The sequence below is a fragment of the Rhodospirillales bacterium genome (genome assembly GCA_028824295.1).
Taxonomy (GTDB): Bacteria; Pseudomonadota; Alphaproteobacteria; order TMED109; family TMED109; genus VXPW01.
Genome location: JAPPED010000033.1, coordinates 1 through 57,671, shown reverse-complemented (window position 1 = coordinate 57,671; position 57,671 = coordinate 1). Strand labels below are relative to the sequence as shown.

The 57,671-nt window shown below is 63.9% G+C and carries 48 protein-coding genes and 1 tRNA gene (1 of these 49 running past the window's edge); 30 read left to right on the top strand and 19 right to left on the bottom strand.

Annotated features, from left to right (window positions below; all coding sequences use genetic code 11):
- From cysC to OXH60_13130, 6 genes are all read left to right on the top strand, one after another.
- Window positions 1-1,806 carry the 3' portion of an adenylyl-sulfate kinase gene (cysC, locus tag OXH60_13155; GenBank protein ID MDE0713067.1) on the top strand. It extends 93 nt beyond the left edge of the window, so only the last 1,806 of its 1,899 coding nucleotides appear in the window; its start codon lies off the left edge, out of view; its stop codon occupies window positions 1,804-1,806.
- Between the two features lie 517 nt (window positions 1,807-2,323).
- Window positions 2,324-3,154 carry an SDR family oxidoreductase gene (locus OXH60_13150; GenBank protein MDE0713066.1) on the top strand — a complete coding sequence of 277 codons (831 nt, stop codon included), beginning with the start codon at window positions 2,324-2,326 and terminating at the stop codon, window positions 3,152-3,154.
- 8 nt (window positions 3,155-3,162) lie between these two features.
- Complete coding sequence (locus OXH60_13145) at window positions 3,163-3,963, top strand: SDR family oxidoreductase (GenBank protein ID MDE0713065.1); 801 nt, start codon at window positions 3,163-3,165, stop codon at window positions 3,961-3,963.
- Window positions 3,964-4,119: 156 nt separating this feature from the next.
- Complete coding sequence (locus OXH60_13140) at window positions 4,120-5,037, top strand: 3-hydroxyacyl-CoA dehydrogenase NAD-binding domain-containing protein (protein ID MDE0713064.1); 918 nt, start codon at window positions 4,120-4,122, stop codon at window positions 5,035-5,037.
- A 316-nt stretch (window positions 5,038-5,353) separates the two neighbouring features.
- The gene (locus OXH60_13135) at window positions 5,354-7,030 is read left to right on the top strand and encodes a thiamine pyrophosphate-binding protein (GenBank protein MDE0713063.1); all 1,677 of its coding nucleotides are present in this window, start codon (window positions 5,354-5,356) and stop codon (window positions 7,028-7,030) included.
- Window positions 7,031-7,100: 70 nt separating this feature from the next.
- Window positions 7,101-8,447, top strand: coding sequence for an extracellular solute-binding protein (locus OXH60_13130; GenBank protein ID MDE0713062.1), 1,347 nt, complete (start codon window positions 7,101-7,103; stop codon window positions 8,445-8,447).
- 202 nt (window positions 8,448-8,649) lie between these two features.
- Here OXH60_13130 and OXH60_13125 read toward each other — a convergent pair whose 3' ends face one another.
- Genes OXH60_13125 through OXH60_13110 form a run of 4 tightly spaced genes read right to left on the bottom strand, consistent with a single transcriptional unit; the run spans window position 8,650 to window position 11,911 of the window.
- Complete coding sequence (locus tag OXH60_13125; protein ID MDE0713061.1) at window positions 8,650-9,297, bottom strand: ATP-binding cassette domain-containing protein; 648 nt, start codon at window positions 9,295-9,297, stop codon at window positions 8,650-8,652.
- Entirely contained in the window at window positions 9,290-10,060 is a 771-nt protein-coding gene (locus OXH60_13120) for an ABC transporter ATP-binding protein (protein ID MDE0713060.1), read from the bottom strand. Before OXH60_13120 ends, OXH60_13125 begins: the two co-directional genes overlap by 8 nt.
- The gene (locus tag OXH60_13115; GenBank protein ID MDE0713059.1) at window positions 10,053-11,015 is read right to left on the bottom strand and encodes a branched-chain amino acid ABC transporter permease; all 963 of its coding nucleotides are present in this window, start codon (window positions 11,013-11,015) and stop codon (window positions 10,053-10,055) included. The genes OXH60_13120 and OXH60_13115 overlap by 8 nt, the downstream gene beginning before the upstream one ends.
- Window positions 11,012-11,911 (bottom strand): branched-chain amino acid ABC transporter permease, encoded by a 900-nt coding sequence (locus OXH60_13110; protein MDE0713058.1) that lies wholly within the window; start codon window positions 11,909-11,911, stop codon window positions 11,012-11,014. Before OXH60_13110 ends, OXH60_13115 begins: the two co-directional genes overlap by 4 nt.
- 82 nt (window positions 11,912-11,993) lie before the next feature.
- On the opposite strand from OXH60_13110, the gene dusA reads away from it, so the two are divergent.
- Window positions 11,994-12,980, top strand: a complete 987-nt coding sequence (gene dusA, locus OXH60_13105) for a tRNA dihydrouridine(20/20a) synthase DusA (GenBank protein ID MDE0713057.1) — start codon at window positions 11,994-11,996, stop codon at window positions 12,978-12,980.
- 177 nt (window positions 12,981-13,157) lie between these two features.
- Here the strand turns inward: dusA and OXH60_13100 are convergent, their stop codons facing one another.
- Genes OXH60_13100 through OXH60_13090 form a run of 3 tightly spaced genes read right to left on the bottom strand, consistent with a single transcriptional unit; the run spans window position 13,158 to window position 18,673 of the window.
- The gene (locus OXH60_13100) at window positions 13,158-16,280 is read right to left on the bottom strand and encodes an efflux RND transporter permease subunit (GenBank protein ID MDE0713056.1); all 3,123 of its coding nucleotides are present in this window, start codon (window positions 16,278-16,280) and stop codon (window positions 13,158-13,160) included.
- Between the two features lie 4 nt (window positions 16,281-16,284).
- A complete protein-coding gene (locus OXH60_13095) occupies window positions 16,285-17,448 on the bottom strand; it encodes a hypothetical protein (protein ID MDE0713055.1) in 1,164 nt (387 codons plus the stop codon).
- The gene (locus OXH60_13090; protein ID MDE0713054.1) at window positions 17,438-18,673 is read right to left on the bottom strand and encodes a TolC family protein; all 1,236 of its coding nucleotides are present in this window, start codon (window positions 18,671-18,673) and stop codon (window positions 17,438-17,440) included. Before OXH60_13090 ends, OXH60_13095 begins: the two co-directional genes overlap by 11 nt.
- Window positions 18,674-19,151: 478 nt before the next feature.
- Between OXH60_13090 and OXH60_13085 the strand changes: the two genes are divergently transcribed.
- Both OXH60_13085 and OXH60_13080 read left to right on the top strand, forming a co-directional pair.
- Window positions 19,152-19,742, top strand: coding sequence for a YceI family protein (locus tag OXH60_13085; protein MDE0713053.1), 591 nt, complete (start codon window positions 19,152-19,154; stop codon window positions 19,740-19,742).
- A 21-nt stretch (window positions 19,743-19,763) separates the two neighbouring features.
- Window positions 19,764-20,300, top strand: a complete 537-nt coding sequence (locus tag OXH60_13080) for a cytochrome b (protein ID MDE0713052.1) — start codon at window positions 19,764-19,766, stop codon at window positions 20,298-20,300.
- A gap of 60 nt (window positions 20,301-20,360) precedes the next feature.
- On the opposite strand, the gene OXH60_13075 is transcribed toward OXH60_13080, so the two are convergent.
- The 3 genes from OXH60_13075 to OXH60_13065 form a co-directional block, all read right to left on the bottom strand.
- On the bottom strand, window positions 20,361-21,152 hold the full coding sequence (locus OXH60_13075) for an enoyl-CoA hydratase (protein MDE0713051.1): 792 nt from the start codon (window positions 21,150-21,152) through the stop codon (window positions 20,361-20,363).
- Window positions 21,153-21,245: 93 nt separating this feature from the next.
- Window positions 21,246-22,010 carry a VOC family protein gene (locus tag OXH60_13070; GenBank protein MDE0713050.1) on the bottom strand — a complete coding sequence of 255 codons (765 nt, stop codon included), beginning with the start codon at window positions 22,008-22,010 and terminating at the stop codon, window positions 21,246-21,248.
- A gap of 145 nt (window positions 22,011-22,155) precedes the next feature.
- The gene (locus OXH60_13065) at window positions 22,156-22,998 is read right to left on the bottom strand and encodes a branched-chain amino acid aminotransferase (GenBank protein MDE0713049.1); all 843 of its coding nucleotides are present in this window, start codon (window positions 22,996-22,998) and stop codon (window positions 22,156-22,158) included.
- Window positions 22,999-23,201: 203 nt separating this feature from the next.
- Between OXH60_13065 and OXH60_13060 the strand changes: the two genes are divergently transcribed.
- From OXH60_13060 to OXH60_13050, 3 genes are all read left to right on the top strand, one after another.
- Window positions 23,202-23,651, top strand: a complete 450-nt coding sequence (locus OXH60_13060; protein ID MDE0713048.1) for a (2Fe-2S)-binding protein — start codon at window positions 23,202-23,204, stop codon at window positions 23,649-23,651.
- A gap of 2 nt (window positions 23,652-23,653) precedes the next feature.
- Window positions 23,654-25,942: a molybdopterin-dependent oxidoreductase gene (locus OXH60_13055; GenBank protein ID MDE0713047.1), complete on the top strand. Its 2,289-nt coding sequence runs from the start codon at window positions 23,654-23,656 to the stop codon at window positions 25,940-25,942.
- Window positions 25,943-26,249: 307 nt separating this feature from the next.
- Entirely contained in the window at window positions 26,250-26,564 is a 315-nt protein-coding gene (locus tag OXH60_13050) for a hypothetical protein (protein ID MDE0713046.1), read from the top strand.
- 5 nt (window positions 26,565-26,569) lie between these two features.
- Here OXH60_13050 and OXH60_13045 read toward each other — a convergent pair whose 3' ends face one another.
- From OXH60_13045 to OXH60_13035, 3 genes are read right to left on the bottom strand one after another with little or no spacing between them, the layout of a single operon-like run.
- Entirely contained in the window at window positions 26,570-27,394 is an 825-nt protein-coding gene (locus OXH60_13045; GenBank protein ID MDE0713045.1) for a fumarylacetoacetate hydrolase family protein, read from the bottom strand.
- 2 nt (window positions 27,395-27,396) lie between these two features.
- Window positions 27,397-28,197 carry a fumarylacetoacetate hydrolase family protein gene (locus OXH60_13040; GenBank protein ID MDE0713044.1) on the bottom strand — a complete coding sequence of 267 codons (801 nt, stop codon included), beginning with the start codon at window positions 28,195-28,197 and terminating at the stop codon, window positions 27,397-27,399.
- A 2-nt stretch (window positions 28,198-28,199) separates the two neighbouring features.
- Window positions 28,200-28,439, bottom strand: a complete 240-nt coding sequence (locus OXH60_13035) for a CDGSH iron-sulfur domain-containing protein (GenBank protein MDE0713043.1) — start codon at window positions 28,437-28,439, stop codon at window positions 28,200-28,202.
- Window positions 28,440-29,334: 895 nt separating this feature from the next.
- Between OXH60_13035 and OXH60_13030 the strand changes: the two genes are divergently transcribed.
- Window positions 29,335-30,993: a hypothetical protein gene (locus OXH60_13030; GenBank protein MDE0713042.1), complete on the top strand. Its 1,659-nt coding sequence runs from the start codon at window positions 29,335-29,337 to the stop codon at window positions 30,991-30,993.
- An 11-nt stretch (window positions 30,994-31,004) separates the two neighbouring features.
- On the top strand, window positions 31,005-31,925 hold the full coding sequence (locus OXH60_13025) for a zinc ABC transporter substrate-binding protein (GenBank protein ID MDE0713041.1): 921 nt from the start codon (window positions 31,005-31,007) through the stop codon (window positions 31,923-31,925).
- 208 nt (window positions 31,926-32,133) lie between these two features.
- Here the strand turns inward: OXH60_13025 and OXH60_13020 are convergent, their stop codons facing one another.
- Window positions 32,134-32,430, bottom strand: coding sequence for a hypothetical protein (locus OXH60_13020; GenBank protein MDE0713040.1), 297 nt, complete (start codon window positions 32,428-32,430; stop codon window positions 32,134-32,136).
- A gap of 1 nt (window position 32,431) precedes the next feature.
- Between OXH60_13020 and OXH60_13015 the strand changes: the two genes are divergently transcribed.
- From OXH60_13015 to OXH60_12995, 5 genes are all read left to right on the top strand, one after another.
- Window positions 32,432-33,649 (top strand): zinc ABC transporter substrate-binding protein, encoded by a 1,218-nt coding sequence (locus OXH60_13015; protein MDE0713039.1) that lies wholly within the window; start codon window positions 32,432-32,434, stop codon window positions 33,647-33,649.
- The gene (locus OXH60_13010; GenBank protein ID MDE0713038.1) at window positions 33,636-34,424 is read left to right on the top strand and encodes a metal ABC transporter permease; all 789 of its coding nucleotides are present in this window, start codon (window positions 33,636-33,638) and stop codon (window positions 34,422-34,424) included. The genes OXH60_13015 and OXH60_13010 overlap by 14 nt, the downstream gene beginning before the upstream one ends.
- A gap of 246 nt (window positions 34,425-34,670) precedes the next feature.
- A complete protein-coding gene (locus OXH60_13005; protein ID MDE0713037.1) occupies window positions 34,671-35,471 on the top strand; it encodes a hypothetical protein in 801 nt (266 codons plus the stop codon).
- Window positions 35,368-36,909, top strand: coding sequence for a DNA polymerase Y family protein (locus OXH60_13000; protein MDE0713036.1), 1,542 nt, complete (start codon window positions 35,368-35,370; stop codon window positions 36,907-36,909). The genes OXH60_13005 and OXH60_13000 overlap by 104 nt, the downstream gene beginning before the upstream one ends.
- Window positions 36,910-36,916: 7 nt before the next feature.
- Window positions 36,917-40,111, top strand: coding sequence for an error-prone DNA polymerase (locus tag OXH60_12995; GenBank protein ID MDE0713035.1), 3,195 nt, complete (start codon window positions 36,917-36,919; stop codon window positions 40,109-40,111).
- Between the two features lie 88 nt (window positions 40,112-40,199).
- Here the strand turns inward: OXH60_12995 and OXH60_12990 are convergent, their stop codons facing one another.
- Both OXH60_12990 and OXH60_12985 read right to left on the bottom strand, forming a co-directional pair.
- Window positions 40,200-41,123, bottom strand: coding sequence for an EamA family transporter (locus OXH60_12990; protein ID MDE0713034.1), 924 nt, complete (start codon window positions 41,121-41,123; stop codon window positions 40,200-40,202).
- Window positions 41,120-41,722: a DsbA family protein gene (locus OXH60_12985; protein MDE0713033.1), complete on the bottom strand. Its 603-nt coding sequence runs from the start codon at window positions 41,720-41,722 to the stop codon at window positions 41,120-41,122. The genes OXH60_12990 and OXH60_12985 overlap by 4 nt, the downstream gene beginning before the upstream one ends.
- Window positions 41,723-42,258: 536 nt before the next feature.
- Here OXH60_12985 and putA point away from each other — a divergent pair.
- Window positions 42,259-45,954 (top strand): bifunctional proline dehydrogenase/L-glutamate gamma-semialdehyde dehydrogenase PutA, encoded by a 3,696-nt coding sequence (putA, locus tag OXH60_12980; GenBank protein ID MDE0713032.1) that lies wholly within the window; start codon window positions 42,259-42,261, stop codon window positions 45,952-45,954.
- A 31-nt stretch (window positions 45,955-45,985) separates the two neighbouring features.
- Here the strand turns inward: putA and OXH60_12975 are convergent, their stop codons facing one another.
- A complete protein-coding gene (locus OXH60_12975) occupies window positions 45,986-46,612 on the bottom strand; it encodes a class I SAM-dependent methyltransferase (protein ID MDE0713031.1) in 627 nt (208 codons plus the stop codon).
- A 397-nt stretch (window positions 46,613-47,009) separates the two neighbouring features.
- Between OXH60_12975 and OXH60_12970 the strand changes: the two genes are divergently transcribed.
- The gene (locus OXH60_12970; GenBank protein MDE0713030.1) at window positions 47,010-47,810 is read left to right on the top strand and encodes an enoyl-CoA hydratase/isomerase family protein; all 801 of its coding nucleotides are present in this window, start codon (window positions 47,010-47,012) and stop codon (window positions 47,808-47,810) included.
- A 192-nt stretch (window positions 47,811-48,002) separates the two neighbouring features.
- Here OXH60_12970 and OXH60_12965 read toward each other — a convergent pair.
- Together OXH60_12965 and phaR are read right to left on the bottom strand one after the other, a co-directional pair.
- Window positions 48,003-48,079, bottom strand: a tRNA-Trp gene (locus OXH60_12965).
- Window positions 48,080-48,271: 192 nt separating this feature from the next.
- Window positions 48,272-48,847: a polyhydroxyalkanoate synthesis repressor PhaR gene (gene phaR / locus OXH60_12960; protein ID MDE0713029.1), complete on the bottom strand. Its 576-nt coding sequence runs from the start codon at window positions 48,845-48,847 to the stop codon at window positions 48,272-48,274.
- Between the two features lie 533 nt (window positions 48,848-49,380).
- On the opposite strand from phaR, the gene OXH60_12955 reads away from it, so the two are divergent.
- The 9 genes from OXH60_12955 to OXH60_12915 all read left to right on the top strand — a co-directional run.
- Entirely contained in the window at window positions 49,381-49,902 is a 522-nt protein-coding gene (locus OXH60_12955) for a phasin family protein (protein ID MDE0713028.1), read from the top strand.
- Between the two features lie 157 nt (window positions 49,903-50,059).
- Window positions 50,060-50,782 carry an acetoacetyl-CoA reductase gene (phbB, locus tag OXH60_12950; protein ID MDE0713027.1) on the top strand — a complete coding sequence of 241 codons (723 nt, stop codon included), beginning with the start codon at window positions 50,060-50,062 and terminating at the stop codon, window positions 50,780-50,782.
- 110 nt (window positions 50,783-50,892) lie between these two features.
- Window positions 50,893-52,584, top strand: coding sequence for a class I poly(R)-hydroxyalkanoic acid synthase (phaC, locus tag OXH60_12945; protein MDE0713026.1), 1,692 nt, complete (start codon window positions 50,893-50,895; stop codon window positions 52,582-52,584).
- A 40-nt stretch (window positions 52,585-52,624) separates the two neighbouring features.
- Window positions 52,625-52,879, top strand: coding sequence for a DUF6489 family protein (locus OXH60_12940; protein MDE0713025.1), 255 nt, complete (start codon window positions 52,625-52,627; stop codon window positions 52,877-52,879).
- Window positions 52,880-53,059: 180 nt separating this feature from the next.
- A complete protein-coding gene (locus OXH60_12935) occupies window positions 53,060-53,188 on the top strand; it encodes an aa3-type cytochrome c oxidase subunit IV (GenBank protein MDE0713024.1) in 129 nt (42 codons plus the stop codon).
- Between the two features lie 184 nt (window positions 53,189-53,372).
- Window positions 53,373-54,020 (top strand): hypothetical protein, encoded by a 648-nt coding sequence (locus OXH60_12930; protein MDE0713023.1) that lies wholly within the window; start codon window positions 53,373-53,375, stop codon window positions 54,018-54,020.
- A 3-nt stretch (window positions 54,021-54,023) separates the two neighbouring features.
- Window positions 54,024-54,833 carry a glucose 1-dehydrogenase gene (locus OXH60_12925; GenBank protein ID MDE0713022.1) on the top strand — a complete coding sequence of 270 codons (810 nt, stop codon included), beginning with the start codon at window positions 54,024-54,026 and terminating at the stop codon, window positions 54,831-54,833.
- A 35-nt stretch (window positions 54,834-54,868) separates the two neighbouring features.
- The gene (locus OXH60_12920) at window positions 54,869-57,085 is read left to right on the top strand and encodes a UvrD-helicase domain-containing protein (protein ID MDE0713021.1); all 2,217 of its coding nucleotides are present in this window, start codon (window positions 54,869-54,871) and stop codon (window positions 57,083-57,085) included.
- 9 nt (window positions 57,086-57,094) lie between these two features.
- Window positions 57,095-57,671: 50S ribosomal protein L11 methyltransferase (locus OXH60_12915; protein ID MDE0713020.1), on the top strand; the 577-nt coding region annotated here is incomplete at its 3' end.

Genomic DNA, 57,671 nt, shown 5'->3' with positions numbered 1-57,671 from the left:
TGCGGTTCCGTCGATGACGGCAAATCAACGCTTCTAGGGCGGCTGCTGCACGATTCCAGGACGGTCTTCGAAGACCAGCTTTCGGCGGCCAAGGCGGAGAGTCCAACCTACGGTACCCAGGGTGATGCGGTTGATCTCGCCTTACTGGTCGACGGCCTGCAGGCGGAACGCGAACAAGGCATCACCATTGACGTCGCGCATCGCAATTTCGAGACGGACAGCAGAAGATTCATCGCGATCGATGCGCCCGGCCACGAACAGTACACGCGAAACATGGTCACCGGTGCCTCCACGGCTGATCTCGCAATAGTTGTGATCGATGCCTGCAAGGGGGTTCTGACCCAGACTCGCCGACACAGTTACATCGTGTCGCTCATGGGCATCCGCCAAGTGATCCTGGCGGTCAACAAGATGGATCTGGTCGCATACGACCGCTCCGTATTCCGGTCCATCGTCGAGGCATACGAAGCGTTTGCGAATGAACTGGGAATCGAATCCGTGACGGCAATTCCGCTGTCCGCACTGACCGGCGTGAACGTCTTCGAGTCTGGCGAAGATACGCCCTGGTACCTCGGGCCGACGCTCGTGGAAGTATTGGACGCCTGCAGACTCCCCAGGAACGAGGTGACGGGGGGATTCCGTTTACCGGTGCAGTGGGTCAATCGCCCCAATTCGGAGTTCCGAGGCCTCAGCGGCAACGTGGTCTCCGGCTCAGTGGAACGCGGGATGACAGTTGTCGTCAGTCCGTCCGGCTCGCGATCGACCGTCGAGCGCATCCTCGGGCCGTCCGGCGACCTGGACCGGGCGATCGAGGGCCAGGCGATCACGCTCGTGCTCGCCAACGAAATCGACGTTAGCCGCGGCGACATGATCTCCGACAACGGACAGCCGCCAGCGCTTGCCGATCAGTTTGCTGCTCACCTCATCTGGTTGGACACGGATGCCATGCTGCCGGAACGGCCCTATCTGGCTCGTTTTGCCAGCGCCTCTGCCGTCGCCCAGATCACGGACCTTACCCACCGTATCGACATGGATACCCTGGGCCGATTGGCTGCCAAGACACTCCAACTGAACGAAGTTGGGTACTGCAAGATTTCGCTCGACCGCCCAGTCCCCTTCGATGCTTACGCAAAGGATCGCAAAACGGGTGGTTTCGTACTTATCGACAGGTTCACCAATGCCACGGTCGGCGCCGGCGTGATCAGCTTCGCGCTTCGCCGCGCGACCAACATCATTTGGCAGCAGATGAAGGTGGACAAGGCGGAGCGAGCGCGGGTCAACCGACAAAAGCCCTGTGTCCTATGGATGACTGGCCTCTCCGGGGCCGGCAAGTCGACGATCGCCGATCGACTGGAACAGAAGCTCCAGGCGATGGGAAAACACACTTACCTGCTCGACGGAGACAACGTCCGACATGGCCTGAACAGGGATCTCGGCTTTACCGACCGGGACCGGGTGGAGAATATTCGCCGGGTCGCCGAAGTTGCAAAGCTGATGGTGGACGCCGGGCTCATCGTCATCGTTTCCTTCATCTCACCGTTTCGATCCGAACGGACCATGGCCCGAACGCTGCTACAGGAAGGAGAGTTTGTCGAGATCTTTGTCGATACCCCGCTGGAGGTCTGCGAGGCACGCGATCCCAAGGGGCTCTATGCGAAAGCCCGCAGTGGCAAGCTGGCGAATTTCACCGGCATCGATTCGCCATACGAGCCGCCACAAAACCCCGAACTACGAATTGACACGACCGTGCTTTCCGCCGACGACGCGGCGGATGCGGTGGTGCAATTGCTGCTTTCCCAGGAATAGTCCTTCCAGCGCCAACTGACGCACGGAAGTACGGGTCGACCTCTAGTTCGCACCTTCTTGTCTTCAGTTCAGACGTGATTGACTGTTGGTCATCATCGAAGTTCGAACCGTTGCCGGCGTGGGCCAGCGCGCTCTTGACGTCCCGGCGAGCGCACCCAAACCGCAACCGTGGCCAGCGACCCTACGGAAGATCTGAAGCGTCTAGAAGGCGCCGCGCCCCAAGCGCTGCGCCGTTCGATCGCCTCGCCATGCAGTTTGCGACGGATGATGAGCAACTGCCCCTCATCGATGCGAGGAACTTTTTCCGATTTTGCTGGACCGGAGAGCCCTAGTGCCGCCGAGTCGCTGCAGAACATCCCTATAGTGCCCTCCCGGTGAATCACCATGCAGCTTTGGGCGTCATTGCTCCGCCGGTTTGGCAATCGAATGCAGCGGACACGGCCGATTTGTCGAAAAGGCCTGGAGACCACCAGGCAGCGTTCACGGCTGGCACGCCGGCGAGACGAGGAATGAGACGATGTACGACTTGACGGGCAAGGTCGCGCTGGTAACGGGGGCGGGCGGAGAACAGGGGATGGGACGTGCCATTGCCCGGCGCATGGCGCAGGCCGGCGCGGATGTCGGCATCAACGACATCGTCCCGCGACGTGGAGGTTCAGCGGACTGGGCGGGCCTGCCGGACGTTGAGCGGGAAATCGAAGCCATCGGCCGGCGAGTGCTAAGTGTCGTCGGTGATGTATCAAGTGCCAGTGATGTCGAGGTGATGGTGAGCCGGGTACTCGATCATTTCGGCCATCTCGACATACTCGTCAACAATGCTGGAGCGATCGCCGGTCGCGATCGCGTGCCCGTGGTCGACCTCGACGAAGCCGAATGGGACCGGGTGCAGAACGTCAACGCCAAGGGGACGTTCCTTTGTTCTCGCGCCGCGGCGCGGGCTCTCATCGCCCAGGGGACCGGCGGCCGAATCATCAATCTGTCTTCGGTTTCGGGCAAACGCGGCGTGGCCCGGTTCGCCGCTTACTGCGCATCCAAGTTCGCGGTTCGCGGGTTCACTCAGGCACTAGCACAGGAGCTCGGGCCTCACAACATCACGGTGAATGCCATTTGCCCGGGCTACGTCGAAACTGAACGAGTCGCAGAAATTGCCGCGGCGCTGGCCCCCGAAGGAGTCACGGCCGAGGAGCATCATCTGGCCATGAAGACCCGGACCGAAGCAAACACCCCGCTCGGGCGTGTTGGCAATGCCGAGGACGTAGCCCGGGTCGCCACGTTTCTGGCGTCAGCCGACGCGGAATTCCTGACCGGTCTGTCGGTCACGGTCGCCGGCGGCGCGGTGATGGAATGATTTCGGACATGGCCGAGAAACGCCTCAACGGCAAGGTGGCATTGGTTACCGGTGCCGGATCACGCGGGTCACTTACCGGCACTGGGGAGGCGACCGCGATTCTCTTTGCCCGTCACGGCGCCGAGGTCCTGCTCGCCGACGTGGACCAGGGTCGTGCCCGCGTGACCGAACGTCAGATCGCTGACGAAGGCGGCAACGCTTCGGTATTCGAAGCGGACGTTACTGACGGAGCAGCCTGCAGGGCCTTGATCGACGCCTGCACCGACCGGTACGGCCGTATCGACATTCTGGTCAACAACGTGGGTGCGCTGGGGCCGGGGAAGGTCACGGACATCGAGGACGAGGTCTGGTCCCGCGCCCTCGACGGAAATCTCAAGTCTGCTGCCCTAGTGTCGAAGTTCGCGGTCCCACAGATGGCAGCCAACGGCGGCGGCTCCATCATCCACGTCTCATCGATCGACGGTTTGCGCGCCGGCGCGTCGCACAATGTCCCCTACTCGGTTGCAAAAGGTGGTCTGGTCACGCTGACCAAGGCGATGGCGGTCCATCACGGCCGCGACAACATCCGTGTCAACTGCATCGCACCGGGGCACATCCACGCGCCGTTCGTGGCCTCCATGACTGAGGAGCAGCTGGAGTTGCGGCGGAGAGCAGGTCCGCTGGGGATCACGGGCGACGCCTGGGATGTCGCGTGGGCGTCAGTGTTTCTGGCAAGCGACGAGGCGCGCTGGATTTCAGGTGTCATCCTGCCCATTGATGCCGGGCTGTTGGCAGCAACGCCGCTGGCAGTAATCGACTACCTGATCTGACACCGGGCGAACAATTCAATGGTGCCTGTGTGAGATCACTGTTCCGCCGGATCGATCGCCGCCACTCCTTCGTGTGCCCGGGAGCACGTGTTCTCCGTGCTAGAACCTGTCGCGACCACCAAGCCATCCAGCTGCGTTGAACCGGAGAATGCCGTCATGAACCTGCCAGATCCAGCGACCGTCAACCGCGTGGCATGCGTTGGCGCCGGGACCATCGGCGCCGGCTGGGCGGCCCTGTTCCTGAGCCAAGGGCTGGCCGTTACTGCAAGCGACCCGGCAGAGGGCGCGGAGGACCGCCTGCGGGCGCTGGTGGCACGGGCCTGGCCAAGTTTGAAGCGTTTGGGGCTGGCCGCCGGCGCGGACCCGTCCCGCCTGATGTTTGATGCGGACCTCGGAACCGCGCTCGATGGCGCCCAATTCGTCCAGGAGTCGGCACCTGATCACCAAGATCTGAAAGTCGCGCTGATCGAACAGATCGAACGAAATCTGCCCGACGATGTGGTCATCGCAAGTTCGTCATCGACGTTCTTGCCGAGTGTCTTGGCCAGGCAAAGTCGGGTGCCGGCGCGCGTCATCGTGGGGCATCCGTTCACGCCGTCCTACCTGATGCCGCTGGTCGAGGTCGTGGGCGGAGATGCCACCCCGGGAGCTGTGCTGGATTGGGCCATGGCCTTCTATCGCCGCGTCGGGAAACGTCCGCTCCGGCTGCGGCGGGAAATCGAGCGTTACATCTCCAACCGGCTGCAATCCGTCGTGCGGCGGGAGATTGATTCGCTGGTCGAGGCCGGCATCTGCGACTATCACCAAGCCGACGAGGCGCTGGTCTACGGCCCGGGGATGCGCTGGGCGTTCATGGGGCCAATGCTCGGCATGCACTTCACCGGCGGCGAAGGCGGCATCAGGGGCAACATCGCCCACTTCGGTTGGTCGGGGCCAGCCGCGCTGAAGGAGATGGCAGTTGCAGCGGTCGATGAGATGACGGGCGGGCGCGACGCCAACACCCTCGAACGATGGCGCGATGAGAATCTGATCGCGTTGCTGAAAGCACTGAAACCCCTCGACACCGGCACGTAGGTCCGAGCCGGCAGGTCCTGGGAGATCATTGAGCTCGCCGGACTCCAGTTCGCGCTGCGGTCTGTTCGATGCAGAAACCTTTACCGGGTGAGTTGGCGTCGATCGCGACGACTTGCCGACTTGTCGGTGACGGGTCTGTCACCTGACAATGTCCGCAGCACACCGTGCGCAGGCTGACGGACCAGGCAGTAGCAACAACAGCACGCGCGCCAGTCGCCGTGATGCGACGCCGCCACCCAGCCGGCGGCAAGGGCCAGTTTGCAATCGTCAAAGGCATTCTGTCTGATACCGATCCGTACGCGCCGAGGGGCTCACCATGACAAGAATGACCGGCGGCCGGTTTGTCGCAGAAACCGTTCACGGCTACGGCATTACCCATGCCTTTTTCGTCCCGTACATCGCGCCCAGAGCGTTGATGGAAATGGAAAAACTGGGCATCAAACGCGTCCAGACCCATGGCGAGAAGGCGGCCGCCTACATGGCTGACGCCTATGCCCGGGCGCGGCGCGGCCCCGGCCTCTGCATGGCGCAGTCTGTGGGCGCGATGAATCTTGCGGCCGGGCTGCAGGATCCCTACCTGGCCTGTTCACCGGTCATCGCGATCACGGGCCGGGAGCGCCAGGTCAGCCAGCAGCGCCACGCCTATCAGGAGGTCGATCACAAGGGTCCGTTTTCGGCGGTCACGAAGTACAGCGCCACGTTGTCAACGCCCGACCAATTGCCGGTCTACCTGCCGCAGGCGTTTCGCGCCGCCACTTCGGGCACTCCTGGGCCGGTTCACCTAGACCTGGAAGGTCTAGCCGGTCAGTTCGTGATCGACGCCGAAGCCGAACTTGACGTCATGATCGACGAGAACTTCGCGCAGGTGCCGCCGTTCCGGCCGGAGGCAGACATCGACGCGGTAACCGCGGCGCTCGAATGGCTGATGCAGGCGGAACGGCCGGTGATCGTGGCGGGCGGCGGCGTAACCGCATCGGATGCGGCCGCGGAACTGCGCGCGCTGGCCGAGAAGCTGTCGATCCCGGTGGCAACTTCGCTCAATGCCAAGGTCATGTTCCCGAGCGACCACCCACTCGCGCTGGGCGTCCCTGGATCCTATTCCCGTGCTTGTGCCAACCAGGCCCTGTGCGAGGCGGACCTGGTGTTTTTCATCGGCAGCCACGCCGGCGGCCAGGTCACGAACGGCTACACCATTCCGCCCCGAGGCACACCTGCCATTCAACTGGACATCAATCCCGCCGAAATCGGCCGCAACTATCCGGTCAAGGTCGGGCTGCAGGGAGATGTGCGCGACACGATCCGTCGCATGCTTGCGCATGCCGAGCCGGTTTCCCCGCGCCGGTCCTGGATCGGCCGCGTACAGGAACTGGTCGATACCTGGAAGCAGGGTGTCAGCGCACTGGTGGCTTCCGACAATGTTCCCATGCGTCCCGAGCGCTTGTGCTCGGAACTCTCCGAGCTGCTTCCCACCGACGCCATTCTGGTTTCGGACACTGGGCATTCCGGCGTCTGGACCGGCACCATGCTCGACCTGAAGCATCCCGATCAGCGCTACCTGCGCTGCGCCGGGTCGCTGGGTTGGGGGCTGCCGGCAGCGATGGGTGCCAAATGCGCACAACCGGATCGCCCGGTGGTGTGCTTCACCGGTGACGGTGGCATCTGGTACCACATCGGGGAACTGGATACGGCCCGCAAATCCGGGATCCACACCGTGACCGTCGTCAACAACAACCATTCACTCAATCAGGAGAAGAATGGCGTCGAGGGGGTTTACGGAGGGCGAACAGAGGGCTCCGATGAACTCTGGCTGTTCCCCGAGACGGATTTCGCGGGAATTGCCGGTTCGATGGGCTGCTTCGGCATCACGGTCCACAAGCCAGGGGAGCTGCAAGGCGCACTCGAGCAGGCGTTCGCTGCCGGGAAACCGGCGTTGGTGGACGTAAAGACCGACATCGACGGAATCGCACCGCGGGCCTGGGTGCCGCCGGCCTAGGAGGTGTTGCTGCTACCGTCGTAGTTCGTCGACCGGCGACAGGCACATCTTCTGAAAGGAGTGCGCCACCATGGCAGGACTTCCAGCTCTCAGCAGGCGTCGTTTTCTCGGAACGGGCTCAGCGGCAGCAGTCGCGATGGCCGCCCCCTATGTCAAGACCGCCCATTCGGCCGGACGACTGGAGCTTGGCGTCCAGGACCACTGGGTGCCTGGCGTCAACCCCGTGGTGGAACGAATCTGCGCCGAATGGGGGCAGCAGAACAATGTTGACGTCAAGGTCGACTTCATCACGAGTGTCGGCAACAAGCTCGCGCTGACGGCGCAGGCAGAAGCCCGCGCCGGTACCGGCCACGACATCTTCCAGATGGGATTGTGGGGCCCGAGCATCCAGCGAACGAAGCTCGAACCGCTTGATGACGTGATCGCCGACGTCGAGGCCGACGTCGGCCCGATGGACCCGGCCGCCAAGTACTGCTTCTTCATCGACGGGGCCTGGCGGTCGTCACCGGTGGCCGTCATGGGCCAGACCCACGCATTCAACAGCCGGATCGACCATTTTCGCGATATTGCCGGGATTGATCTGCCCGACATCTTTCCGGCTGGCCCGCGTGATCCCGCGAAGGTCGCTACCTGGACCTATGGCACCCTGCTGACCGCCGCACAGAAACTGCATGCCGCGGGCTTCGGGTTCGGTGCCCCTTTGTCGCCGACACCGGACGGGACGTTCTGGCTCGCACCGTTGTTCGCGGCTTTCGGCGCGGTCCTGGTGGACGCCGACCGTCAAATTACGGTCAACAGTGACGAAACCCGCGCCGTGCTCGAGTACATGAAGGAACTCAGTCAGTTCATGTCCGATTCGGTCTATGCATGGGACGACGCGAGCAACAATCGCTGGATGCTGTCGGGGCGCGGCTCCGCGGTGATCAATCCGCCGAGCCCGTGGGCCGTGGCGAAACGCGACGCCCCCGAGCTCGCGCCGTTGATTTGGCACCATGATCTGCCCGTCGGCCCGCGCGGACGCTTTCGGCACCTGATCCCGAACGGCTGGGGCATCTGGCATTTTTCATCGAACAAGGAAGCCGCCAAGGACTTGCTACGGCACATGGCAACCCGCGAAGTGGCGGAGCAGCTGGTGACCGCGAGCAAGGGCTATGAAGCGATCATCTTCGATTCCTTCCGTGACTTCGGCGTGGTCGAAGAGGCCGGCCCACCAGCGGGCACCCTGTACAACTACGCGCCGCGTGGCGACGAACAACTCATTCTGTGCGGCACGCCCGCTCCCAATGACGTTGCCGCCCAGATCTTCACTCAGGGCGTGTTCGGGAATCTGGTCGCGCGTGTGACTTCTCACAACGAGGCGCTCGATGACGCGATCGCCTGGGCCGAAAACGAACTCGAAGGGTTTCTGCGCGGGTAACTGGCGGCGGCCGTCCCCGGTCAGTGCCTCACGGGGGCGGCAGAAACTTCCGGGCCCTTCCAATGGGCCCGGAGCCCCTGCTATCCGGCGAGCTCCGTGAACCGTATTGGAGACAGGATGCGTTGACGGGTCGTCACCGGGGGACGCCTACAGTTCCCCGACCTTGGTCCCGAGATCGTTGGCGCGCCGGCCGCGAACTGGTTCAAGCGGAGCCCCACGGCTCCACAGCGCCCCGCTCGATCAGGTAGGTGCGCTCGAAGAGACTGCCGGCCCTGTCCATTTCTGATTCAGAGATCAGCACGGTCGTGCCTTCTTTCTGGAGGTTTGCCAGGACCTCCGACAGTCTCAGCGCGAGGGCCGGAGCCACTCCCTCAAAGGGTTCGTCGAGCAGCAATACCTGCTCGCCGGACACCAATGCGCGCGCCAGCGCCACCAGCTTCTGCTGCCCCCCTGACAGCTGCTCGACGCGGCGCGAGCGCATGTCGGCAACTTCCGAGACGTAGGCGAGTGCGCGTTCGCAGCGGTCTTGGCCGTCCGGACGCCGCGATCCCCATGCAGGCAGCAGCAGGTTTTCCTCCACGGTCAGGCCCGGGATCAGGCGCCGGTCCTCCGGCATGTACCCGACACCCGCACGCGTGCGCCGATGGGCGGGAACTGCGGTGATGTCCTGGCCGTTCAGGAGCACGTGTCCGGAGTGGGTGCGAATCAGTCCCATCACCGCCCGCATCAACGTGGTCTTGCCGGCGCCGTTTCGCCCGACCAGTCCGGTGAACCCTTCGACCCGCAGGTCGACGTCATGCAGGATCGTGCTGCCCCCGAACTTGACGGTCAGTTTCCGGGTCTCAAGCATCGGAAGATCGTGGCGGGCGGCGGCCGACCACGTGCTCGATGACGGCCGGGTTCTCGAGCACCTCCTGCGGCGCGCCATCCGCCAACACCCGCCCCTCGCGGAACGCGATGACGCGGTCGGCGTAACGTCCCACCACGTCCATGTCGTGCTCGACGAACAGGACCGTTGCCCCTGACGAGCGAAGCGCATCGATCACGTTGCCCATCACGTCGAACTTCTCCTCGGTGCTGATCCCGCTGGTCGGTTCATCCAGTAGGATCATGGCAGGTCCGCCCACCATCGCCATGGCGATGTCGAGCAACTTCCGCACGCCCTGGGGCAACCGGTCCACCCGCGTCTCGGCCGAGTCCGAAATGCGATACTGCTCCATCACCCGGCGCGCTGCCTCTTGGATCTCCGGCCGGACGAGCGGCTTCCACCAGGGGGGCCGGCGGTGGCCGAACACCCCCACTGACAGCAGCAGGTTCTCGTACACGGTGAGACCCGGAAACAGTTGCGGGATCTGGAACGAGCGGTGGATCCCGGCCGCTGTGGCCTCGCCGACGGTGCAACCGGTGATGTCCGTGCCGCGGAAAAGGATCCGTCCCCGGTCCGGCGTGAGGTAACCGGTCACCATGTTGCAGAACGTCGTTTTCCCGGCGCCGTTGGCTCCGATCACGCCGACGATCTCGCCAGCTGCAACCGACACGCTGACGTCTTCGGCGGCGACCACCGCACCAAAGGTCTTCCCCAGTCCGCGGGTCTCGAGCAGCGCTTCAGGCATTTCGTCCCCGCAGTCGGTCGACCAGCGACCACAGGCCGCCCGGCAGGAAGAGAATGACCAGGAGGAGGGTGATGCCGAGCAACATCTGCCACGCTTCCGGGACGTATTGCAGGGCAAACGTGCGGACCAGCTCGAACACCGTCTGCGCGATGAACGGAGCCGCGACGTTGCCGGCCCCACCCAGGATCGCCACGAACACGAACTCGCCCGACTTCGTCCAGTAGGCGGTGTCCTCGGGGGTCACATGACCGATGAGCAGCACCGTGAACACGCCGCCGAGCGCCGCAAGTTTCGCCGCCATGATGTAGGCCAGGTGGACGGCTCCACGGGCGGAGACACCTAGGTAGCGGAGCCGCAGCTCGTTCTCCCGCACGCCTTGGCCGGCATAGCCGACCGGGCTGGCCAGGATCCGATCCACGATCCATGCAACGAGCGCGCTCGAAATCACGATGAAGCCGAACAGCACGAAGGTGAGCCGTCCAGCTTCCGGGCCCGGCGCGACCCCGAGCAATGTCGGCACGCCCACGCTGAATCCGTCGGTGCTTCCCAGCGCCACGGTCTTGGCCAGTATCCCGAACAGGATCATCGAGAACGCCAGATTCAGCATCGCGAAAAAGATGCCCCGGTGCCCCCGGACGATATAACCGAGAGCCCATGCAATCGCGCCGGCCGCCGCGATCCCGGCCACGCTCAGGACCAGCATGTCGGTGATGCCGAGAAACTGATTGGCCAGGGCAGCGGCGTAGCCGCCAATGGCGAAGAACAGACCCTGTCCAAAGGACACGAGACCGAATCGAATCAGGATCATCAGTCCGAGGGCGACCAGACCCCCGCCAAGTGATACGGCTGTAGTATGGGCCGCCCACGCGGGCAGCAGCGGCCAGAGGCCGAGCAGCACCGCTGCGGCCAGCGCAATGCCGGCCGTCGTCGGACGGATATTCCGAAGCGCCGTCATATGCGACGGGTTTGCGGCTTGCCGAACAGGCCTTCCGGTCGTACTGCCAGGACCACCGTCATGACCACGAACACGACGAACAATTCCAACTCGGGACGGAAAAACACCGCGGCCGTCCGACCCAGTCCCACCAGCAGCGCGCCAATCGCGGCTCCCTCCACGGAGCCCAGCCCACCGATCACCACCACGGCAAACGCCAGTACAATCAGCTCGACGCCGATCCCCGGAACGACCGAAATCAACGGGGCACTGAGAGCGCCGCCCAACGCGCCCAGGACGGCCCCACAGAGGAAGGTCACCGTGAAGAACCGGGCCACGTTGATCCCGAGAGCAGACGCGATCTCTCGATCATAAATCACCGCCATCAAGAGCTTCCCGGGTCGCGTGCGGTGGATCGCCGCCCAGATCCCGACGCCGATCAGCGCCACCAATGGCACGAGGAGCAGGTCGTACCCCACGTACGGTATTCCCGCGACCGATATCGTCCCGAACAGGAAGCGGGGTTGAAATGCGATGTAGGATTCCGCCCCGAAGATCAGCTTCATGACGTCTTCGAGGACCAGGAAGACCGCGTAAGTTGCCAGAACGATTACGATTTCATCTCGTCCGTAAACCCAACGCAGCACGCCGCGCTCAATCAGGATGCCGACAAGAACCCCGACGACGATGGCGGCAACCAGCATGATGGCAAGCAGCACGAACCCGGCGTCCGGCGCCCCGCCAACGTACATGCCCACGCCCCAGGCGGCCGTGTACGCTCCAAGCGCGTACAGGCTTCCGTGGGCAACGTTCAGGACGTTCATCACCCCGAAAATCAGGGTGAGGCCGATCGAGACGATGAACAGCCAGGACGCGTACACAAGACTGTCGACGACGATCGCGGCCAGCGCCATCATTACGCGTCTCCGCGGCGTTGCGCACACAGCACGAGCCGCGCAGGTCCCGATCCGTGCAATCGCCGCACATTGCAGGAAGATGATGGCTGAATCAACTGTGCGATCACCGGCGCTCGCGGCAGTGGATCGACGGCTGTCGGTCGCGCCCATGATGCAGCGCACCGACTCTCACTTCCGGCGTTTCATGCGTCTGCTGACCCGGCACACCCTGCTCTACACCGAAATGATTCCGCTCGGTGCCATCCTGGAAGGACCGCGGGAGCGGAGCCTCCGGTTTGATCCGCGCGAACAGCCGGTCGCGCTGCAGGTGGGGGGCGCCGACCCCTCTGGCCTGGCAGAGGCTGCCGGTTACGGCGAAGCCTACGGTTACCGCGAGATCAACCTGAATTGCGGTTGCCCGAGCCATTCCGTCCAGCACGGAGGCTTTGGCATCGTCCTGATGCGGACCCCGGCCCACACGGCCGAATGCGTTCGGGCGATGGTGGAAAACACGAGTCTTCCGGTCACGGTCAAGGCCCGAATCGGCCTCGATGCCCAGCGCAGCGACGCGTTTCTGGACGATTTCGTCGGCGCGGTTGCCGAAGCCGGATGCAAGACCTTCATCGTTCACGCTCGCTCAGCCTGGCTAAAGGGACTGAGCCCGAAACAGAACCGTTCGGTCCCGCCGCTCGACTACGCCCGAGTCCATCGTCTGGCCCGAAAGCGGCCAGACCTCGACATCATCATCAACGGTGGAATCCGGTCGCTCGCCGAAGCCAACCAATTTCTCGCCCAGGGATTGGGCGGCGCCATGATCGGGCGGGCGGCCTGGGAGCATCCTTGGCAGTTCACCGAAGCCGATCAGCGCGTATTCGGGGTTGCTTCCTCCTTGCCCCCAACAAGGGAGGGAGCCCTCCGCGCCCACGCCCCGTATGTGGACCGCGTTCTGGCCGATGGAGAGCCCTTTCACCGGGTTGCCCGGCCGCTGGTGGGGCTATACCGAGACCAACCCAAGGCGCGACGGTGGCGCCGGGCACTGGCGGAAACCAGGACGCTGGATGACGCTCTGGGCCACATGACTACCGCGTGACGACGCAGGCAGGTGGAAGAAGTTTTATGATGTGGCGGGAAGCCGTCGTTCCGGCAGGCACGCCGTTGCCCATCGGAAACCAGCGGATGACGGTGAAACGCTGTTTCTGCCGCCGTGACCACCGCGGTTGAGGCACTGCCGGGGCCCAGGCTCCGGCCGGGCGCCGCCGCGCTGGCCTCAACCCTCGTAAGCTGCCTGGCTTGCGGAGAGCGCCTCCGCCTCCCGGCGCTCGGCTTCAAAGCTCCCGAACAACTGCATGATCAGCGGCAGGACCAGCAGGTTCAGCAGCGTGGACGACGCCAGCCCGCCGATGATGATTGCCGCCATTGGCCCCATGATCTCGTGACCAGGATTGTCCGCATCGAACGCGATTGGAAGCATCGCCAGCGCCGTCACGAGTGCCGTCATGAGAATTGACGGGAGACGTTCCGACGCGCCGCGCACCACGGTATCGATCGTCCAGGGGGCGCCCTCGACCACCACGAGATGCCGATAGTGCGAAACCAGCATGATCGAATTGCGCAACGTGATCCCGAACAGCGTGACGAAACCCACCAGGGAGCCAAGCGACACCACGCCGCCCGTCAGATAGGCCGCGACCACACCACCCACCAGCGCGAACGGCAGGTTGGCGAGGACCAGCAAGAGCGCCCGCCCCCGTCCCAGCGCAATTCTGGCCAGCACCATGATGCCGATTCCGGCCAGCAGCGCGGCAAACACCAGCTCTGACCGCGAGCGGCGCTGCTCCAGTGCCGTTCCCGCCAAATCGAAGTACACGCCCCTGGGAAGAACGTCCGCCTCGACGAGCGCCGCCTCGACGCGCCGTACCACCGTTTCCACGTCCGCGTCCGCCATGTGCGCGGTAACCACCTGCAACCGGCGGCCCCCGTCGCGGAGAATGGTGTAACGGCCCCGTCCCATACGGACGTCTGAGAACGCGCTCAGCGGCTCCAGGATCCCGTCGAGGCGTCGCACCATGAGGTCACCCAATGCGAACGGATTGGCACGGTCAGTCGCTTCGAACACAAGCGTCACGGGTACCGGGATGCCGTCGCGGAACACTGTGCCGACCTGGAGCCCGCCGTAGGCCGCTTCGACGGCCTCCACCACTTCGGCCGGCGTGATTCCCGCCTGACCGAGGCGCTGCCAGTCGAGGTGCACCTCGGCTTGCGGGCGTCCGAGCGCTGCGCGCACGCGTACCTGTGTGAGGCCGGCGATGTCGTCGAGCAGGTTGGCGACCCGGGCGGCAGCGGCGTCAAGCACATCCAGGTCCGGGCCGAAGATGCGGACGACGAGGGGGGCCGCGTAACCGGAGACCGTTTCATCCACGCGTTCGATCAGGAACGTGTTGAGTTCCGCAGCGATGCCGGGCGTGCCATCCAGGATCTCCCGAATCTGGTCGAATACGGCTTGTTGTTCAGCGCCGGACAGCGGATCCAGTTCGACCTCGTATTCCGCGTAGTGACTCCCATACGTGTCGGCACCTCGCTCCGCGCGCCCTGCCCACTGCGACATGGACCGTACACCCTCGACCTGCAGCACCTGCCGCGTAAGTCGGGTACCGGTGCGGATGGTCTCCTCCAGCGAGGTCCCAGGCAGCCCCGATGTGTGAATCATGTAGTGACCCTCGCGCAACTCGGGCAGGAACGCGCTGCCGAGCCCGGGCAGAAGCGCCACGCCGAAGAGCGAGCCGCCAAGCGCTAGCACAACTGTCAGGCCCGGAACCCTGCCCAGCAAGCGCAGGGTCGACGCGTAGACAGGCGTGATCCACCGAATGAGCGGGGGCACCCGATACGCGCCACGTGAAGCCAGCAGTACCCGGCAAAGTGCCGGGGTCAGTGTCAGCGCGACCACCAAGGAAGCAAAGATTGCGAGGATGTAGGCCAGACCCAGCGGGGCGAACATGCGGCCCGCCACGCCGGAGACCGCAAATAACGGCACAAACACGAGCATGACGATGGCACTTGCATGCACCATCGAACTCCGGACTTCCATTGAAGCATCGAACACCACGTCGTCGGCCCGGGGCGGCGCTGGACGCGTCAGTGCCTGGCGAAGGCGCCGCATGATGTTTTCCGTATCGATGATGGCGTCGTCGACCACTTCGCCCAAGGCGATGGCCAGCCCGCCGATGACCATGATGTTGAAGGTCGTGCCGGTCTCCAGCATCCCCAGCCCGGCGGCGATCAGGGACACCGGGATCGCACTGGCGGTAATGATTGCGGCCCGTACGTCGAAGAGGAACACCAGCAACACCAGCACAACCAGCCCGGCACCGATCGCGAGATGGGCGGAGATGTTGGCAACCGAGCGTTCAACGTAACTGGCCGGGCGAAAGAGGTCGCGATGGATGAAGATTCCGATCGAGGCGAGGGCCGGTGTCAGGTCGTCGAGCGCCTGGTCCAGCCCGCGGGTCACGGCCACGGTGCTTGACTGGAACTGACCGATAATCATGAGCAGCACGGCGGGCTCGCCGCCGACGGTCGCCATGCTGATCGGATGAGAGGCGCCAAACCCGATGTCGGCGATGTCGGCGAGAGAAATGCGCGTCCCGTCGGCCCGGGCGATGTTGAGAGCCCGGAGGGCTGTCACCGACAGCGCGCCCTCGCCCACCACGACGGCAAGGGTCTGGTTGGGCGTGTCGACCCGCCCGCTGCCCCGATAGCCAGCGGCCCGTACTGCTTCCGTCAGTTCGCCAATCGTTACCCCCGCACGCCTCAGGCGCTCCGGGTCGGGCCGAATCTGGAGGGCTTCGATCTGGCCGCCGAAGACATTGACGTCGGCCACGCCGGGAATCTCCAGCAGGTGCGGCAGCACGACCCGCTCGACCGTGGACCGAAGGCGTTCGGGCGCCCGTTCGGCGGTAAATCCGACGGTCATGACGGTGGCCGCGCTGGAGGAAAGCGGAACGATCGTTGGCGTGGCGGCCGAGCGGTGAAGCTGACCGGACGCGACCGCGAGCCGCGCAGCGACGGCTGCCCGGTTGATCTCGTCCCGGGTACCGTCCTCGAACGTCAGGTTCACGATCGACAGGCCGCTGATCGATTCGGAGAACGTCCCGACCAATCGCGGCAGTCCCCTGAGAACCTCCTCAAGCGGGCGAGTGACACCAGTTTCCACCTGTTCGGCCGTCAAGCCGGGTGCTTCGGTTTGAACGATGACTTGCCGAGGAGCAAACTCCGGAAATATGTCGAAGGCGCCCTCGGACAGACGCCACAACCCCGCCGCAACCAACGCGGCAGCAAGCGTCACCACCACGCCCGGATGCCGGATCGAGAATTTGACGATCAGAGCGAGCACGAATTCAGTCGTCGTCCTCGCGCATGATCTCCGCCCGGAATTCCTCGGCCAAGAGCATCTGGCCACCCCGAATCACGACGCGGGCGTCGAAAGCCAAAACCGACTTCGGGACGAACCAGCTGCGGTCAAGACGGCGGAGCCCACTCAGTGGCAAGCGGTGGAAGCGTCCGTCGCCCAGGTCGCGATAAGCCCAAATGCCGTCGCCATGGAACAACACTGCCCCGGTCGGCAGCACGAATCCCGATTCGAAGCCTTCCGTTCCCCGGAATGTGACCTCGACCCGGAGGCCTGGACGCAAGCCGGCACCTTCGGCCAACAGCACCACCGCATCTGGACCCATACCGGCGATCTCGGCGTATCCCGGCCCGATCGGCTCAGCCGGACGGACAGCATCGCCGGCTTGAATTTCGGCGTGGAAACCGCGCCCGCTGAGGGGCTCGGGCAGCGACACCTGCACCAACGCCCGGCTTCGGTCCGCCAACGCTTCGAGGAGCGGCAAGCGTTCGGCCGCCGCCTCTGCGAAATAGGCGCCCCATCCGTGCCGGATCTTTCGTAGGGTGTGCGCACGTGCGGCCGTGTGCTCCGCCAGGATCATTTGCTCGTCACGCAAGGTGCGTTCAGCCAGATCGACGTCGGCCAGCAGGACCAATCCGGTGTCGTATGCCTGCTGCAGGCGATGGAGTCGATTCCGCAACGGCTCGAGCCTGGCCTCAGACTGGCCGAGCACCAGTTCCGTCCCGCGCAGTGCAGCAACATCGCGGAGAAGGGACGCAACATCGAGGACGGTCCCAAGCTTCGTGTAGCGCTCCACCCAGTTCGCAGCCCGCACGGGCGCCGTCACGACGCCGTTCGCTTCAGCTACACCAGGTGGAAAAATCAGGACGCGTTCTTCGTCACGAAATTCCAGCAGCGCGACCGGTGCATCGTCGTCGTCATCGTCATCGTCATCGTCATCGTCATCGTCGCGTGCCATGCCCAGGCCGTCGACATCGTAATCCGCGTGATCTTCAACCCGAGTGGTCGGCAGCAGTCCGAAGCTCACCGCAGCAAGGACCTCGTCGGGGGCGAAGCGCTGCAGCCCGTACACGGCTGCATAGCCACCTGCGAATGCGGCGATCAGGGCGAGAACTACGCGCATCGATCCGGAGCGGCGGGTTTCATCGGTCATCCCGCGATGGGCGGTGCCAGGGGGCTCCGCGTGGAACCGAATCGTCGCTGAATATCCGTTCCATCGCAAATTCCAGATTGATCAAGGCCATTTGCCTGCGCAACTCCGCCGCTGCCGCCGCCCTGCGAGCCGCAAGCAACCGAAGATCCGCGTCAGGCTTAGCGGCAGCCGGCAACGTGCGCTGACGGATTGCAGTCGCGGTTTGCGCAGCGTACTCGCTGGCGGCGGTGATTTCGGCTTCCGCCGATGCGGATTCCCGGCCCGCCGTGGCCAACTGGGACCATGCCGATTCGGCATCGGCGAGGACCTGTGCCTGCATCTCTTCGAAGGCCAGACGAGCCTCGTCCCGGTGTGCCAGCGCAATCGCGACCCGCGCATCCGTAATCTCGGGCACCGGAACGATGGCGCCGGCAAGACGCAGCACAAGGTCCTTCTGGTCCCAAAGGATGCCTGGCCCCATGGTGATATCGGGAGTCAGCTCGGCCAGCGTCACGCGGAGCCTCGCCTCGGCCGCACCATAGGCGGCAATCTTCACCAGTACATCGGAGCGGCGCACCAGGGCCCGGCGAAGCATCGCGTCGAACTGGGCGGGGTCGACTTGTGACGGCAGCAACTCACCGACCGGTGGCCGGATTCCACGTCCCAGAACCGCCATTCGCGACACGCCAAGAGCAGCCGCAAGTGCGGTCTCGGCCTCCGCCGCCCGCGAGCGCGCCGCGTCGAGCGCGAGCCTGGCCTGCTGGGCAAGGGCGGCCGCTCGCTGGGCGTCTGCCAGACGCGACACGCCGGCCTGAAGCCCCTGCCGCAGCATCGCCTCCACCTGCGTCCGTAGTTCGACATCTTCCTCGGCAAAGGCGATTTCAAGGCGCGTGTGCTCGATGCGCACAAGAGCCTTCAGGATATGGTCGCGTACCTCCCATCCCACGCGCTCGAGAGCCCATTGCGCCGCTACGCGTTCGGCAACCGCAGCGTCAGTTCGGGCTGTCCGCAGGGTTTCGCGGGTAAAGGGTCGTTCGACCGACAATCCCAAAGTCCAGGGCGCCCCTTCCGTGTGGTACTCGACTTCCGGTGCGTACAGGAACGGCTGGTTAACCTCCGTCAACTGCACGGACGCAGCCATGTGGGCCAAACGGGCCTCCGCCCGGCGGCGGGAGGGTGCGTACTCGATAGCGGCCAGCACCAGGGCTTCCGCGTCGATCGGCCCATCTCCGCCAGGCAACGCCATCTGGAGACGATCAAATGCGGCGACCTCAGGGTTTAGGGGCTTGGGCGGTACCTCTGGGCTGTTGCATGCAGCGAGGGCCAGCGCGCAAGCCACTGCCTGCCCGAGCCTCCAGTACACTCCAACCTGACCCGGCACAGTTAGTGGTCGCTCCGCACGGCCTCCGAAAGCCGCCGCTTCGCGCGGCCGGCAAGGCGTCCGAGTTTTCGGGCCGGCGACGGGTCGTTGACGATATCGCGCGCCTCGCGAACTGCCGAGGCAGCAGTCTCCGCGGCTGCCTTCCGAACACGCGGGTCCGCCGCCGCCCGACGAAGCAATAGACGCACAACTGGTCCAGCAAAAGACATAGGCATCTAGCATACCACTGCCCATTCGCCGAACCGACCTGCGCCGGTTAACGGGGCAGCGTCGGGACGCCGTGCCCGCCGCCTGCCTGCTTGCTACTCTCACGCCATCTTCTCCCGGAACCGCCGTGCCTCCCATGACGTATCGAACCACCACGCCCGTCTTCCTTGCCGCCGTGCTGGCTGCCCTCCTCTCCACGGGTCCGGGCATTCCAGCGAGTGCGGCGGAATACACGGTCGACCCAAGCCACTCGTTCATTCAATTTCGGACCCAGCACCTAGGCTTCAGCTGGCTGGTCGGTCGCTTCAATCGCTTCGAGGGAAGCATGACCTACGATCCGCAATCCGGGCCAGATGTGCAGAGCATCCGAGTCACCATCGACGCGACCAGTCTCGACACCAATCATGCGGAACGAGACAAGCATCTGCGCAACGAGGATTTCTTCAACGTGGACGAGTTCCCCGAGGTGACCTTCGTCAGCACCGGCTTCCAGGGGAACGCGGACGGCGGCACCCTGACCGGAGACCTGACGTTGCTCGGGGTAACGAAATCCATCTCGTTCCCCGTCCGCCTGATCGGTGAAGGGAGTGATCCCTGGGGAGGCTACCGCGCGGGCTTCGAAGGCACCTATGTCCTCAAACGCCGGGACTTCGGCATGGACTACAACCTGGGGCCGGCGGCAGAGGAAGTCGAAATCCACCTGATGCTCGAGGCGATCCGGCAGTAGCGCGGCGCCCGCCACCACGTCGTGCTGTACAACACCGAAAGCAGCTACGGCCTGGCGAGCAAACTTCTTCACTGGCTCCTTGCGGCCGGGATCATCGGACTGACCGCGCTGGGTGCCTGGATAGTGGACCTGAGCTACCTCGACAGCCGGTACAACTTGGCGTTGTCGCTGCATCGCTCGCTGGGAATGGCCGCGCTGGGATTGGCCGTCCTGTTCGCCGTCTGGAAGTTCGTATCGCCGTCCCCGCCGCTCCAGGCCGAACTCCGCGACTGGGAACGGCACGGGGCACGCCTCACCCACGCCCTGCTGCTGTGCGCCGTCTTTGCCCTACCGGCCTCCGGCTACGTGATCTCGACCTCGGCCGGCGCCGGTTTTCCGTTTCTCGACCTGTTCGTGATCCCGGCCGTCTTCCCGCAGTCGGAAACCCTGCGGGATCTGGCCATCGGCGTGCACGCGGCCGTCGCCTACGGACTCCTGCCGGTCGTGGTCATCCATGCCGGCGCCGCCCTCAAACACCAATTTGTCGACAAGCACGGCACGCTCAAGCGGATGCTCTGATTCCGCCGCGGCTGTCCCGCCCCCGGTGGGGCGCCGGATCCGGCAATCGCACGCCGAGCGCTAGCGGCCGCTGAACTCGGGCTTCCGCTTTTCGACAAAGGCCTTGGAGGCCTCCAGGTGATCTTCGGTAAAGCCCGAACGTGTGTGGTTGCGGGCTTCCATGTCCAGCGTCTCGGATAGGGAAGCCGTCCAGGCGCCGTTGAGATTTTGCTTCATGTAGCCCAGCGCGACGCGGGGCCCCGAGGCCAGCCCCTCCGCCAACGCCCGGGTCTCGGCTTCGAGGGCGTCACTGGCCACCACGCGATTGAGGATCCCCAGTTCAAGAGCGTCGGATGCCGTGAGCCGGGCGGCCGTGAGATAGAGTTCCTTGGCCTTGCCGGCACCAACCAGTCGGGACAAGAACCAAGATCCACCGAAGTCGCCCGACAGCCCGACCTGTGCAAACGCAGTTGTCATCAGCGCGGTCTCGTCGCCAATTCGGAGGTCGCAGGCCAGGGCCACCGACAGCCCGGCCCCGGCGGCGGGACCGCGAACCATGGCCACCACCGGCTTCGGCATCTCGTAGATCACGCGGCTGACTTCCATCCTGCGCCGCAGCGCCTGCATCCGGCCCTCGAGGCTGGCTTCCCGAAGTGACCCCTGCGCCATGCCCTTGACGTCACCGCCGGCGCAGAATCCGCGTCCCGCTCCGGTCAGCACGACACAGCCGACTTCCTCATCCGCAGCCAATCGAAGCATGGAGGCAAGGAGACCATCCAGCATCTCGTTGCTCATCGCGTTCAGGCGATCCGGGCGGTTCAGGGTGAGCCATGCCACGCCGTTGTCGCGTGATTCCAAAAGATGATCAGACATTGCCTATAGCCTCCGGAGCCTTTGGTCTGAATTAGCGGGACCCATCAGGAATGCAGTCAGTGGGCATCGTGGCGCGCCACCTTCGCCAATGCCTCACACGAGTGCAAATTGCATTCCAGCGACCCGAATCACGTTCCCATCTTGAGGGAAGCCTTGGCTGCGTGCGCTGGCGATCGCCGCGTCAGAATCCGCGGCGGCCAGATCCAGTCCCGCCAGTCCCTCGCCCCGCCCGTCGGACGCGACGACAAAGCGAAGATCCGCGTTGGCAAGGGGCAGGGTCGCCACCCCCGCCGCGTCCCGGATCAGTGGGATTTGCGCGATCTCACTCCAGCGCGCCGCCAAGGCGTCAGGATCAGGGCTTTGAATCTCTGCCGCTGCGATCGCCGACACCACACCCGTGCGGACGTACGGTTGCCAATCAGGGCCCGCCGGATGCCACGCGCCGTCCCCAGAATCACCGTCCTCCTGGCGATCGATCTCGAAGAACGTGCCGCCCGTGTCCTTGGGATGAAGCTGCATGCCCTGAAACTGGCCGTAGGAAAGGCGGTTGGCGACACGGACGCCGAGTTCATCGACCCGGCTCCGGCGGCGATCCAAATCGTCGCACTGGGTAATAACCATGTAGCCGCCGTCCCCGCCGCGCCGCTCCAAGTAGCGGCCCGCCGCGGTTCCCGGCCGGGTCGGCGCCACTACTTCCAGAAACTGGCTGCCGACCGGCATCAAGGCGTTCACGAGCCCGTATTCGGCAACGGCGTCGTCGACGTGGCAGACCGCGAGCCCAAAGACCCGGCACAACGCATCCACGACGGGATCCAGATTGCCGGCGACGAGGCAGATCTGCCGAAGTCTCAACTGCATGGCGACATCCCCTTGAAGCTCGGCATTCTGGCGGGCCGGCGCCGGCCCGCAAGTTCACCGATCTGTCCCTAGCAACCGGCACCGGTCCAGAGACGCCATGACCCTCCGGGGGCCGGCACTGCGAGGACCGCCGAGGTGTCTCGTCCTACAACGGCTCCGTCTTGGCATACGCCCAGTACGCCTCTCTGGCCGCACGATACAGGGGGCCCACGGGAAACTCGTGATCGTCGACGCGGGTAATCGGCAGCACCTTGCCCCAGTTCCCGGTGCTGAACACCTCGTCGGCCCCCATCACGTCGTCCAGCGAAACCGTCTGCTCGACGACATCGATTCCGAGCTCGCCCAGGAGAGCAGATACCCGCAACTTGGTGATTCCGTTGAGAAACGTCCGGTTCCAAACCGGCGTGATCGCGACTCCGTTGCGACCCAGCCAGATGTTGGCCGACGCAAGCTCCGCCACATTCCCGTCGCCATCCAGCATCAGCGCATTGTCGAAGCCCCGCCGCTCGGCGTCCTGCAGGGCCCGCGATCCGTTGGGATAGAGACACGAAGCCTTGGCTTCGGTCGGGGCCATGTCCGGTCCGGGGCGACGAAACGGGCTCACGGTGATCGATCGCCCGTGCGCAGCCGGCATCGCCATCCGCATGAGTGACAGCAGGAAACGGGTGCTCCCCGGCTCCGGCGTGAGGAATCCGCGGGCCGCATACAGGGACGGACGAATGTAGAGTTCAGCACCCGTCTCGAATCGGCGCGCGCCCTCGCGCGCGAGGCTCTCGACCGTCGCTGCATCGACGGGCTGGTCCAATCCCATCACCGCGGCTGACCGAAGAAGACGCTCGCAATGGCGGCCGAGATCCGGGACACAATCGTTGAACAGCCGCGCGCCGTCGAATACGGCCGTGCCGTGCATGTAGCTCTGGCTGAGGGCGCCGATGAGCGGCGGATCACCCTCGTGCCAGGTTCCGTCCGCATAGACGAGACTGTCCATCATTCCCTCCAGGCGCGACCTCAGGCCCCGCCACTTTGGAGCCGCGACCGTACGAATTGCCCCGATTTGGACTTGCGCGCCTTGCAAAGTACCATGGGGCTGCTGTCGACGTAGCGGCGGCTCCCAGTTGGAGGGGTTGCTACGCCGACCACCAGTTCCGGGTTCGCGGCCGCGGGTCCGGATACAACGAGGAGGAAGTTGACATGAATTTGACTGTCAACGGCAATCCGCAGGAATTCGGCGGCGACCCGAACATGCCCCTGCTGTGGTACGTCCGAGATGTGCTCGGCCTTACCGGGAGCAAGTTCGCGTGCGGCACCGGTCTCTGCGGGTCTTGCACCGTCCACGTGGACGGTGAAGCGGTGCGGGCGTGTGTCACGCCTGTGTCGGCCGCTGAGGGCATGGAAGTGACCACGATCGAAGGGCTGGACGCGGAGGGCAACCACCCCGTACAGCGGGCCTGGCGTGCTCACAACGTTCCCCAGTGCGGCTACTGTCAGTCTGGACAGATCATGCAAGCGGCGGCCCTGCTTTCCCAGAACCCGGATCCGTCGGATCGGGAGATTCTGGACGGCATGAGCGGCAACATCTGCCGCTGCGGCACGTACCAGCGCATTTTCGCTGCCGTGAAAACGGCCGCGAAGGAGGTCTGACCATGACCATGCTTACTAATCTGAGCCGACGCACGGTTCTGAAGGGCATCGCCGGTACCACTGGATTCGTTCTGGGTGCCCGGCTTGGTTCCGATCAGTTGCTGGGCCTTCCCGCAAACGCGGCGGAAGGGAAACTCGAAGCCAACCTCTTCGTTGCGGTTGACGGTGACGGGTCCGTAACGATCACCTGCGCCCGGTCCGAAATGGGTCAGGGTGTCCGCACCTCGCTGCCGATGATCATCGCTGACGAGATGGAAGCCGACTGGGCTCGCTGCTCGGTCGTCCAGGCGGACGCCGAACAGAAGTGGAACGACTTCGGCCAAGAGCTCGACACGGACGGCTCCCGTTCGGTCCGTCGGGACATCAATCACCTGCGGGCCGCCGGTGCGGGCGCGCGCAAGATGCTTGAGATGGCTGCCGCCGAAATGTGGGGCGTGCCAGCTGAAGAGTGCGTTGCGCAGAACCACCGCGTGAGCCACGCTACAAGCGGCCGTTCCGCCGACTTCGGCGAGCTCGTCGCCACGGCTGCCGGCCTCGAGGCTCCGGACCCGGCTACGGTCCAGGTCAAGGACCGCAGCGACTGGAAGTACATCGCCAACGAATCCGCCTTCACGCCGGACGCGTACGTCGACCTGGTCGACATGACCACCGGCAAGGGCATGTTCGGTGCGGACACGATGCTGGACGGCATGAAGACCGCTGTGGTCGCGCGTTCGCCGGTGTACCGCGGCAAGGTCGAGAGCTACGACGACTCCGCCGCCATGGCGATCACGGGCGTCCGCGGCACGATCGAGCTGCCGATGCCGGACCTGCCGATCGCGTTCAAGCAGCTGGGCGGTGTCGCCGTTATCGCCGACAACACGTGGGCTGCCCTGGAAGGCCGCAAGGCGCTCAACGTCCAGTGGTCCGAATCGGAGAACAGTGCCCTCGACAGCCCGTCGTACGACGCTGCGCTCCGCAAGGCGGCAGCCGAACCGGGTACCACGATCCGTGAACGCGGCAGCTACGAGCTGGCCCGTGACAAGGCGTCGGCGAAGGAGTTCACGCGCGAATACTTCGTGCCGTACTTCATCCACATGCCAATGGAGCCGCCGGCAGCGGTCGCTAACTACCAGGACGGCAAGGTCGAGATCTGGGCAGCCTCCCAGCATCCGATGGCGGTTCGGGACACGATCGCCGAGGTACTCGGCATCGAGAAGGAAAATGTGCTGGTGCACATCACCCTGCTCGGTGGCGGGTTCGGTCGGAAGTCCAAGGCGGACTACGCCGTGGAAGCGGCTTACCTCTCACGCGAGGTAGGCGCCCCGGTGCGCCTGGTCTGGACCCGTGAAGATGAAATCCAGAACGGCTACTACCACGCCGCGAGTGCCCAGAGCGTCAGCGCGGTCATCGACGCCGGCCGGGTGTCCGGATGGCGGCACGGTGTGGCGTTCCCGTCCATCCTGGGTCTGTGGGTCCCGGAACAGAAGATCGGGTTCAACATTGAGCACGGTCTTGGCCTGATCGACATGCCCTACAACTCGATCGAGAACATTCGGATCGAGAACGGGGATGCGAACCTGCACACCCGGATCGGCTGGTACCGCTCCGTGAACAACATCCAGCACGCCTTCGCGATCAACAGCTTCGCGAACGAGTTGGCGCACGAGATCGGCCGCGACCCGGTCGAGTTCCAGCTTGAGCTCATCGGTGAGCCGGCAATCATCGACCTGACGAAAGAGAAGGTCGAGGATTACTGGAACTACGGTGACCCGATCGAGGACTACCCGATCGACACCGGCCGTCTGGCCGGCGTGCTGCGGAAAGCCCGTGACGTCTCCGGATATGGGAAACCGCTTCCGAAGGGGCACGGTCTTGGTCTCGCGGTGCACCGCTCGTTCCTGTCGTACATCGCCCAGGCGGTGCGCGTGCAGGTCGCGGACGATGGAAACTACTCCATCACGCGGGTCGACACGGTGCTGGATTGCGGTCTGGGCGCGAACCCGGAACGGATCCGGGCCCAGTGTGAAGGCGCTGCCGTTTACGGCAACACCATCGCACGCCAGGGCATCATCAGCTATGCCCAGGGTGCTGTGGAGCAGAGCAACTTCCACGACTACCCGGTGACGCGGATCGACGACGCTCCGCTCAACGTCCACCTCCACCGGATCGAGAACGATCACATTCCGAGTGGTGTTGGCGAGCCGATGGTCCCGCCGTTTGCCCCGGCGCTGGCCAACGCGATCTTCGACGCGACCGGCAAGCGGGTTCGCAACCTGCCGATCCGTCCGGAGGACATCACGGCAGCCTGACCTAGAACCGGAACCTGGGCGCGGTCCATCCGCGTCCAGGCATTCCAGTCAGCTATTCGAGGCCGGACGGGCGATGCCCGTCCGGCCTTTTTTCATGTGCGCAGCGCGATTGGAACAAGGCCGATACGTTTGCGTGCTCCGCGTCAACCCGACGAAGGTGATCCTCGGTGCTTCGGCCAACGGCCAAACGACCAAGAGGACGCCAGCCCGCTGACGGTCTCGAGAGATTGCAGGCGGAGCGCCGCCCCCCTCTCGATCACTGCCCCTGGCACTTGGCAAGTGTGGTGCTTCGGTGCACCATAGGCCCATGCACACCGCATTCCGAAACGCAGTTGCCTGGGTCGCGTTTAGCTGTCTGACCGCGATCGCCCACGCGGGTGAAGAGATCCCCGTTGACGGCTTCGAGATGCTTCGGGTCTGCGCGTGCGACTGCGTCAATCAGTACGAAGTGCGGGTGCACCGGCCCGAAGACGCGGACCTGGCTTGCCGTGGACTTCGCGACGACGGCCAGTGGACCGACGTCAAGCAATCGCCTTACACGCCGGTCGAGACGTCCACGTTACTGTTCCACAGCCGGGACCGGTTCAGCCAATTCCTCTGCGAGCGCCGCCCCAGTCTCTGAACGGGTCAAGCGGCCCCCGGTTGAACCTCAAGCGCCAGTTCCGCAATGCCAAGCGCGTCATTGGCGACCGCGATTCGATCGCCAGGGCCCAGTGGAAACGGATCACCCGGGGATCCCAGCAGCACGACATCGCCCGGCTCAAGTTGTCGACGGCGGACATTGAGATGAGTCGCGACCCAGGACACGATTTCGTACGGATGAGCGAGATAGGTCGACGTGCTGGCCACGCCCACGTCACGCCCGTCCAAGGTGGTGTGGAGTTCGAGGCCATCGAGTTCCAGCGCGCCGAGGTCATCAGTTTCCGGGCCGAGGATGCCCAGGGCTGAGCCGGCCAGGTCCGCGATACCCAGCCCGATCGTGTACGCAGCCAGCCCGGAAATGTTGCGGTCGTCGTAAATCACGACGGCCAACGCCGCCGCTTCGACGGCCGCGGCCGCCGATTCACGGCTCCAGGGACCATCCTCGGCCGACATTGGCTGCTTGATTCGCAGTGCAAGTTCGGCGCCCGCCAGCGGGTTATGCGTGTCGCCGACAGGCAATCCGAACGGGGAAGCGTGCAGGTCCCGATCCCAGACAGGCCCGACCACCGGATGCACGACGCCGTGTTGCTTCTGCTGGGCATCCGTGGTCAGCGCGATCCGCCAGCCGCCGGGTTCGGTCCCCCGAGGGCGCATGCGCCGGACAATCGTATCCTGAACGCGATAGGCCTCCGCCATCGTCTGCGGCGTCAGGCTGTCGTCCCATGTCCCGTCAAACGCGGTGCCGTCGGCGCGACCAGCCAAGAGATGTTCCACGAGTCGGTGGACCCGGACCTCTTCCACCATCCCCATGTTTACGTCGTCCCGTCGGGGGCAAGCGAGAACTCAACGGGATCAAGTCCATCAACCTCCCACCGAATCGCCTCACCCGGTTGCGGCCAGACGGTCACCGCCAGGCTTCCCGTCATGACGATGTCACCCGCCCGCAGGCTCCGGCCGCGTCTCGCCAGCGAGTTCCCCAGCAACGCCAGGACGTGCAGCGGACCACCCAGCACGTTCTCGCCGACGCCCTCCCCCGCCGGCTGACCGTCGATCGTCAACCGCCCGGAAACACGCGCGAGATCGATCGTCGGTGTGTACGCCGATTCGCGCCCGAGCGCGCAGCCGTAGTTCATCGCGTTGTCGGCCACGAGGAGCCCGATGGTCGCGTCCGCGCCCGCATCCCGATCGTCGACGATCTCGATCCCGGCCATGTACCCGCCGACGGACTCGGACACCGATTCTGCGGTAAACGGAGCCTGGTCCGGCGTGAGCGACTCGCGCATGCGGAGGACGATTTCGCCCTCCGCACCCAGATGACGGTACTTTCCGGGATCCAGTCGTTTCCCCGATGCATGCACGAGGGGCCCGAAGATGGCGCCTTCGGCCGGCTCGTCCACACCAAACATTGCCTGCATGGCCGGATTGGTGAGCGCGACCTTCCACCCCGCCACCGGGCCGTCGCCCGCATCAAGGTGAAGCTGGATCAGTGCATCCTGCACGCGGTACGCCGCATCCCGGTCCGCAGGTACCGCTCCCGATGGGAGTTCGTGCTGGGGTCGAAGCTTGCGCCGGTGTTCCAGCAGCACCGCTGCCGATTGCTCAGTCGTCCACATGGTCAAAGCATGTTGTGGGTGCCATCACAGTACGGCTTGTCGCCGGTCGACTTGCACCCGCACAGGAACACCGTTTCTGATTTCTCTGCCTTCCATACGACCGGCGAGAACTCTGTGTCCCGGTGTGAGCCATCACACCAGGGCTGCTTCTCGCTTCTGCCACAGGCACACCAGGCGTAGTTCTTTCCAGCCTCGACTTCGACGCAGAAGGGCTCCTCTTGGGCAACGATTGGGGAACTCATTCGCAATCCTCCTCGTCAAGCCAGTGTACTTGGCCGACCACCGTCCGCAATGCTGGCGCTCCGCCGGCCGCCGATAGCAAGCACGATTGAAATCACGGAATCTATGCGGATTCCTGCTTTCGTGGATCCGAAGCTAGCAGTGCGCAGGGCGCACACACCGCATCGGAAAACTGAGCATCGGGCGGGTCGGAACACGAGCCACCGCTCTGGTTGTGGGCCCGGCGCGGCCGTCAGGAAACAGGCTTGCCGGTGCGACTGGATCCTTCACGCCAGCCCGCTAGCTGGGGGCTGGACAGGTCATGTAGTCTGACGAAATGGCTCGCTACGCTGGTCACAGGATCACGTCCCTGACCCGAAGCTGCCTCTGCGTCCCGCTCGCTGTCGGTCTACTGGTTGCGCAAGTCGCCGCCAGCCACCATGCGGTGGAGTTCGGCCACGACGAGCATTCGCACGATGAGCAAGGGCCATGCGAGTTCCCGCTTGTTTCTGCAGAGATTTCTCTTCTCCCTATTACTCTGCAGGATCGCGCACTCAGCTTTCTCGAGCCGCCAACCACGACCACCTCGCTTCCGGTCGCGACTCGCACACTGCGAGCAAACCGCATCCGCGCTCCTCCGATGTCCGCCTGACCTGAGACCTGCGAGCCGGGCAACTGGTGCTCGCACCGACCGCGAGCACGATACGTGCGGAGCAGGTGAGAATGATTCCGTGCGCGGCCCGCAGGGGTCACCTTCCGGTACTCGAGGCAGGGCAACGGTTGTTACTATGTAACAGCTGTTATAAGGTTTCATCCGCTCCGGGAGTCCGCCCGGAGACCTTTCAAACGGCACATCTGTTGTGCGGGACGAGGAAACCGACGCCCAACTCTCGCTCGGAACAGGAAAAGGCTTTCGACATGCGCACCATCGTCCAGGCTCTGTGGACAGCAGGCCTCTCGTCCATCATGGTCTGCATCGCGCTTCAGGCGCACGCCCAGGATTCGGCACCGACGGCAGAGGAACTCGCTGCCGAGATCCAGGCCATCAAGCAGGAATACGAGGCCCGCATCCAGGCCCTGGAAGGGCAGCTCGAGGCCATGACGACTACCCCGGCCCAGCCCGCACAGCCAGCGGTCTCCCCGATGGGGCGCAAGGCATTCACCACGGACAATGTCTTCAATCCCGCGATCGGCATGGTCCTGGATCCCCGGTACTCGACCCAATCTGAGGCCTTCGCGCCTGCCGGATTCCAGGTGGGACACGGTGCCGAACGTCCTGTCGAAGGTTTCTCGCTGGGCCACCCCGAATTCACGCTGACCGGGAATGTGGACGACAAGTTCTTCGGGGCCGCGACGATCGCGTTGGAAGTCCCTCCGGGCGAGTCGGTCGAACTGGAGGTGGAGGAGTTCTACATCCAGACGCTGCCGGGCGCCGGTCTGCCGGACGGGGCACGAATCAAGGCCGGGCGGGCGCTGTGGACCTTCGGGTACCTCAACGAGATCCATTTGCACGCCGACGATTTCTCCGACCGTCCCATCCCCTACCGGGCCTTCCTTGACCACTCGTTCAACGACGACGGCCTTGAGCTCTCCTACGTCCTGCCGACCGACATCTACGCCGAGGTCGGCGGCGGGTTGTTCCGCGGCGACGACGTCCCCTTCGCAGGTTCGGCGAACGGCCGCAATGCCTGGTCTGTCTTTGGGCGGATGGGCGGTGACTTCGGCCGCAACGGTGCGTGGCGCATCGGCGCCTACATGATGGCAGGCGAAGCTCACAACCGCGCTGGCGGCCACGACCACGCGCATGGCGGGGAGGAAGACGAACACGGCCACGATGCGCACGACGACGACCACGACGCGCATGATGACGATCACGCCGCACACGACGACGACCACGACGCGCATGATGACGATCACGCCGCACACGATGATGACCACGACGCGCATGACGACGACCATGACGCGCACGACGACGATCACGACGACCACGCTGAAGACGAAGGTCTCGCGGCGTGGGCAAATATCGACGCGTTCACCGACGGCGAGTTTTCGGGCGACGCGACCATGTATGCCGTCGACGCCCGTGTGACCTGGGCGCCCACGGGCAATCCCCGCGAACAGGAGGTGATCCTTCAGGGCGAGGTGTTCTGGCGGGTAGAGGACGGCTACTACAGCCTTCCTGGCGAGTACGACACCCCGACATTCACCGATTCGACCGCCATGGGGTTCTACGTGCAGGGCATCTACAAACTCAATCGCAACTTCAGGATTGGTGCCCGCTACGCGCGGCTGACCCCACCGGACATCCCTGGGTGCGTGCTGCACGGCGACCATTGCGAACATGACCTTGTCACTCCTGCACTCGACGACTCCGTTGGCTACGCGGTCATGGCGGACTGGACCAACAGCGAGTTCAGCCGCATTCGGCTGCAGTACAACCGCGAGGAAGTCCAGAATTTCGTCCATGGCAGGTTGGACGCGCACGGCGAAGATGCCCCAGTATTCGTCGAGCAGGATGACCAGATCCTGCTGCAGTACATCATGAGCCTCGGCGCCCACGCGGCCCACACGTTCTGACGGAGGGCGCGATGCATCGTTTCCTTACACGCACCCTGGTGGCGGGCTGCCTGGCGGCAGCGGCAGCCCTGTCCACGCTCCCGGCCTCGGCGGAGGTGCGGGTATTCGCCTGCGAACCCGAGTGGGCTTCCCTTGCCCAGGAAGTGGGCGGCAGTGACGTGACCGTGTACTCCGCGACGCACGGCGGGCAGGACCCCCATCACATCCGCGCCCGGCCGAGCCTGATCGCCCAGATCCGCCGGGCGGACCTCCTGTTCTGCTCCGGGGCCGAGCTTGAGGTCGGCTGGCTCCCGGTCCTGATGCAACGGGGCGGACGACTGGGCATCCAGCCGGGACAGCCGGGCCACCTGATGGCGGCCGAACACGTGGAGGTCCTGGAACGTCCCACGGTCATCGACCGCAGCATGGGTGACGTCCATGCAAGCGGCAATCCGCACGTCCACGCTGACCCCCGCAACATCACGGTGCTTGCCAGCGAGGTCGCCGCACGCCTCGGCGCAATCGATCCTGATCGTGCCGATGCCTACCAGTCCCGGCTGGCGGACTTCCATGCCCGCTGGGACAACGCAATGGCGCAATGGGAGCCCCGCGCGGAAGCGCTCCGTGGCACCCCGCTGATCGTTCAGCACGCCTTCTGGGCCTACCTTTTCAACTGGTTGGGCTTGGAAAAGGTCACCTCCATGGAGCGCGTGCCCGGCATCCCGCCGTCCGCTCCATACCTTCAGGAAGTGCTCCAACATTCCCGTTCGACGGAAGTCAAGGCCATCGTTCGTGCTAATTACGAGCCCACCGACGCCGCGGAATGGCTGTCGGAGCGAAGTGGCCTCCCGCTCGTGGAGCTGCCCTCCACGGTGGGTTCCTTCCCCGAGGTCACGGACCTCTTTTCGTACTTCTCCGAGATCCTGACCCGGCTGGAGGCCATTCCCGACTAGTCTGCTTCGGTACCGGGGCTTCAGCGACAAACCCGATAGCGATACCAGACTCGAGTTTGCGTCCGCGTTTCTGATCGCTTCGTGCGCGGAAGCCGGAGTGGGGCTTTTCCGGGACGACGTTCCCTTCCCCGCTTCCGGCAACGTTGTTGGCGCGTTCTCGGCAACGTCGGCCTTGCGGGTGAATTCAGCCGCAACCCGTCGGTTCCGATCAGTGCGTATGGATCGAGCGGATCACTGCCGGGCGCAGGAGTGGCGACGACCACGGGATGACCATGCCGATGACGACGAGCATGAGCATCATGATCGGCTCGCAGAAGGCCCATTTTCCGCGGACACGCCTTCCCACGATTTTAATGTCCACGGCGCATTTGCGCCCACCGGCATTCTCCGCAAACAGGGGCTCACCCTGCCGGGTGACGTTTTCTGACGAATCGGAAACGACTACTGCGCAGTCGAAGAAGAACTGGACATACACGAAGTCGAGGGCGCAGGGGCCGGCTGACACGTTGCCACACACCTACGCGTTCAACCACGCTCGGCGGATTGGTGCCCGTCGCACACGCCTTAGTCCGGTCAGTTCGGCCACCGACGCGATGCGCGACGAGTACAAGGTCGAACACTATCCTTCCACCATCACGCCGACGGCCGAGCGGGCCAACAGTGGCTTCGGACGGACGCCGTTGCAGCTCGGCCGGGGATCCCTGACCCACGTTGAGACTGACGCCCAAGTGTACCTGCAGCCCATCATGAGTTTGGGAACGTATGCGGCCATGCGTAACAATTGGGGCCGAGCAATGTTGCTGAAACCACTTGCGTGGGCGATCTGGGGCGCCCCGTTGGCCGTGCTGGTGATGGTCGAACCATCCCCGGCCGTCGCCGAGGTGCGGATTTTTGCCTGCGAACCCGAGTGGGCGGCCCTGGCCTCGGAAATCGGGGGCGATGCGGTCAGCGTCTACGCGGGAACGCATGGCCGTCAAGACCCACACTACATCCGGATGCGCCCCAGTCTCATCGAACACGTGCGCCGGGCGGATGTGCTGTTCTGCACCGGGGCAGGCCTGGAGGACGGTTGGCTCCCTGTTCTCCTGCAGCTTGGCGCGAGTGCGTCCCTCCAGCATGGTCAGCCCGGACACCTGATCGCCAGCGAGCATGTCCGATTGCTGGATCCTCCGAGCGTCGTCGACCGCAGACCCAGACACGTGCACGCGGAGGGGAATCCGCACGTGCAACTCCTGCCGGAGAACATTGGCTACATGGCCTCGGAGCTGGCCCGCCGGCTGGTCGTGATCGATCCGGAGAACACCGAAACCTATCGCCAGCAGTTGTCGGCATTCCAGGAGCGTTGGCGGGGCGCCTCGGCAGTATGGATGGAACGGTCGTCGCGCCTAGCGGGCATGCCCGTTGTCGCGTACCACGAATCGTGGGCCTACCTGTACGAGTGGACCGGTATCAGACAGGCCGCAGCGATCGAACGCCTCCCCGGTGTCCCGCCGACCGTCAGCCATCTGCAAGAGGTCCTGGAACTGGCCCGGAGTGCCGGAGCCCGGGCTATTCTCCGCGCCCCGTATGAACCGACCAAGGGGATGGAGTGGCTTTCCAACAGGGCTGGAATCCCGATTGTCGAGCTACCCTTCACCGTCGGCGGCTTGGAGGGGGTCGATAACCTGTTTGACCTTTTTGACGTCACGCTCGCGCTGTTGGAAGAAGTACATGATCAATACTGAGATCCTTGAGATCATCATGCCGGCGTTCGTGACCGGTCTCCTGTGTACGGCGCTGCACGTGCCGCTTGGCATTGAGGTCCTGAAGCGGGGAATCGTCTTTATCGATCTTGCCACGGCACAGGTGGCCGGCGTCGCGATCGTCGCGCTGAACGTCTGGGTAATGGAGCCGTCGTGGGCCGGAATCCAGGTCGCGGCATTCGGATCGGCGGCGACGTTTGCGTTTTTTTTCCGGTGGGTGGAAAAGATCATGCCCGCCGAGCAGGAGGCGGTCATCGGCAGCTGCTTCATCGTTGCGGCGTCGGTGACACTGCTGCTGCTCGCCAACAGCCCGCATGGAGGGGAAGAGCTCGAGCACGTGCTCTCAGGGCAGATCCTGTTCACGTCATGGTCAGATTTGGCCGCATTCCTGCCGGTGTATCTGCTGGTCGCGGGACTGTGGCTCGGGTACCCGAATCTCCGGAGCGGACAAGGGTTCTTTCTTCTGTTTGCACTTGCGATCACCGCATCCGTTCAATTGTTGGGCGTGTACGTCGTCTTCGCGAGCTTGATTCTGCCGGCGCTGGCCGGGCGACGGGCGGATGGTTCGTACAATTTGTTGCGTGCCCTGTTGAGCGGCGGCGTGGCGGTCATCGCAGGAATCCTGGCATCGGCTGCCGCTGATCTTCCGGCCGGACCGTTCCTCGTACTCTGTTTTGCCGTGTCCGCCGTCGTGGTCCGCGTCGTGTCTCACTGGACGTCCCGCCCGACTTCACAGCCAGATCCGCGCCAGGCGTGACGCGGAAGCGGCCTGGCGGATCCTTCGGCCGCGAATGGCGGCAAGACACGCGTGCCCGCTCCCCACGGGGTCTTGGCTGCCGCAGAACATCCGGGCAGCCGGCGAGCGGGCCTTGCGGGCACAGAAACCACGAAAAAAGCTAGACCAGGACCGGCTTCTGTATCCGACATCCAGTTCTTGACATATCATTAAGAGAACATATAAAGAACATTCTGGTCTCCAATGAACGAAACGGGCGGACACGTCGTGGATAACAGCTCCCGTTTCGTCGCACTGGCAACCTTACGGCAACGGATCACGGCGCTGGAAGGACCACCGAAGAAGCACACACCTGTCGAGCCGGATTCCGCCTGGCTTCCGGGAATCAAGACGCTGGATGACGCACTCCCCCCTAACGGGCTAACGCCGGGCGCCTTGCACGAAGCATCCGGTACCACCGGCACCGACGGACCGTCGGCTGCAGCCTTTCTCGTTGCCCTCCTGCATCGACTGTCGCACCGGGCCGGACGTGACACCGTCCTGATCTGTGAAAGCGATGCAAGTCGATCCGGCCGTCTACATGGCTGGGGATGGCGCGACCTCGGGGGGGATCCGGACGCACTGCTGATCGTCCGAGCCCGGCATGACAAGGAGGTCCTATGGGCCATGGAGGAAGGATTGCGCTCCGGCGCCCTGGCGGCGGTTTTCGCCGAAATCAGGAGCATTGGTTTCACCATGACCCGACGGCTGTCGCTGGCCGCTCAGGAAAGCATGACCCCCGCCTTGCTGCTGCGCGACGATGGACTCGTTCCAACCAGCGCAGCGGCCACGCGATGGCTGGTCAGGACTCTCCCCTCCGCTCACGACTCGCTCGACATCCGCGCTCCCGGAGCGCCCCGGTGGCGCCTCGGACTCGTCCGCTGCCGGGGCGGTCGCCCAGCGCGGTGCAATGTGGAGTGGCACCATGAAGCGGGTGCTTTCTGTGTGGCTGCCGCGCTGGGCCATCGACCGGCGACGGCTATCCACGAGCGGAATACATTCCGCCCCGCAGTCCTTCGAGCGAGTTAACTCTCCTCCGCTGGTACTGGCGGCCCCCGGTCGACGCGGAATGGTGCTGACGGCCGTCGATGAGCGGGCCGAACACACCGGCCTGATGCCGGGGATGCGTCTGGTCGACGCCCGTGCCCTGGTGGCAGGAATCACCGTCGAAAAGGCGGATCCCCTCGCTGACCAACAAGCCCTCGTGCAGTTGGGACTGTGGTGCGGCCGTTTCACACCCCGCGTCGCATGCGACGGCGCCGACGGTCTCTTGCTCGATGTCACAGGTTGCTCCCATCTGTTCGGTGGCGAGCAGGCGATGATGCAAACGGTTTCAAAACGGCTGACGAGGCTCGGGCTGGAGACGCGCCTGGGGCTCGCCGATACTCCCGGTGCCGCCAGAGCCTTGGCTCGCTTTGCCCTTGAGCACCAACGCATCGTCAAACCCGGCAAGGTCCGGGCAGCCTTGAAGACCCTGCCCGTTGAGGCCCTCGGAGTGACGCGCAGCCACACCCTGACACTGCGTCACCTGGGGCTAAGCACCATCGGCGCGATCACTCGATTGCCACGCGCAGCCTTGGAGCGCAGATTCCCACCCTGCGGCGCCGAAAACGGGCTGCTTCAGCGCCTCGACCAGGTGCTCGGCAACCGGAACGAACATCTCTCCCTCCTGGCCCCGCCACCGGTTTATCGGTGGCGTCTGGACTTCGCGGAACCGGTCATGCACCGAGAGGGATTGGAAACGGCGCTGGCCAACATGATGGCCCGGCTCACGGTTGCGCTGAAACGCGGCCAGCATGGCGCAAGACGGCTTGCGCTCTGGTGTTTCGGGATCGACGGAAGCATGGCCGAACGCACCGTGGCGGCCTCCCGGCCGACGCGGGACAAGGATCATCTCCAGCGCCTGTTCGCAGGCAAACTCGAAACCGTGGATCCTGGATTCGGGATCGATGCCATCGTGATTCACGCAACCTTGGTGGAACCGCTGGAAGCCAGGCAGCCTTTACTCGACGGCAGTCAGCAGGACAACCTTGCCCCGCTGGTCGACCGACTCGTGGCGCGCCTGGGAGCCGATGCCGTCCTCCGTCCGGTTTTCACAGAACGCCGTTTCCCGGAACAGGCCGAGCGTTTTGCTGGCCCCGGAGAAGCCAAGACATCCCCATTTTCGTACCCGGACCTCCCTCCACGCCCGTTCCGTCTGTTTGAACGACCGGAACCCTTGCAGGTCATAGCCTTGATGCCGGATGGCCCGCCGCGCTTGTTCATCTGGCGACGGGTGCGACGGCGCATCACCCGAGCCGCGGGTCCTGAACGCATTGCTCCGGAATGGTGGGTACCGCACACCGACCAGGCGACACGCGACTATTGGCGTGTCGAAGACACGGACGGGCATCGCTACTGGCTCTATCGCACCGGCCTCCGCGGCAACGGTGTCTCCCGCTGGTTTCTCCACGGCCTGTACGGATGAGGCGCCCTTGTACGCCGAACTGCAGACCACCACTAACTTCAGCTTCCTCCGGGGCGGTTCTCATCCCGAAGAACTGGTGGAACGGGCGGCAGCGCTGGGACTGACAGCAATCGGAATCACCGACCGAAACTCGCTGGCGGGCATCGTGCGGGCACATGTGGCCGCCAAGGACGCAGGAATCCACCTGCTGGTCGGCGTCCGTCTTGATCTTGAAGACGGTCTCTCTCTGCTGTGCTACCCGCGCAACCGTGAAGCGTATGGCCGCCTTTGTCGCTTGCTGACGTTGGGGCAGCGGCGCGCGAGCAAGGGCAGCTGCCAACTCCATCTGGAGGATCTCTGTGTCCATGCCGAGGGCCAGGTCCTGATTGTCGTGCCCCCTCCCGGCCCGGACATGGAAACCTTCGCAACAAGGCTCGCAGCGTTACGCAACCGTCTCCCGGGGCCGCTCTATCTGGCGACTCACATGCCCTACCGGGGTGATGACCGCGCCCGTATCGCCCAGCTGGCCAAGCTCGCTGACCGTCATGAAATGCCGCTGGTCGCCACCAACGACGTTCTCTACCACCTCCCCGAACGTCGCCCGCTGCAGGACGTCCTCACTGCCATTCGCGAACATACGACCGTCCAGAACGCCGGCTACCAGCTGAATGCCAACGCAGAACGCCACCTGAAGAGCCCGGCCGAGATGATGCGTCTCTTTGCCGGATACGAAGCGCTGACCGCCCGTACCGTCGAAATTGTCAAGTCGATCAGCTTTCGTCTCGACGAGCTGACGTACGAATATCCCGATGAACCCGTACCTGCAGGCAGAACCGCGCAGCAGCATCTGGAGGATCTGACCTGGGAAGGATCTGCCCGACACTTTCCCGACGGGCTTCCCGAGATGCTCCGCAGCACGCTGGAACACGAACTCGGACTCATCGCGCAGCTCGGCTATGCCTGTTATTTCCTCACGGTTTACGACATCGTCCAGTTCGCCAAGCAGCAGGACATCCTGTGTCAGGGGCGTGGTTCGGCAGCCAATTCGGCGGTCTGCTACTGCTTGGGCATTACTGCCGTCAATCCGGCCGAGATCGACCTGCTGTTCGAGCGCTTCATCTCTCCTGAGCGCAGAGAGCCGCCCGACATCGACATCGACTTCGAGCACGAACGGCGTGAGGAGGTCATCCAGTACATCTACAAGCGGTACGGTCGAGATCGGGCGGCATTGGCCGCGACCGTAATTACCTACCGTGCCCGTAGCGCCGCCCGCGAGGTCGGCAAGGCCATGGGCCTGTCCGAAGATACGGCGGCGGCCCTTGCCGATTCCCTCAGGACCGAGGGAGGATTCTCCGAGGAACGTGTCCGTGATGCCGGGTTTGACCCTGCCGATCCGGCTCTTCGCATGACCCTTGCCCTGGCTTCCCAGCTGATAGGGTTTCCCCGCCACCTTTCCCAGCACGTCGGCGGGTTTGTGCTGAGCCGCAGCCCCCTGTGCGACATGGTCCCGATCGGCAATGCGGCCATGAAGGATCGTACGTTCGTCGAATGGGACAAGGACGATCTGGAGGCTCTCGGCTTCATGAAGGTCGATGTGCTTGCTCTCGGCATGCTGACATGCATTCGCAAGGCATTCGCACTGCTGAAACGCCACCGGGGCATCGACCTGAAACTCTCCGACGTACCGCGCGAGGACCAAGCGGTTTACGACATGCTTTGCCGCGCTGATTCCATCGGCGTGTTCCAGATCGAAAGCCGCGCACAAATGAACATGCTGCCGCGCCTCAAGCCGCGCTGTTTCTACGATCTGGTGATCGAAGTTGCGATCGTACGCCCCGGTCCGATCCAGGGCGACATGGTGCACCCCTATCTGCGGCGGCGCGACGGCCTAGAACTGGTGATTTACCCGAAACCCAGTCCGGACCACGGTCCGCCAGACGAGTTGCAAAGAGTGCTGAAGAAAACCCTGGGCGTGCCGTTGTTCCAAGAGCAGGCAATGCGCGTCGCCATCACGGCGGCCAGGTTCAGTCCCGACGAAGCCAATGCCTTGCGTCATTCGATGGCCACCTTCCGGAAGCGCGGAACCTTGCCTCTGCTCCGCGAGAAGATGGTCGGTCGCATGATCAGGCGCGGTTACGACTCCGAACTCGCGGCGCGCTGCTTTCGCCAGATTGAAGGCTTCGGCGAGTACGGGTTCCCGGAGTCCCATGCCGCCAGCTTCGCGCATCTGGCCTACGTGTCGTCGTGGCTCAAGTGCCACCATCCCGAAGTGTTTGCCTGCGCTTTGCTGAACGCACAGCCCATGGGCTTCTACGCGCCGGCGCAAATCGTGCGCGACGCCCGCGAGCACGGTGTCGAGGTACGATCCGTCGACGTCAACATGAGCCATTGGGACAACTCGCTGGAACCGACGTCCGGCGAGCATTGGGCACTCAGGCTCGGTATGCGCCAGATCGGAGGGCTCCGCGAAAACGACGCCAATCTCGTGACAGAGAAACGTGACCAGGGGTACGCGAGTGTCGCCGATGTACGCCGGCGCACCGGCATTCCGGACGCCACTCTCAAGTGCCTCGCCGAAGCGGACGCCTTTCGTTCCATCGGTTCCGACCGACGCGAAGCACTATGGGAGGCCCTTGAGGACACGCCCGAGATGCCCCTGTTTGACACCCATTCCGAATCGAACAGCGCCACAAGAATCCCGCTTCCGCCGTTACGGCTGAGTGAGCATGTCCTCGCCGACTACCGGTCTCTGCGCCTGTCCTTGAAAGCACACCCCGTCGCATTCCTGCGCAAGAGACTCGCGCCCTCGGGAACCCTGCCGGCCGAAAGAATCAACCAAGATGCCCGCGACGGTCAGTCAGCTGTCGCCGCCGGCGTGGTCCTGGCGAGACAGCGCCCCGGCAGCGCCAAGGGGGTCATCTTCATGACCCTGGAAGACGAAACCGGTGTCGTGAACGTGGTGGTTTGGCCCAGAACAACGGAAGCGTTCCGCCGGGTCGTGATGACCAGCCGGCTGGCCTGGGTCAGGGGACGGATTCAGCGCACCGGAAAAATTGTCCACTTGGTCGCCGATCGCCTCGAGGACATCACCGGCTGGCTTTCCCAGCTGTCCGAAAACGGCGATGCCGTCCACCAGAAGCACGGGCCTTACGCCGCCTCGCCCCCGCTGGCGCGCCATCCGAGGAACCAGCGTGTCATCCCGCGATCAAGGGATTTCCATTGAGCGCCAGTACGGTGAAAGCGGGCCAGCCCCGCTTCAAGCGTCAGTTCCGATCTCGCAGGTTGAAGCCCTTGTCCCCAGAGCAATGACCTCAACCGCTGACCAGGATCAGGATCCCGGCGGTGACGAGGAAGATGCCCATGACCTCCAGGCGGGAACTGCGTTCCTTGAAGATGAGGACGCCGGCAGCGAAGGTGAATAGGAGCTCGATCTGACCGAGCGCCCGGACATAGGCAGCGTTCTGAATCGTCATGGCCGTGAACCAGCCGATGGAAGACACCGCACCGGCCAGCCCCGCGATGCTCGCCCAGCGCCACGACCTCAGCACGGCACGAAGCTGCCCGGGCTCGCGCCAGCCCATCCAGACCGCCATGGCGATCGCCTGAGCCGGAATGACACAGACGAGCGTGAAGCCCGCCCGCATCAGGAAGTCCGGCCCCTCCCCATCCGGGCCGCCATCCAGCGAGAGCGACGCCGCCCTGAACGTGACCGCCGCAATCCCGAAGAGCGTGCCTGACAACACACCGATCAGCGCCGTCCGCTCGGTCCAGCTGAGCAGCAGCTTCCGCCATTCGAGCCCGGACTTCGCGGTCGAGAGCAGCATCACCCCGATCAGGCTGACGAAGATTCCGATACTGCCAGCAAGGCCCACTCCGTCTCCGAGGATGATCAGTCCGAACAGCGCTGCCTGAACCGTCTCTGTCTTGGAATAGGTCGTGCCGACCGCAAAGTCGCGGAAAGAGAACAGCCAGACAAGGAGGAACGTCGCAGCAATCTGTGCCGCGCCGCCGATGAGGCCGTAGATGACGAAACGCAGGTTGGGCTCCGGCCACGCCATGTCGGCGCCATAGTGCAGTGCCAGCACGTAGGCGAACACGACGGGGAAGCCGTAGCCGAACCGGGAGAACGTCGCGCCCGTGTTCGAAAGCACACCCTTGAGATGCTTCTGGACAGCGCTTCGGAGGTTCTGGCAAAAGGCGGCGAAGATCGTGATCGGAATCCACAGTTCGATCACCGGGCGAGCGTCTCCTCGATGCGATAGCGCAGCATCCCCAGCCGGTCGCCGCCCCAGAACAATTCCTCCCGGTAGAGGTAGCTCGGGACGCCGAACACGCCGAGCTCCTCGGCCTCGCGCTGAATTGCGTCGTGGCGCTGACGTCCCTCGTCTTCCGCCCATCCCGCGAAGTCGGCGGCCGGCACGCCCGCCTCCTCCAGCACCGAGGCGATCACGGCCGGATCCTCGATTTCGAGGTCGCGCTTCCAGAAGCGTTCGAACACGAGGTCGATGTAGGCCTCGAACCGGCCCTGCTCCTGGGCCCGAAGCATGCCGATATGGGCGATCGAGCTGTCGAATATCTTTTGCGGACCGCGGACCGTGAGCCCGACCTGGTTCGCAAGGCGCCGGGCATCCATGTAGCTGTAGCGCACCCTGCGCCACTGGTGCTCGTTGCGGGTCTCCACCGCCCCGAGGAAATCCGGGATCTCCAGCGTATAGGGCTTCCAGACCGCTGCGATGTCGAACTCGGCCGCCAGCGCCCGCGTGGGGGCGACGGCCAGATAGGCGTAGGGGCTCTTGACGTCGATATAGACGATGAGTTCGGATGGGGAAGTCATTGGGCCGCGTGATTCCTGAACAACACGTGCGGGATTGTTCTCTCCCCCACACTAGATTCTGCGGACGGATTTGAGCAAGCTGAAATTCCGACTGTTCCTTCCGTTTGCGTGACCCCACTCGTGGCAGCATTGTGATCCAATGCCGGTCGCAGCCATTGCGAGGAGGCGTGATCCTGAACGCGGCTCGATGGGCTCGGTCGAGGCCCGGCGTCCAGCCGACGGCAAACTCACACGGTCGTCCGAAAGCCTAGAGTTGACGGAACCTTGGAGCGCTTGCGGCGGGAATTCGGGAGCCAAGGGCCGATGCAGACCTCCCGTGTCCATTGATGACGATCTCGCCGGCAGGTCGGTCGGGAAGACCGCTCGGCCGAACTGCAGCGCTCGACAAGTCCCGGCCGGCGGAATCGTTGGTTGCCGAAACGAAGCCGGAAGCCGGTTACGGCCTCGATGGGCGCTCGATCCGCGACGGTTTGATCGGCCCGGCAGCGAGACTATTTCCATCCATGAAGGAGTGATTCACTAAACAAGGAATGTTCGTGCTTGATCAGCCCGGCCGTCTACCTGAACTGCGAGCGTCCGTACGCGCCGCACTCCTCATGGACGAGGCCGACGCGGTGCGCGACTGTACTCGCGAGGCCGGCCTCACGGAGATCGACCGGGAAGCGATCGTCGCGCATGCGGTCGAACTGGTTCGTACCGTGCGGGCAACCGGCAGAACACCGGTGATGCAAGCCTTTCTGGTCGAGTACGGACTGTCCAGCCGCGAAGGCCTTGCACTGATGTGCCTGGCTGAAGCGCTGCCGCGGGTTCCTGATACTGAAACGATCGATCGCCTGATCAAGGACAAGATCGTCTCGTTGGATTGGGCGTCCCATCTGGGAAGCTCGACCACGTCAGCGGTAAACGCCTCAACCCGAGCTCTGCACCTGACCGGCAAGGTGCTTGGCGGCGGCCGAGAGGGGCTGGCCGGGGTGCTTCACCGGGCTGTCAGGCGGATCGGCAAACCGATCATCCGCACCGCGCTTGCCCGTGCGATGCGTCAACTCGGCCATCGCTTCGTGCTGGGGCGCGACATGGGAGAGGCGAAGGCCCGGGCGGCGCCAAGGGAGGCAAGCGGCTACACGCATTCGTACGACATGCTGGGCGAGGCGGCCCGTACCGCGGAGGATGCTCGGCGCTACCACCTCGCCTACTCCGATTCGATAGTCGCCCTCGAAGGCCATGCCGGAGAGACGGGGATCGGCGCCCGCCCGGGCGTGTCGGTGAAGCTCTCCGCATTGCACGAGCGCTACGAGTTCAGCCAACGGGACCGCGTGCTGTCCGAACTGGTCGGACGGCTGCGTTCGCTCGCCCTGCTCGCCAAGTCGGCCGGAATTGGCCTGAACGTGGACGCCGAGGAGGCCGACCGCCTGGAGCTTTCACTAGACGTGATCGAAGCCGTGCTGGCAGACCCCGCGCTCGCCGGCTGGGATGGTTTCGGGGTCGTGGTGCAGGCCTATGGCAAACGAGCGCCGCACGTCATCGACTGGCTGTACGGGCTGGCCGGGCAACTGGAACGCCGGATCATGGTCCGGCTCGTCAAGGGTGCGTATTGGGACAGCGAGATCAAACGTGCGCAGACGCTTGGTCTCGACGGATTCCCGGTGTTCACACGCAAGGCATGCACCGACGTCTCCTATCTCGCCTGCACGCGCAAACTCCTCCGAATGACGGACCGCATCTACCCGCAGTTTGCAACTCACAACGCGCACACGATCGCGGCAGTGCTGCACATGGCCGACGATACTTCAGTGTTCGAGTTCCAGCGTCTGCACGGGATGGGTGCAGCCCTGCACGAGGCTGTGCGGCAGGCACGAAACGTCCGGTGCCGGATTTACGCGCCGGTTGGCGCCCACAGCAATCTGGTCGCCTACCTTGTGCGCCGCCTCCTCGAGAATGGCGCCAACAGCTCATTTGTAAACCAGATTGTCGACACGAGCGTGACGCCGGAGGAAATCGCCCGGGACCCGCTGGCGGCGGTCGAGGAGTTGGGCGGCACGATCGCCAACCCGCGCATTGCCGCGCCGGCAGATCTGTTCCTGCCCGAACGCCGAAACTCGAAGGGATGGGACCTTACCGATCCCCTGCAGCTGGCGGCGCTGGAGCGCGAACGCCAGTCCTTCCGGTCCGCCCAATGGGAAGCGGCTCCCCCGGTTGCGGGACCGAAAATCGGAGCGCTGCGCCGGGAAGTGCGGAACCCGGCACGGCACGACGATGTCGTGGGTTATGTCACGGAGTCGGCGTCAACGGACATTGCCGCAGCGTTGGCGGAGGCCCGCAAGGGCGCCGCCATCTGGGCTGCGATGGAGGTCCGGGAGCGAGCGAGCCGCGTGCGTCGCGTGGCCGATCTCTGCGAAGCGCACGCGCCGGAACTCTTCGCACTCGCGGCCCGGGAAGCGGGTAAGACCTTGTCCGACAGCATCGCGGAAGTGCGCGAGGCGTGTGACTTCGCCCGCTTCTACGCAAATGAGGCGATCAAGGAATGTGATACCCGCGACCGCGTCCCGCTCGGGATCGTTGCCTGCGTTTCCCCGTGGAATTTTCCGCTCGCAATCTTCTCCGGGCAGATACTCGCCGCGCTGGCCGCCGGCAACGCGGTTGTTGCCAAACCGGCCGAGCAAACCCCGCTGATCGCGGCCCGTGCCGTCGCTCTGATGCACGAGGCCGGCATTCCCCGGGATGTATTGCAGTTGTTGTTCGGCGATGGGGAAAGAGTGGGATCGGCGCTGGTATCCAACTCGCAGGTCGATGGCGTGTGCTTCACCGGTTCGACCGAAACCGCTCGGCGCATCAATCGGGCGATGGCGAAGTGCCTTGCACCGCACGCTCCACTGATCGCCGAAACCGGCGGCTTGAATGCGATGATCGTCGATTCCACCGCGCTGCCCGAGCAAGCGGTGCGCGACATCGTCGTGTCCGCTTTCCAGAGCGCTGGCCAGCGCTGCTCCGCGCTCCGCATCCTCTACATCCAGCAAGAGGTCGAGGATCGGATCCTCGCGATGTTGTACGGCGCGATCGACGAGCTGCGCATTGACGATCCTTGGGATCTCGCCACCGACGTCGGACCGATCATTGATCACCGGGCCCGGGACCGCATCGAAGACTACTGCCGCGACGCCAAGCGTGATGGGCGCCTACTGAAACGCGCTGTAGCTCCGGGCACAGGCCTGTTCGTGCCGCCGAGCGTGGTACGGGTGGACGGTATTGAGTCGCTGAGCGAGGAGATCTTCGGGCCGGTCCTGCACGTCGCAACGTACGCTGCCAAAGACATCGACGCCGTCCTTCAAGCCATCAACGCTGCCGGCTACGGCCTCACGTTCGGACTGCACACCCGCATCGATGATCGCGTACAGCATGTGGTCGACCACGTCTGCGCAGGAAACATTTATGTGAATCGGAACCAAATCGGTGCAGTTGTGGGGTCGCAGCCATTCGGCGGCGAGGGCGAGAGCGGGACCGGGCCGAAGGCGGGCGGTCCCCACTACCTGCGGCGACTGACGCGCGGCCTCACCGAGCCCAGTGGCGTTCCGGAGGGCGCATTGGTCGACCACAGGCGGGTGCAGCGAGCGGTTCAGAATGCGGCGCGAGGTCTCGAAATCAGTCGGCACAAGCATGGCACGGAAGCGGGGGTCACGATCAACGAGGCCGCGTGTCTCCGCAATCCGCAACGAGACGAACAAACAGGCGCCGATCAGTTTCGATGGAAGCCCAAGGAACGTGGCGGGCGCTTCCAATTCGCTCTGTTGGACCTTCCGGGACCAACCGGTGAATGGAACCGGCTGTATCTCGCGTCGCGCGGGGTGGTGCTCTGCCTGGGTCCTGGGATGGACACGGCGGGCGCGCAACTGACGACGGCCCTTGGCGCCGGCAATGCTGCGGTCGTGATCGCCGACGGAGCCGAGACCGCGCTTGCCCGCTGGAGCGATGATCCCCGAGTGTCCGTCCTGGACGGACAGCTTGCTCCGGAGATGCTCTCAACGCTCGATGGTATTGCCGCCGTTGCCAGCTGCGCCAACGATGATGTCATGGCGACGCTGCGCATAGCTGTCGCTCGGCGTCCAGGTCCGATACTGCCGCTCATCAGCGAGCCCCGGGCGACCGAGCGCTATGTGATCGAACGGCACGTATGCATCGATACCACCGCTGCCGGCGGCAATGCCACCCTGCTGGTCGAGGCTGAAACCTCCCGCTAGCTGCGGTGGGCCCCGCCCCACTAACGGTTCGTCAGCGCCGATACACGAAGAATGTGGCGTCGTGGCGGATCTCGGCGCGGGGCAGCGCCGTGACCGGCCCCGCCGTGTCGATCAAGGTCCAGAGGCCGGCGTCGGCTAGGGCACGAATCTTGTCTTTGAAACCGCCTTCCGAGAGCGCCGCATCCGTGCAGCAGAAGATCAGCACTCCGCCTGTCGCGGTGACCCGCAACAGTTCGTCCAGCGCCTCCGGCGGCGCGTGCCCCGGCGTGAACACGCCAGTACTGATGATTGCCTGGAATGCGCAATTCTCAAAGTCCAGCGGTTCACCCAAGGTCCTGCGACGCAGGTCCCGATACACCCCCTTGCGGGCGGCAGCCCGCAGCATGCCGGCCGACAGATCAATTCCGGTGAGGTTGGCGTAATTGAGCTGCGCCAACGCTGCACCGATAAAGCCGCTGCCGCAGCCCGCATCCAATACCGGCGTATCTCCCGGTGCGACATAACGCCCGAACAAGCCAGCCGCCATCGGCGCATAGCTATAACCTCCAAATGCCACGTCCTCGTCGTAGCTGTCGGCCCAATCGTCGTAGATCCGCTGGCTTTCCGCGGTAGACCGGGCCTCATAGACCCGGCCCAGCCACTGGTCGAGATCGCTCACGTGGTCCCCCTCGCCGGCACCGCTGGCGGCGGCCAAGTCACGGATGATGGCCGGCGAAGGGTACAACACCCGGCCGGAGCAGACTGGCGGCCCCCACTGCCGCAATCATCACGCGCACTTTGCAGACGACGCTTCGGCACGAACACAGCGCTGCTGCCGCTATTGGCCTGGAACGGTTCCAGACTGCATGCCCATCGGACCAGTCGTCGGAGGTGGCGATGGCCGGTGCCTCGCCAGATGGGGCAAGGGTCCGACGCAGTGAGTACGGGCACCACCGGCGTCAGCTACGGTTGCGATCAGTATGGCTGAAGGGTCCCCTTCTCGAGCCGTCGCGCCAACGCGTCAAACGCTCGGTCTGTAACCAACTCCCCACTCCCCGACAAGGACACATTCCGCCATGGCACACGAGTTTGTCACCGTCGTACGCGAAGGCCGCGTCGCAACCGTCACTTTCGACCGGGGCAATCGGCTCAACTCACTGTCGCTGCAGGCGATCGAGGAGTTGACCGAGGCGGCACTGAGTTTCACGGATGATCTGGAAACATCGGCCATGGTGCTGCGCACGCCCGCCGGGAGCGGATTTTCGGCAGGGCGCGACCTCTCGGATCCGGCCATGGACCAGCGTCAAGACAAGCCGATGCTGGCTCGACGACACGCAGCGGGAGCCGGCAAACGCCTGTGTGCGGCCTGGGAGAACCTTGAGCAATTTACGGTCGCCGCTGTGGAACGCTTTGCGATCGGCGGCGGGCTAGCACTGGCCGTCGCCCTTGACCTACGCGTGATGGGCAGCAGCGCGCACTTCCGCACCCCTGAAGTGGCACTGGGCCTGTCAATGAGCTGGGGAACGATCCCACGCCTTGTCGGTCTAGTCGGGCCGGCGCGCGCCAAACAGATTCTATGCCTCGGGAACGACCGCATCGAGGCATCAGATGCCCTGGCCTGGGGTCTGGTTCAGGAAGTCGTGGAAGAAGGCAATGCGGCGAAGCGCTCGTTGGAAATTGCCACACGCGCCGCATCGATGCCTCCAGTACCGCTCCGCATGACGAAGACAACCGTCAACGCCGTCGCTGGCGCACTTTCCGGCGCGTCAATTCACATGGACACGGAAGAGGTCATGCTGACCGAACTGACAGAGGACTTCGTTGAAGGTGTTTCTGCTTTCCGAGAGTCCCGCCCCGCAAGCTTTCGGGGTGCGTAAGCGCCCAACCCTGCAACGGGCACGCTGAACTGCTCCCTGGCACGCCGCGCCAGGCAGGAATTCATGGAGGCGACGGTTCGGGCCAGCTCAGTCCGACGAAACCCGAAATGCGATTGCGGTCAGCGCACCTCAGGTCGACGCAGGTCAAGGTCGTTCAATCCGAAGTTCCGTCCAGTCCGCGCGAGACCCGTGTGGCAGGAGTGGAGGGACTCGAACCCCCAACCCCCGGTTTTGGAGACCGGTGCTCTAGCCAATTGAGCTACACTCCTGCAGAGGAGGCCACCCTCCCAACATTAGATTCTCAAGCAGCATCGTGCCAGCCAGCAATTGCGAATCCAACCGGCTGTCAGCCAATCGATGCCGCCCGATACTGCAATCGCACTCCGAGCTTCTCGCTTTGCGCGGACTGGGCCCCGTCAGCTTTCACGGAACGGAACGCAGCCACAAGTATTCGCGGCAGATCATCTTGTTCGCGACAGGGCATCCAAGCGATCCGCGATGTCAGCGAGCTGCTGTCGGAGGCCCTCAATTTCGTCCTCCTGGCGTTGCTCTTGATCGTCGCCTCTTGCCACCGGGGAATCGTCTGCGGCGCCTCTCCATGCTTCGGCCGGCGGTGTGAACAACCTCATGGAACGTCGAAACATCTCCACGTTTTGACGGCCCATTTCCGCAAGTTGTTTCATCGCACTGTCGGAGGATTCGATTGCAAACATGTTTTGCATCTGCTCGGAAATTTGCTTTTGATTCGCAATAAAGGCTTCCATGCTTCGCTCGATGTATAGGCGGAACTGCGGTCCAAGTCCGGCGTCGTAGGCCTGCAATACCTGCCGAAGGTAATTCAGCGGCAGCATATTGTGACCTTTTGTCTCTTCCTCCGAGATGATTTGGGCGAGGACGGAGCAAGTGATGTCGCGGCCCGTCTTGGCATCTTCCACGACGAATGCCTCTCCACGCTTCACCATGTCATGGAGGTCCTGGAGCGTCACGAACTTCGCTGTAGCCGTGTTGTAGAGACGCCGGTTTGCGTATTTTCTGATGACGGTCTCCCGCCCTCCTGTGGACTCCTGACTGGCCGATGTGCCCGTTTCGCTGGTTTCTCGGCCCACACGTGCCTCCGAAGCAAACAACATCTGAGCGCCGTGTCGTGATTATGCACTGCAGAAAACGCGAACCGCAAGCCGACGAGTGATTGCAGTCACTCGTGCCCCATTTGTACAGCAACGGCTTCGTGCGTTGGCGCACGGACGCACCTTGGTTACAGAAATGTCGAAGCGCGAATCTGGCCTGAGCAACAATTTCTTGCTCCCTCATTGCGCATCTCGCACCCAACCACGCGGGATGACTCGCGAAGCGGATTCCAGCAAGGGTCAAGCACGGGCCTGACTCCGCCTACGCGGTGACAAGTGGTGCTTTTCGATTTCTCGCGCCAACTTCCGTATTGCAATGCAAAAGACATTGGTTGACATGCCACCACATCAAGCCTACATTGATTTTGCGACGCAAAATCCATTTGGCTGCCTGCGTCGACCAAGGACACAGATCCGGCGAAACTCGCCGAATGGAGAACGCAATGACCGCCACTGATGCCACTCGCAAGAACGCTGCGACGGAGACAGCTGAACAGATTGCTGCCGCCGGCAAGGAGACTCTCGAAACCGTCATAAAGATGGGAACCGAAGCCACTGCCGAGGGGTACAAGAACGCGGCGGCCTTCAGCAAAGAGCAGCTGCAGATGGCCAGGGACGGTTACGGCAAGGCGACCGTGTACGGCAAGGACAACCTGGACGCGATGTCCGAATCCGCCGCCGCCGTGGTGGCCGGCTGGGAAGCCTACTACGAGGGTGTGGTCGACTACACGAAGGTCGTCATGGCTGAGAACATGGACATGATGCAGCGCTTCTTCAGCGTGAAGACGCCCCAAGAATTCATGGACCTGCAGGTTGAAGCGACCAACAAGGCGGTTAACCGCGTAGTCTCGCAGTCGACGAAGATGAACCAGATCGCCGCCGACACGGTGACCAAGGCGTTCGAGCCCATCAAGGGCCGGATCGACAGTGCCGTCGACGTGTTCGTCAAGCCTTACGCAGCCTGACTCCGGAGCCCCGCCGGGCTTCCAGTCCGAGACCTGAGCGGGCGCAGCACTTGCCCCAAGCCCGCGCGACAGGTCATTTCCTTGCCGGACTTCCACGCAGGCGCTCGGTGCAAAGAACGACCCGGTCATACGAGCTCCCAACGAATGGAGGCGCATTATGAGCAGAGTCGCCCTCGTCACCGGCGGAACACGCGGAATAGGCGCTGCCACCGCCCTTGCCCTCAAGGCAGAGGGTTACGCAGTTGCAGCTGTCTACGGCAGCGATGACAAGAAGGCTGCGGATTTCAACGCAAACACGGGCATTCCCGTCCACAAGTGGGACGTGTCCAATTTCGACGCCTGCCAGAAGGGTGTGGCCAGGGTCGCCGAAGAACTGGGTCCGGTCGACATTCTCGTGAACAACGCCGGGATCACCCGTGACGGTACCATGCATCGCATGGACTTCGAGCAGTGGCGGGAAGTCATTGACACCAACATCGGCTCGTGTTTCAACATGTCCCGCGCCGTGATCGTCAGCATGCGGAAGCGCAAGTTCGGCCGCATCGTCAATGTCGGCTCGATCAACGGCCAGGCCGGGCAATACGGTCAGGTGAACTACGCGGCCGCCAAGTCTGGGATTCACGGGTTTACGAAGGCGCTTGCGCAAGAGGGCGCCGCTCACGGCATTACGGTAAACGCCATTGCCCCGGGATACATCGACACCGAAATGGTAGCCGCAGTTCCTGACGATATTCTCGACAAGATCGTGCAACGCATTCCTGTCAAGCGACTTGGCAGGGCCGACGAGATTGCGCGAGCCATCACGTTTCTCGCCGCCGACGAAGCCGGCTTCATTACCGGCTCGACCCTTTCGGTCAACGGTGGCCAACACATGTATTGAGGGCGGCAATGGCAAACGGCGGCACTAACGGATCGACTCCCGAGTTTACGGAGATCGCAGAAGCCCTCGGCAAGGCGGCAGCCCGGTTGCAGACGAACTGGACGGACTGGATGTCCTCCCTCGCCAGGCAACAGGGCGAAGGATCGCAGCCAACCAGCGGCTTTCGGTCGGTCGCCGAAGGACTCCCTGACTTACAGTTTGATCCATCCAGGATCATGACACGCCAACTGGAACTCTGGCGTGACTATCAGACCCTTTGGCTCAGCACGACGACGCGGATGATGGGGCAGGACGCATCACCGGTGATCGAGCCGGAACAAGGCGATCAGCGCTTCAGGGATGCCGAATGGAGCGCCAACCCGGTCTTCGATTTCATCAAGCAGTCATATTTGCTCAATGCCCGCTGGCTCCGTGAGACGGTCGCCGAGGTAGACGGGCTTGACGCGGATTCCGCCCGGAAGCTGGAGTTCTTCGGCCGGCTGCTCGTGGACGCCCTCGCGCCGACCAATTTCGCCCTCACGAACCCACAAGTGCTTCGTGAGACAGCTGATTCCAAGGGCGAGAACCTTGTACGCGGCATGCAGAATCTCAGCGGCGACCTTCGCGCCGGCCGAGATGGCCTGCGGCCGCAGCAAACTGACATGTCGGCATTCGAGGTCGGAAAGAACATTGCCACGACCGCCGGCAGCGTCATTCATCAGACCCCGCTGATGCAACTGATCCAGTACGAACCCACGACGAAGACGGTCTACCGAAAGCCGTTGCTGATCGTGCCCCCGTGGATCAACAAGTACTACATTCTTGACCTCAAGCCGGAAAACTCATTCGTCCGCTGGGCAACAGAGCAGGGTTACACGGTCTTCATGATCTCCTGGGTGAACCCGGATGAGCGCCTGTCCGACAAGGGCTTCGACGACTACGTCCGGGACGGGATCTTTGCCGCGCTCGATGCTGTCGAACATGCAACAGGCGAGCGCCAGGTGACCGCGATCGGTTACTGCATCGGCGGCACCCTGCTGTCGGCGGCGCTCGCCCACATGGCTGCAACCGGTGACGATCGCATCTCTGCCGCGACCTTCTTTGCTGCCCAGGCCGATTTCGAGAACGCCGGAGACCTCAAGGTCTTCACGGACAAGGGGCAGGTCGACGCGCTGGAGCATCAGGTTCGTGCCAAGGGCTATCTGGATGGCGCGCAAATGGCCGGCACCTTCAACGCGCTCAGGGCGAATGACTTGATCTGGTACTTCGTTATCAACAACTACCTGTTGGGGAAGGAGCCCCCGGTCTTCGACCTGCTGTTCTGGAACGCGGATTCCACCCGGTTTCCTGCGCGGCTTCTACTGGACTATCTGCGCGGCATGTACCAGCAGAATGCCCTGGCGCAAAAGGGAAACTTCAAGCTCCTCGGGACTCCGCTCGACCTCGGTGCGGTGACGCTTCCTGTCTACATCCAGGCCAGTGTGGAAGACCATATCGCTCCAGCCGAATCCGTGTTCAAGCTGAACCACCTGTTCAGCGGGCCAAAGCGGTTCGTCCTCGCTGGGGCCGGCCATATAGCCGGGGTGGTCAATCCGCCGGCGAAACGGAAGTACCAGCACTGGTTGAACACCAGGCGCAAGGCTTACGCTACTTTTGACGCATGGTTGGACGATGCGGTCGAGCACCCTGGTTCCTGGTGGCCAGACTGGCACAAATGGCTGTCGCGCCGGTCCGGCCCGAAGGTTCCCTCGCGCGTGGTCGGTGAGGGTGCCGCGAAGATCATCGAACCCGCGCCAGGTAGCTACGTGCTTGTACGCAGCTGAGGAGGGCAGCCGGGCTGGTGACGTCAGGGGAGCAACCCGCATGAAATTCAGGATCGATATCGACTGCAGCCCTGAAGAGGCCCGGCAGTTCTTTGGCCTTCCCGATGTACGGAACGTACAGGAGTCGATGATGGCTGCCCTGCAGGAGCGCGTGGCGGAACAGGTCAGGTCGATGGACCTGGAGACGTTGACGAAGACTTGGCTTCCGACCGGGGCTCAGGGGTGGGACGCAATGCAGAAGGCCTTCATGAAAGGCTTTGCCGACGCCGGAAAAAAGCACGACGACCAGTCGTAGGCCGGGCGCTCTCCCGGCAGTCGGTGCGGCCATGCCCGCCTCGCGGTGCTCGGCCCAATGCACGGAAGCCACCTCATGGAAGGGTCAGGGCGAAGCGATTTACGCGTTGTTGCGGCGGCACCACTTTGCTAGGTTTTCGGCACCACTGGCTTGACAGCGCCGGAGTTGGGGTCGTGCACTATGGCTCAAGAGAGCGACGCGAATTTCGAAGCACACAGAAAGACTTGGCACAGTTTCGTGCGACTCACGATTTACACCACGGTCGGGGTGCTTGCGCTTCTGGTGTTGATGGCGCTCTTCCTGCTCTAAGTCGTTTGATCGGCAAATTCGCGTTAGCCGTCGCCATGATGACCGTGGCGACGGTTGTCGGCGGCTGCACTAGCTATCCTGCGCCGGGTGGCTTCAATCCGGTCAAGTTGCTCTGCACCGGTGACTACGACGTGGAGCAGGCACGATGCACCGTCCCCGTGGACCTGGGGATTGGACCGTCGCATTGACCGATCTCGCCGCGCGCCTGGAAAAACTCTACTCGGCGGTCGTCTTCGACACGATGACTTCTGCCGGACTTACCGACCGCGCATTGCCACCGGAAATCACCAGCCTGTATCCGGGCAGGAAAGTGGCGGGTCCAGTCTGGACTCTTTCCGGGTCCATGCGCAGCGGGGTCTCGATCGACGACACGCTGTTGTCGTGGACGGGATTTCTCTCGGCCGCGCCGCCCGGGCAGGTGATCGTGTGCCAGCCCAATGATCACACGATCGCGCATATGGGCGAACTCTCTGCCGAAACCCTGCAGCTGCGGGGCATTCGGGGCTTTGTCGTGGATGGCGGGTGCCGGGATGTCGAGATGGTCAATGCACTCGAATTTCCCGTTTTCTGCCGCTATGCGACGCCGGCAGACGTCAGCGCCGGCTGGATGGTCGATTCGATGGGGGAACCCGTTGAAATCGGTGCCCTGACCATCAACTCGGGGGACTATGTGCTGGGAGACGCCGACGGGGTTGTCATCATCCCTGCCGCTCAGGCTGAGGCCATCGTCGCCGAAGCCGAGCAGGTGGCCAACACCGAAGATGCTCTTCGCGAGGCTATTCGCCAGGGCGAAGATCCGCAGGAAGCCTACAAGCGCTATCGGGTGTTCTGAGCAATGAACGACGTTCCCACTCCGCCTCCCGCAGCCACGTTTTCGGCGCTCGATCTTTTTCGGGTTGACGGCCAGACCGCGATCGTCACGGGTGGTGCGAACGGGATCGGCCGGATCGCTTGCCTGGCCCTTGCCGAGGCCGGCGCCCACGTCGCGGTAACCGATATCGATCTGGAATCGGCGGAGCGGACGGCAGAAGAGCTTCGCAGCGTCGGACGTGATGCATCGGCACACAAGCTCGATGTCATGGTCGAACGCGACATCGTGGACGCGTTCAAGGGGATCCGCAGCACGACCGGCCGAATTGACATCTTGGTCAACAACGTCGGTCGCAGTCCCCGCATGGCCACCACAGAGGTCCCGCTTGCGATCTGGGAGGAAATCCTGCGCCTCAATCAGACTTCCATGTTCCTGTGTTGCCGGGAGGCCGCACAGGCCATGCTGGAGCAAAAGAGCGGCGCAATCGTCAACATATCCTCGATCATGGGCGTCACCGGCGGCGGAGCCGCTCCGAACCTGCCCTACCATGCGACGAAAGGCGCCGTCGTGAACATGACGCGCTCGCTCGCATGCGAGTGGGCCGACCAGGGCATTCGAGTCAATGCGATCGGCCCAACCTACGTGAAGACCGACCTGACACGACCATTGCTGGAGCAACCCGAACGGGTGGCCTACGTCGAATCACGCACGCCGCTTGGTCGCTTTGCCGAGGTATCGGAAATTGCCGGCGGCATCTTGTACCTTGCCTCTCCCGCCGCCAGCATGGTGACAGGCCATCTCCTGATGATCGATGGTGGCTGGACTGCAATCTGAAACCCGCGCTGCCGGCCGCTGGGCCCGCTAGGCCCATGAAGCAAAGCCTTCGTCTGCAAGATCGAACTCCCGAATCCGCCAACGGGAACCTTCCTGACGACGGCCTCAACGCGGAACAGCGTCGCGCCGTCGAAGCTGGCGACGGACCCTTGCTGGTCCTGTCCGGCGCCGGAACCGGCAAGACCCGCGTGCTGACGATGCGAGTCGCGCATCTGCTTGCCACCGGCAGGGCCCGATCCTCTGAGTTGCTGGTTGTAACGTTTACCAACAAGGCCGCACGAGAAATGCGGGGTCGCGTCGAGGCCCTGACCGGCCGCGCGCTTTCCGGCTGGTGGCTTGGAACCTTTCATTCCCTGGGCGCCAGGATCCTCCGAAGGCACGCCCAGCTGGTCGGACTGGAATCCGATTACGCAATCCTGGACACCGACGACCAGGTACGGGTGGTAAAGCAGGTTCTCGGCGCCGCGAACATCGACCCCAAGCGCTGGCCACCGAAAAAACTGCTGTACTCCATCGATCGGTGGAAGAATCTGGGCCTGACGCCAGCGCGAGCTGACGTTGAAGGGAAGGCGTTCGCCGGTGGGCGTGGACTAGAGCTGTACGCCGCGTACCAGCGTCGCCTGCGGGAACTGAACGCGGCTGACTTCGGCGACCTGCTCCTCCACAACCTGACCCTTTTTGAGGACGACGAGATCCTCAGTGAATGGCAATCCCGGTTCCGTCACATCCTTGTGGATGAATACCAAGACACCAACACTGCTCAGCATCTCTGGGTTCGGCAACTGGCGGCGGCGCGCGGCAACGTCTGCGCCGTGGGTGACGAAGACCAGTCGATCTATGGCTGGCGGGGAGCGCAGGTGGGAAACATCCTGAGCTTCCAGACGGATTTTCCCGCTGCCGAAGTCATCCGCCTCGAGCAGAACTACCGTTCAACCGGCCACATTCTGGGTGCCGCCTCATCCCTGATCGGCTGCAACCGCATGCGCCTCGGCAAGACCTTGTGGACCCAGGGAAGCCCGGGAGAGCCCGTGCGCGTTCGCCAGGCTCACGACAGCGAGGAAGAAGCCCGCCTGATCAGCGATGAAATCGAATTGCTCCGCCGCGAAGGAACGTCGCTTGACCGCATGGCCGTCCTGGTTCGGACGACGGCGCTGATCCTCGGGTTCGAGGAACGGTTTCTGCAAATCGGGCTTCCCTATCAGGTCGTGGGCGGTTTGCGCTTCTTCGAGCGCCAAGAAATTCGCGACGCGGTGGCATACCTCCGGCTAGTGCAGCACGAGCACGACGACTTGGCGTTCGAACGCATCATTGGCCGGCCGCGGCGCGGCGTGGGGGTCGCGACGTTCCGGAAACTTGCCAGCGAAGCAAGACAACGAGAAACCTCCGTCGAATCCGCTGGTCGCGCTCTGCTCGCGGCGGGCCAGATGCACGGAACCGCGCGGGCCGGCTTGCGTGAACTCTTCCACGCCCTGGATCGATGGCGCGAACTGGCCCGTGAAAAGAAACCCCACGAACTAGCGGAGACCGTCCTAGAGGACTCCGGCTACCTCAAGATGCTGCGCCAGGACACCAACGCGGACGCAGCCGGTCGGTACGAGAATTTGCAGGAACTGCTCAGTGCGCTCCGCGATTTCGAGCACCTGCAGGGATTCCTGGAGCACGTTGCACTGGTGCACGAGCACGACGGACCGACGACGGAACCCCGTGTCAGCCTGATGACTCTGCATGCAGCCAAGGGCCTTGAGTTCGATGTCGTGTTTCTTCCGGCATGGGAGGATGGCCTGTTTCCGCACGATCTGGCGGTGCTGGAAGGCGGCGACGAAGGGCTGGAAGAGGAACGGCGGCTTGCCTACGTCGGCCTGACGCGCGCCCGTCACGAGGCGCGAATTTCTTGGGCCAGCCGACGGCGCACGTATGGGAATTGGGAGGACCGCTTCCCCTCCCAATTTCTGCGCGAACTACCCGCCGAACACGTCTCCATCGAAGCCCCTCCCGGGACCTTCGGCGCACCGGCGTACGGCGGAACACGCTTTGACACTGCGGAACCTGTCGTGGATCTTGGGGGCACCGCCGTTCTGCCCCCGGCGAATGCACCCGCCCAGCAATTCGTTGAGGGACAGCGGGTCTTCCACGACAAGTTCGGCTACGGAATCGTGATCACCAGTGACGACGGTGCCGTCGACGTTCAGTTCGACCAGAGCAGTCGAAAGACCATCATGGGCGACTACCTGCGACCGGCGGAACACGCCTGACGGCCCGTGATGTACCGGATCCGGGTGCGGGTGCCGGCCGATGCGCGGATCACGGTTGAAGAGATGCTGCTCGGCATCACCGAGGCATCCAGTACCGTGATCGAAGGCGGCGAGGCGGAGGTTCTGGGTTACTCGCGCCAACCGCCCGACACGCGCGTATTTGAACAGGCGTTGGAGGGTGTCGGAATCCCGACCCGGACCTGCCTGCTCGAACCCGTACCGGATGATGATTGGGTTACCCGTGGACTGGCCCGCCTGCCGCCCGTACGGGCCGGGCGGTTCGTGCTGCGGGGGCGTCACTCGCCCGTCTGCTCGGCCGCCCGCAGTGACATTTGCGTTGACGCCGGTCCGGCATTCGGCACCGGCCATCACCCGACCACCGCGACCATGATCGAGACGCTGGTTCACCTTGCGCAACGCGGCTTTCGACCGAAGTTGGCGCTGGACATGGGCACCGGAGCCGGCACCCTTGCCATCGTCATGGCCCGTTTGTGGCGCTGTCCGGTGCTGGCCGCGGACAACGACCAGGCCGCCGTCCAATGCGCTCGCGAAAACGTCGTCCGGAACCGGGTAGCGCGCTGGGTGG

Coding starts and splice junctions, on each gene's coding strand:
- OXH60_12970 (MDE0713030.1), top strand. CDS start 47,010: ATGGCACACGAGTTTGTCACCGTCGTACGCGAAGGCCGCGTCGCAACC.
- OXH60_13025 (MDE0713041.1), top strand. CDS start 31,005: ATGCATCGTTTCCTTACACGCACCCTGGTGGCGGGCTGCCTGGCGGCA.
- OXH60_13110 (MDE0713058.1), bottom strand. CDS start 11,911: ATGATGGCGCTGGCCGCGATCGTCGTCGACAGTCTTGTGTACGCGTCC.
- OXH60_13060 (MDE0713048.1), top strand. CDS start 23,202: ATGAATTTGACTGTCAACGGCAATCCGCAGGAATTCGGCGGCGACCCG.
- OXH60_12940 (MDE0713025.1), top strand. CDS start 52,625: ATGAAATTCAGGATCGATATCGACTGCAGCCCTGAAGAGGCCCGGCAG.
- OXH60_13130 (MDE0713062.1), top strand. CDS start 7,101: ATGGCAGGACTTCCAGCTCTCAGCAGGCGTCGTTTTCTCGGAACGGGC.
- OXH60_12985 (MDE0713033.1), bottom strand. CDS start 41,722: ATGACTTCCCCATCCGAACTCATCGTCTATATCGACGTCAAGAGCCCC.
- OXH60_12920 (MDE0713021.1), top strand. CDS start 54,869: ATGAAGCAAAGCCTTCGTCTGCAAGATCGAACTCCCGAATCCGCCAAC.
- OXH60_13125 (MDE0713061.1), bottom strand. CDS start 9,297: ATGCTTGAGACCCGGAAACTGACCGTCAAGTTCGGGGGCAGCACGATC.
- phaC (MDE0713026.1), top strand. CDS start 50,893: ATGTCCTCCCTCGCCAGGCAACAGGGCGAAGGATCGCAGCCAACCAGC.
- OXH60_13085 (MDE0713053.1), top strand. CDS start 19,152: ATGACGTATCGAACCACCACGCCCGTCTTCCTTGCCGCCGTGCTGGCT.
- OXH60_13010 (MDE0713038.1), top strand. CDS start 33,636: ATGATCAATACTGAGATCCTTGAGATCATCATGCCGGCGTTCGTGACC.
- OXH60_13140 (MDE0713064.1), top strand. CDS start 4,120: ATGAACCTGCCAGATCCAGCGACCGTCAACCGCGTGGCATGCGTTGGC.
- OXH60_13135 (MDE0713063.1), top strand. CDS start 5,354: ATGACAAGAATGACCGGCGGCCGGTTTGTCGCAGAAACCGTTCACGGC.
- OXH60_12935 (MDE0713024.1), top strand. CDS start 53,060: ATGGCTCAAGAGAGCGACGCGAATTTCGAAGCACACAGAAAGACTTGG.
- OXH60_13030 (MDE0713042.1), top strand. CDS start 29,335: ATGCGCACCATCGTCCAGGCTCTGTGGACAGCAGGCCTCTCGTCCATC.
- OXH60_13000 (MDE0713036.1), top strand. CDS start 35,368: ATGAAGCGGGTGCTTTCTGTGTGGCTGCCGCGCTGGGCCATCGACCGG.
- OXH60_13040 (MDE0713044.1), bottom strand. CDS start 28,197: ATGTGGACGACTGAGCAATCGGCAGCGGTGCTGCTGGAACACCGGCGC.
- OXH60_13120 (MDE0713060.1), bottom strand. CDS start 10,060: ATGCCTGAAGCGCTGCTCGAGACCCGCGGACTGGGGAAGACCTTTGGT.
- phbB (MDE0713027.1), top strand. CDS start 50,060: ATGAGCAGAGTCGCCCTCGTCACCGGCGGAACACGCGGAATAGGCGCT.
- OXH60_13095 (MDE0713055.1), bottom strand. CDS start 17,448: ATGACCGATGAAACCCGCCGCTCCGGATCGATGCGCGTAGTTCTCGCC.
- OXH60_13150 (MDE0713066.1), top strand. CDS start 2,324: ATGTACGACTTGACGGGCAAGGTCGCGCTGGTAACGGGGGCGGGCGGA.
- OXH60_13115 (MDE0713059.1), bottom strand. CDS start 11,015: ATGACGGCGCTTCGGAATATCCGTCCGACGACGGCCGGCATTGCGCTG.
- OXH60_13035 (MDE0713043.1), bottom strand. CDS start 28,439: ATGAGTTCCCCAATCGTTGCCCAAGAGGAGCCCTTCTGCGTCGAAGTC.
- OXH60_12925 (MDE0713022.1), top strand. CDS start 54,024: ATGAACGACGTTCCCACTCCGCCTCCCGCAGCCACGTTTTCGGCGCTC.
- OXH60_13145 (MDE0713065.1), top strand. CDS start 3,163: ATGGCCGAGAAACGCCTCAACGGCAAGGTGGCATTGGTTACCGGTGCC.
- OXH60_13045 (MDE0713045.1), bottom strand. CDS start 27,394: ATGGGGATGGTGGAAGAGGTCCGGGTCCACCGACTCGTGGAACATCTC.
- dusA (MDE0713057.1), top strand. CDS start 11,994: ATGGCTGAATCAACTGTGCGATCACCGGCGCTCGCGGCAGTGGATCGA.
- OXH60_13055 (MDE0713047.1), top strand. CDS start 23,654: ATGACCATGCTTACTAATCTGAGCCGACGCACGGTTCTGAAGGGCATC.
- OXH60_13070 (MDE0713050.1), bottom strand. CDS start 22,010: ATGCAGTTGAGACTTCGGCAGATCTGCCTCGTCGCCGGCAATCTGGAT.
- OXH60_13090 (MDE0713054.1), bottom strand. CDS start 18,673: ATGGCGTTGCCTGGCGGAGATGGGCCGATCGACGCGGAAGCCCTGGTG.
- OXH60_13065 (MDE0713049.1), bottom strand. CDS start 22,998: ATGGACAGTCTCGTCTATGCGGACGGAACCTGGCACGAGGGTGATCCG.
- OXH60_13075 (MDE0713051.1), bottom strand. CDS start 21,152: ATGTCTGATCATCTTTTGGAATCACGCGACAACGGCGTGGCATGGCTC.
- OXH60_13050 (MDE0713046.1), top strand. CDS start 26,250: ATGCACACCGCATTCCGAAACGCAGTTGCCTGGGTCGCGTTTAGCTGT.
- OXH60_12955 (MDE0713028.1), top strand. CDS start 49,381: ATGACCGCCACTGATGCCACTCGCAAGAACGCTGCGACGGAGACAGCT.